46 protein-coding genes, 2 pseudogenes and 1 riboswitch (2 of these 49 only partly in view) are annotated in these 57,671 nt (G+C 72.1%); of the genes and pseudogenes, 14 read left to right on the top strand and 34 right to left on the bottom strand.

The genetic code is table 11. The features are described from left to right. The 6 genes and pseudogenes from ABD339_RS05790 to ABD339_RS05815 form a co-directional block, all read right to left on the bottom strand. A protein-coding gene (locus ABD339_RS05790; RefSeq protein ID WP_344562818.1) for an endonuclease/exonuclease/phosphatase family protein crosses the window boundary here: on the bottom strand, positions 1–775 show its 5' portion. 32 nt of this gene lie to the left of the window's left edge; 775 of the gene's 807 nt are visible here — the first part of the coding sequence; its start codon is at positions 773–775; its stop codon lies beyond the left edge, outside the window. Positions 776–792: 17 nt separating this feature from the next. Next, positions 793–1,734 carry an ROK family glucokinase gene (locus ABD339_RS05795; protein ID WP_344563099.1) on the bottom strand — a complete coding sequence of 314 codons (942 nt, stop codon included), beginning with the start codon at positions 1,732–1,734 and terminating at the stop codon, positions 793–795. 411 nt (positions 1,735–2,145) lie between these two features. Beyond that, positions 2,146–2,661: pseudogene (locus tag ABD339_RS05800) on the bottom strand (DUF5304 family protein); the annotation flags it as partial. A gap of 425 nt (positions 2,662–3,086) precedes the next feature. Then, a complete protein-coding gene (locus ABD339_RS05805; protein ID WP_425575905.1) occupies positions 3,087–4,676 on the bottom strand; it encodes an ArsA family ATPase in 1,590 nt (529 codons plus the stop codon). Positions 4,677–4,702: 26 nt separating this feature from the next. After that, entirely contained in the window at positions 4,703–5,212 is a 510-nt protein-coding gene (locus ABD339_RS05810) for an SRPBCC family protein (protein WP_344563103.1), read from the bottom strand. 103 nt (positions 5,213–5,315) lie between these two features. Continuing rightward, a complete protein-coding gene (locus ABD339_RS05815; protein ID WP_344562820.1) occupies positions 5,316–6,077 on the bottom strand; it encodes a metallophosphoesterase family protein in 762 nt (253 codons plus the stop codon). Positions 6,078–6,420: 343 nt separating this feature from the next. Here ABD339_RS05815 and ABD339_RS05820 point away from each other — a divergent pair, with 343 nt between their 5' ends. Next, positions 6,421–8,295, top strand: coding sequence for an AMP-dependent synthetase/ligase (locus tag ABD339_RS05820; protein ID WP_344562822.1), 1,875 nt, complete (start codon positions 6,421–6,423; stop codon positions 8,293–8,295). 75 nt (positions 8,296–8,370) lie between these two features. Here ABD339_RS05820 and ABD339_RS05825 read toward each other — a convergent pair whose 3' ends face one another. Then, positions 8,371–9,513: a glycosyltransferase family 4 protein gene (locus ABD339_RS05825; protein WP_344562824.1), complete on the bottom strand. Its 1,143-nt coding sequence runs from the start codon at positions 9,511–9,513 to the stop codon at positions 8,371–8,373. 170 nt (positions 9,514–9,683) lie between these two features. On the opposite strand from ABD339_RS05825, the gene ABD339_RS05830 reads away from it, so the two are divergent. Further along, a complete protein-coding gene (locus tag ABD339_RS05830; protein ID WP_344562825.1) occupies positions 9,684–11,015 on the top strand; it encodes a glycosyltransferase 87 family protein in 1,332 nt (443 codons plus the stop codon). Here the strand turns inward: ABD339_RS05830 and ABD339_RS05835 are convergent. From ABD339_RS05835 to ABD339_RS05855, 5 genes are all read right to left on the bottom strand, one after another. After that, positions 10,993–12,252, bottom strand: coding sequence for a hypothetical protein (locus tag ABD339_RS05835; protein ID WP_344562826.1), 1,260 nt, complete (start codon positions 12,250–12,252; stop codon positions 10,993–10,995). The two genes, ABD339_RS05830 and ABD339_RS05835, sit on opposite strands and share 23 nt — an antisense overlap. A 288-nt stretch (positions 12,253–12,540) precedes the next feature. Then, positions 12,541–13,605, bottom strand: a complete 1,065-nt coding sequence (locus tag ABD339_RS05840) for a C40 family peptidase (protein WP_425575895.1) — start codon at positions 13,603–13,605, stop codon at positions 12,541–12,543. Between the two features lie 414 nt (positions 13,606–14,019). Then, positions 14,020–15,045: a C40 family peptidase gene (locus tag ABD339_RS05845; protein WP_344562830.1), complete on the bottom strand. Its 1,026-nt coding sequence runs from the start codon at positions 15,043–15,045 to the stop codon at positions 14,020–14,022. Between the two features lie 278 nt (positions 15,046–15,323). After that, positions 15,324–16,823, bottom strand: coding sequence for an NYN domain-containing protein (locus tag ABD339_RS05850; RefSeq protein ID WP_344562832.1), 1,500 nt, complete (start codon positions 16,821–16,823; stop codon positions 15,324–15,326). A 26-nt stretch (positions 16,824–16,849) separates the two neighbouring features. After that, positions 16,850–17,089, bottom strand: coding sequence for a hypothetical protein (locus tag ABD339_RS05855; RefSeq protein ID WP_344562833.1), 240 nt, complete (start codon positions 17,087–17,089; stop codon positions 16,850–16,852). A gap of 263 nt (positions 17,090–17,352) precedes the next feature. Between ABD339_RS05855 and ABD339_RS05860 the strand changes: the two genes are divergently transcribed. Beyond that, positions 17,353–17,634 carry an Lrp/AsnC family transcriptional regulator gene (locus tag ABD339_RS05860; protein WP_344562835.1) on the top strand — a complete coding sequence of 94 codons (282 nt, stop codon included), beginning with the start codon at positions 17,353–17,355 and terminating at the stop codon, positions 17,632–17,634. Between the two features lie 106 nt (positions 17,635–17,740). Here the strand turns inward: ABD339_RS05860 and ABD339_RS05865 are convergent, their stop codons facing one another. Beyond that, on the bottom strand, positions 17,741–19,204 hold the full coding sequence (locus tag ABD339_RS05865; RefSeq protein WP_344562837.1) for an aminotransferase class V-fold PLP-dependent enzyme: 1,464 nt from the start codon (positions 19,202–19,204) through the stop codon (positions 17,741–17,743). 247 nt (positions 19,205–19,451) lie between these two features. Beyond that, positions 19,452–19,570, bottom strand: a riboswitch (SAM riboswitch). Positions 19,571–19,752: 182 nt separating this feature from the next. On the opposite strand from ABD339_RS05865, the gene ABD339_RS05870 reads away from it, so the two are divergent. Next, on the top strand, positions 19,753–20,049 hold the full coding sequence (locus tag ABD339_RS05870; protein ID WP_344562839.1) for a hypothetical protein: 297 nt from the start codon (positions 19,753–19,755) through the stop codon (positions 20,047–20,049). A 199-nt stretch (positions 20,050–20,248) separates the two neighbouring features. Here ABD339_RS05870 and ABD339_RS05875 read toward each other — a convergent pair whose 3' ends face one another. Both ABD339_RS05875 and ABD339_RS05880 read right to left on the bottom strand, forming a co-directional pair. Then, a complete protein-coding gene (locus ABD339_RS05875) occupies positions 20,249–20,458 on the bottom strand; it encodes a 4-oxalocrotonate tautomerase family protein (protein ID WP_344562841.1) in 210 nt (69 codons plus the stop codon). Between the two features lie 68 nt (positions 20,459–20,526). Further along, entirely contained in the window at positions 20,527–21,294 is a 768-nt protein-coding gene (locus tag ABD339_RS05880) for an SDR family oxidoreductase (RefSeq protein WP_344562843.1), read from the bottom strand. 78 nt (positions 21,295–21,372) lie between these two features. Between ABD339_RS05880 and ABD339_RS05885 the strand changes: the two genes are divergently transcribed. Beyond that, positions 21,373–22,242 carry a helix-turn-helix transcriptional regulator gene (locus tag ABD339_RS05885; protein WP_344563105.1) on the top strand — a complete coding sequence of 290 codons (870 nt, stop codon included), beginning with the start codon at positions 21,373–21,375 and terminating at the stop codon, positions 22,240–22,242. Between the two features lie 77 nt (positions 22,243–22,319). On the opposite strand, the gene ABD339_RS05890 is transcribed toward ABD339_RS05885, so the two are convergent. The 7 genes from ABD339_RS05890 to ABD339_RS05920 form a co-directional block, all read right to left on the bottom strand. Beyond that, positions 22,320–23,132 (bottom strand): sirohydrochlorin chelatase, encoded by an 813-nt coding sequence (locus ABD339_RS05890; RefSeq protein WP_344562845.1) that lies wholly within the window; start codon positions 23,130–23,132, stop codon positions 22,320–22,322. After that, complete coding sequence (locus ABD339_RS05895) at positions 23,129–24,352, bottom strand: uroporphyrinogen-III synthase (RefSeq protein WP_344562847.1); 1,224 nt, start codon at positions 24,350–24,352, stop codon at positions 23,129–23,131. The genes ABD339_RS05890 and ABD339_RS05895 overlap by 4 nt, the downstream gene beginning before the upstream one ends. A gap of 28 nt (positions 24,353–24,380) precedes the next feature. Then, positions 24,381–24,803 carry a nitrite reductase small subunit NirD gene (nirD, locus tag ABD339_RS05900; RefSeq protein WP_344562849.1) on the bottom strand — a complete coding sequence of 141 codons (423 nt, stop codon included), beginning with the start codon at positions 24,801–24,803 and terminating at the stop codon, positions 24,381–24,383. 114 nt (positions 24,804–24,917) lie between these two features. Then, positions 24,918–27,506, bottom strand: coding sequence for a nitrite reductase large subunit NirB (gene nirB / locus ABD339_RS05905; protein WP_425575896.1), 2,589 nt, complete (start codon positions 27,504–27,506; stop codon positions 24,918–24,920). After that, a complete protein-coding gene (locus tag ABD339_RS05910; RefSeq protein ID WP_344562853.1) occupies positions 27,503–29,272 on the bottom strand; it encodes an FAD-dependent oxidoreductase in 1,770 nt (589 codons plus the stop codon). Before ABD339_RS05910 ends, nirB begins: the two co-directional genes overlap by 4 nt. After that, positions 29,269–31,317, bottom strand: coding sequence for a molybdopterin oxidoreductase family protein (locus ABD339_RS05915; RefSeq protein ID WP_425575906.1), 2,049 nt, complete (start codon positions 31,315–31,317; stop codon positions 29,269–29,271). Before ABD339_RS05915 ends, ABD339_RS05910 begins: the two co-directional genes overlap by 4 nt. Positions 31,318–31,408: 91 nt before the next feature. Continuing rightward, positions 31,409–32,803 carry an MFS transporter gene (locus ABD339_RS05920; protein ID WP_344562857.1) on the bottom strand — a complete coding sequence of 465 codons (1,395 nt, stop codon included), beginning with the start codon at positions 32,801–32,803 and terminating at the stop codon, positions 31,409–31,411. Positions 32,804–33,037: 234 nt separating this feature from the next. Here ABD339_RS05920 and ABD339_RS33705 point away from each other — a divergent pair, with 234 nt between their 5' ends. The 3 genes from ABD339_RS33705 (at position 33,038) to ABD339_RS05930 (ending at position 34,360) form a co-directional block, all read left to right on the top strand. Next, the gene (locus tag ABD339_RS33705; RefSeq protein WP_425575897.1) at positions 33,038–33,292 is read left to right on the top strand and encodes a helix-turn-helix domain-containing protein; all 255 of its coding nucleotides are present in this window, start codon (positions 33,038–33,040) and stop codon (positions 33,290–33,292) included. Continuing rightward, complete coding sequence (locus ABD339_RS05925; protein WP_344562859.1) at positions 33,231–33,593, top strand: Scr1 family TA system antitoxin-like transcriptional regulator; 363 nt, start codon at positions 33,231–33,233, stop codon at positions 33,591–33,593. Before ABD339_RS33705 ends, ABD339_RS05925 begins: the two co-directional genes overlap by 62 nt. Before the next feature lie 284 nt (positions 33,594–33,877). Beyond that, positions 33,878–34,360: a VOC family protein gene (locus tag ABD339_RS05930; protein ID WP_344562860.1), complete on the top strand. Its 483-nt coding sequence runs from the start codon at positions 33,878–33,880 to the stop codon at positions 34,358–34,360. Between the two features lie 120 nt (positions 34,361–34,480). Here the strand turns inward: ABD339_RS05930 and trpD are convergent, their stop codons facing one another. The 5 genes from trpD to ctaE all read right to left on the bottom strand — a co-directional run bounded on the left by trpD (position 34,481) and on the right by ctaE (position 40,042). After that, complete coding sequence (trpD, locus tag ABD339_RS05935) at positions 34,481–35,545, bottom strand: anthranilate phosphoribosyltransferase (protein ID WP_344562862.1); 1,065 nt, start codon at positions 35,543–35,545, stop codon at positions 34,481–34,483. 258 nt (positions 35,546–35,803) lie between these two features. Then, positions 35,804–37,453: a cytochrome bc1 complex cytochrome b subunit gene (qcrB, locus tag ABD339_RS05940; protein ID WP_344562863.1), complete on the bottom strand. Its 1,650-nt coding sequence runs from the start codon at positions 37,451–37,453 to the stop codon at positions 35,804–35,806. After that, on the bottom strand, positions 37,450–38,517 hold the full coding sequence (qcrA, locus tag ABD339_RS05945; RefSeq protein ID WP_344562864.1) for a cytochrome bc1 complex Rieske iron-sulfur subunit: 1,068 nt from the start codon (positions 38,515–38,517) through the stop codon (positions 37,450–37,452). Before qcrA ends, qcrB begins: the two co-directional genes overlap by 4 nt. Next, on the bottom strand, positions 38,514–39,326 hold the full coding sequence (gene qcrC / locus ABD339_RS05950) for a cytochrome bc1 complex diheme cytochrome c subunit (RefSeq protein WP_344562865.1): 813 nt from the start codon (positions 39,324–39,326) through the stop codon (positions 38,514–38,516). Before qcrC ends, qcrA begins: the two co-directional genes overlap by 4 nt. Positions 39,327–39,424: 98 nt before the next feature. Next, entirely contained in the window at positions 39,425–40,042 is a 618-nt protein-coding gene (gene ctaE, locus ABD339_RS05955; RefSeq protein ID WP_344562867.1) for an aa3-type cytochrome oxidase subunit III, read from the bottom strand. A 207-nt stretch (positions 40,043–40,249) separates the two neighbouring features. Here ctaE and ABD339_RS05960 point away from each other — a divergent pair, with 207 nt between their 5' ends. After that, positions 40,250–40,660, top strand: a complete 411-nt coding sequence (locus tag ABD339_RS05960; RefSeq protein ID WP_344562869.1) for a hypothetical protein — start codon at positions 40,250–40,252, stop codon at positions 40,658–40,660. 186 nt (positions 40,661–40,846) lie between these two features. Here ABD339_RS05960 and ABD339_RS05965 read toward each other — a convergent pair whose 3' ends face one another. The 4 genes from ABD339_RS05965 to ctaC all read right to left on the bottom strand — a co-directional run bounded on the left by ABD339_RS05965 (position 40,847) and on the right by ctaC (position 45,405). Further along, on the bottom strand, positions 40,847–42,166 hold the full coding sequence (locus tag ABD339_RS05965; RefSeq protein ID WP_344562871.1) for a L,D-transpeptidase: 1,320 nt from the start codon (positions 42,164–42,166) through the stop codon (positions 40,847–40,849). A 109-nt stretch (positions 42,167–42,275) separates the two neighbouring features. Next, a complete protein-coding gene (locus ABD339_RS05970) occupies positions 42,276–42,674 on the bottom strand; it encodes a cytochrome c oxidase subunit 4 (RefSeq protein WP_344562873.1) in 399 nt (132 codons plus the stop codon). After that, positions 42,671–44,401 (bottom strand): aa3-type cytochrome oxidase subunit I, encoded by a 1,731-nt coding sequence (ctaD, locus tag ABD339_RS05975; protein WP_344562875.1) that lies wholly within the window; start codon positions 44,399–44,401, stop codon positions 42,671–42,673. Before ctaD ends, ABD339_RS05970 begins: the two co-directional genes overlap by 4 nt. Further along, on the bottom strand, positions 44,398–45,405 hold the full coding sequence (ctaC, locus tag ABD339_RS05980) for an aa3-type cytochrome oxidase subunit II (protein ID WP_344562877.1): 1,008 nt from the start codon (positions 45,403–45,405) through the stop codon (positions 44,398–44,400). Before ctaC ends, ctaD begins: the two co-directional genes overlap by 4 nt. A 399-nt stretch (positions 45,406–45,804) precedes the next feature. Between ctaC and ABD339_RS05985 the strand changes: the two genes are divergently transcribed. Then, the gene (locus ABD339_RS05985; RefSeq protein ID WP_344562879.1) at positions 45,805–47,616 is read left to right on the top strand and encodes a cysteine desulfurase/sulfurtransferase TusA family protein; all 1,812 of its coding nucleotides are present in this window, start codon (positions 45,805–45,807) and stop codon (positions 47,614–47,616) included. Between the two features lie 37 nt (positions 47,617–47,653). Then, positions 47,654–48,513 (top strand): annotated as a pseudogene (locus ABD339_RS05990) (IS5 family transposase). Between the two features lie 211 nt (positions 48,514–48,724). Here ABD339_RS05990 and ABD339_RS05995 read toward each other — a convergent pair. Further along, positions 48,725–49,699 (bottom strand): carbohydrate kinase family protein, encoded by a 975-nt coding sequence (locus ABD339_RS05995; RefSeq protein ID WP_344562881.1) that lies wholly within the window; start codon positions 49,697–49,699, stop codon positions 48,725–48,727. A 462-nt stretch (positions 49,700–50,161) separates the two neighbouring features. Between ABD339_RS05995 and ABD339_RS06000 the strand changes: the two genes are divergently transcribed. Further along, positions 50,162–51,733 carry a hypothetical protein gene (locus ABD339_RS06000; protein WP_344562883.1) on the top strand — a complete coding sequence of 524 codons (1,572 nt, stop codon included), beginning with the start codon at positions 50,162–50,164 and terminating at the stop codon, positions 51,731–51,733. Positions 51,734–51,978: 245 nt separating this feature from the next. Here the strand turns inward: ABD339_RS06000 and ABD339_RS06005 are convergent, their stop codons facing one another. Next, positions 51,979–52,347 (bottom strand): HesB/IscA family protein, encoded by a 369-nt coding sequence (locus ABD339_RS06005; RefSeq protein ID WP_425575907.1) that lies wholly within the window; start codon positions 52,345–52,347, stop codon positions 51,979–51,981. 360 nt (positions 52,348–52,707) lie between these two features. On the opposite strand from ABD339_RS06005, the gene nadA reads away from it, so the two are divergent. Then, positions 52,708–53,904 carry a quinolinate synthase NadA gene (nadA, locus tag ABD339_RS06010; protein ID WP_344562887.1) on the top strand — a complete coding sequence of 399 codons (1,197 nt, stop codon included), beginning with the start codon at positions 52,708–52,710 and terminating at the stop codon, positions 53,902–53,904. Positions 53,905–53,914: 10 nt separating this feature from the next. Next, positions 53,915–54,832, top strand: coding sequence for a GNAT family N-acetyltransferase (locus ABD339_RS06015; RefSeq protein WP_344562889.1), 918 nt, complete (start codon positions 53,915–53,917; stop codon positions 54,830–54,832). 238 nt (positions 54,833–55,070) lie between these two features. Here the strand turns inward: ABD339_RS06015 and ABD339_RS06020 are convergent, their stop codons facing one another. Next, positions 55,071–57,671: the 3' portion of an efflux RND transporter permease subunit gene (locus ABD339_RS06020; protein ID WP_344562891.1), read on the bottom strand. 540 nt of this gene lie beyond the right edge of the window; only the last 2,601 of its 3,141 coding nucleotides appear in the window; the start codon falls outside the window, past its right edge; its stop codon occupies positions 55,071–55,073.

The raw sequence follows: 57,671 nt of genomic DNA on the forward strand, positions 1-57,671 counted from the left end.
CCGGAGCCGGTCCCGGGGGTACCCGCAGGGCCGCCAGCACCGGCAGGTGGTCGGTGGCGGCGCGCAGGTCGGCCGGGGTGACGCCGGGGAGCCCCGAGGGGACGCCCGCACCGAGGACCTCGACGCCCTTCGTGGCGAAGACCGCGTCGATGCGCTGGGCGGGGGCCGCCGCCGGGGAGGTGTCCTCCGCGCCCCACGGCGCGGCCCGCCAGGCGTCCTGGAGGCCGTCCCCGAGGAGGCGGAAGGTCCGGCCGTCGGGCCGGTCGTTGAGGTCACCGGCCGCCACCGCGAACTCCCCCAGCCCGCCGAGGCGTTCGAGCAGCGCCTGGCCCTGCGCGTACCGCTCGCGCGCCTGGAGGCTGAGGTGGAAGCTGACCACCCCGAGCCGCGCGGTGGACCCGAAGCGCAGCACTGCGGTGGCGAACCCGCGCTGATGCAACCCCGGCGTGCGCGGCAGCAGCACGTCCTCGGCATGTTCGACGCAGGGCCGCAGCGAGGCCAGGATCATGGGCCCGGCGGCGGTCGCGCCGCCCGCGACGTACGTCAGGCCGGTCCTGCGGGCCAGCCACGCGGCGTACTTGCGCCAGCGGAAGAAGCGGGGGGCCTCCTGCACGCAGACGACATCGGGGGCGCAGGCCCGGATGACCCGGACGAGCGCCTCCCGGTCGTCGCGCAGGGAGCGGACGTTGTAGCTGAGCAGCCTGACCACGGCCGAGCCGTCCGGCTCGATGCGGGAGGCGGGCAGATCGGCCGGTCCGGCCGGTTCACGCGTCATCAGCGTCCGCCGGTCTCTCAGCCCTGGCGGGCCAGGTCGGCCACGCCCACGAGGCCCGCCTTGCCGCCGAGTTGGGCGGCGAGCACCTCGGCGTGCGGGCGCCAGCGGCTGCCCACGAGCCAGCGCCGGTAGGACTTGCGGATCGGGTCGAGCACCAGCTCGCCCTCGTCCGAGACCCCGCCGCCGACGATGAAGGCGCCCGGGTCGAACAGCGAGGCGAGGTCGGCGAGTCCGGCACCCGCCCAGCGGGCCAGCTCGCGGAAGGAGTCGATGGCCACAGGGTCGCCCTGGCGGGCGGCCTGGCTGATGTGCTTGCCCTCGATGCCCTCGGAGGTGCCGTCGCCGAGCCCGAGCAGGATGCCCGCGCTGTCGGGGGTGGCGGTGGCGCGCTGCTGGGCGTAGCGCAAGAGCGCGCGTCCGGACGCGTACTGCTCCCAGCAGCCCTGGTTGCCGCAGCCGCACAGCAGGCCGTCGGGCACCATCCGGATGTGGCCGAACTCGGCTGCCACACCGAAGCGTCCGCGGTGCAGCTTGCCGCCGATGATGGTGCCGCCGCCCAGGCCGGTGCCGATGGTGATGCAGACGACGTCGTCGTGGCCGGTGCCGACGCCGAACTTGTACTCGCCCCAGGCGGCGGCGTTGGCGTCGTTCTCGATCACGACGGGGAGGTCGATGCGCTGTTCGACCTTGTCCTTGAGGGGCTCATGTCGCCAGCTCAGGTTGGGGGTGAACAGGACGTTGGCGCGCTTGTCGTCGACGTAGCCGGGAGCCCCGATGCCCACCGCGTCCACCTGGTATTCGGCACTGGCCTGGCGCACCGCGTCCGCGATGGCGTCGATCACAGCGTCCGGGGTGGAAGGCGTCGCCACCTTGCTCGTTTCGAGGATCGTGCCTTCTTCGTCCACAACGCCGGCCGCGATCTTGGTGCCGCCGATGTCGACCCCGATAGTGAGTCCCATGTGTCCCTCGGTCATCCGGTGTGATCCCCGCCGCCGCCAACCGTACCGGAGCGCTCCCACGCGCTGGGCACGGTCCGGCTTGTGGCGGAATGGCCCCGGGCACGGCCACGCCCTTCGCGGGAGCGGGTCGATCGCCGCCGCGAGGGCCTCCGGACCTGGCCCCGGTGCGGCCGTCCGCGCGGTTGACCTCAGTCATCTTCGCGGTGGTCCTCAGCTGTCCTGGTGGTTGTCCCCGCGCTCGTCCTCGTGGCCGCTCTTGTCGTCGGCTTCGGCGCCGGACTTGTGCTCGGCTTCGCCGTCGGCCTGGCGCTCGCGGTCGGGGGCGGCTGCGCTGCCCGTGGCGCCGGCCATGGGCTCGTCCTGGGCGTCGAGCACGATGTGCTCGTCCGGGCCGGCCGCCGCGCCGTGGCGGTCGTCGAGGTCGATCCGCTCGGTGCCGGCGGCGGGCGGTGCCGCGTTCGCGTCCTTCGGCTCGCTCCAGCGGCGTTCGGACTCCTGGACGACGGAGCGGTAGGCGGCGAGCAGTTCACCTCCGGCGGCGGCGAGGTGGTCGAAGAGCTGCGGGTTGCGCTCGACCACGGGCTCGATGGTGGCCTTGGCCTGGGCGAACAGCTGCCGCGCCACGCCCTGGGCCGCTGCCGTGCCCGCCGCTCCGATGAGCGGCTTGCCCAGCTCGGTGACCTTCTCGCTGACCGCGTCGGCCAGCCTGCGCAGTTCCTCGGCCGGGCTGGTGGGCGGCGGCCCGTACTGCGCGCGGCGGCGGGCCTTCTCGGCGGCCAGGTCCTCCTCGCAGGCAGTGGCCCAGGCATCGGGGTCCGGCGCCGCCCCGGGGCCCGGCGCGTGCGCGGCGTACTCGTCGGACCCTGGGGACGCTGGGGACGAGCCGGACGGGGCGCTGGCGTCGGGACGCTCGGCGTCGTCGCTCATGGCGGGCTCCTACGGGCGAGGGGGCGGGTGCGGGGGCCGTTCGCCGGGCGCGTGCGTCACGTACATGCGTCAGGCGCGTACGGCTCATCGGGCCGGGCGGGTGAAGCGCCCGGGGTCCTGTGTACCTTCCGACGTTACCCGAACGGCGGCACGACGTTGAGGGCCGGCGAATCGGAGCGCCGGGCGGACGCCGGTGACGACGCGGGGCGGAAGAGGAATCCGGCCCGGCGTCGGACCGGGGCGGACAGACGCGGACCGGCGCGGGCAGCACGACCGGCGCCGAAGCGGAATCGGGGCCGTCCCGCCGTCGGCCCCTACCGGCGCGTGCTCGCGCTGCCCCCACCGCACCCCACGCACCAAACCCCCGGCACCGGACCCCGCTCAGCAAGCCCCCGCTCACCGAGGCCCGCTCACCGGGGCTTTGCTCACCGGGCCGCGTCGCCCGAGCCGGGCCACAGGCCGGGGTCGGGGGTGAAGCGCACCCGCAGCGCGCCGCCGTTGAGGGCAGCGCCCGAGACGCGGCAGCGGCGCAGCGCGGAGGGTAGCGCGAGCACGCGCCGGTAGGGGCCGACGCCGACCGTCAACTCGTCGCCCCGGCGCACCAGTTCCAGCTCTTCCCTGGTCGCACCGGGCAGAGGCAGGTGCCACACGAGTTTGCCGTCCTCGGTGAGCCGGTCCTCGACCCAGCCGTACGCGACATCGGTGCCGGGCCCGCCCGCCCGGGGCGGGGAAGCGGAGGTCGCGGGGGCTCCGGAGGCGCCTGGGGAACCAGGTACCCCTGGGGCCGCGTCCGCGCCGACAGTCGTGCGCGCCCCCGGGGCGGCATCGGGACCGGCCGCGCCCGTGACGGCCGTACGGGCGGCGTTCGCGAGGGCCACCAGGTCTTCGGGGCCGCGCGGATCGCGGCCCAGATGCGGGAGTTCGCACAGCGGTACCGATTCCGCTTCGCACTTTTCGCGCAGTTCCTCGAGCGCGGCCTGCTGCTGTCCCGCCAGCCCGGCGAGCCAGGTGTCGGCGGAAGCGACGGGCAGCAGCCGGTTGGCCACCACCGACTCCAGCTCCAGCCCGTGCAGCCGCAGCCCGGCGGCCGCCGTGCGCAGCGCCTCGGCGGCCAGCGGTCCCGGCTCGGTCACCAGCCGGACGACGGTCGCGGTGGACTCCACGGCCCGCTGGACCTCGGCCAGTTCGGCGGACCAGCGCGTCGAGGCGTCGTAGAGCCACTGTTCGGGCATGGGCACACCGGCGAGCTGGGCGAGGACGGGCCGCAGGGCACGCGCCGCCTGGCGCTCGTGCGGGACGAGGCGGCGCAGGTAGCGGCGCAACTGCCCCGGCACTGCCAGCAGGTTGAGCCCGTCGGGGGTGGGCGGCATGTCGACGATCACGATGTCCCAGGGGCTCTCCCCCGCGCGGCCCGCGGATTCCGGATGGCCCGCTGCCGCACCGCCCGCGGCCACGGCACCGCCGTCCGGTGTGGCCGTGGTGTGTGCGGTGCGCAGGGCGCGCAGGAGCGCGAAGGCGCCGGCACCGGGCAGCTCGGTCAACTCGTCCTCGTCCAGCGGAAGAGCGCCCAGCAGGTCGAGAGCGGCCTTGCCGCGCTGCTGGAGTTCGACGGCCTGGGTGCGGAACTCCTCCCCGGAGTCGATGCGCAGCAGCCACAGTCCGGGCACAGCGGGAACCGGCTCGGGAGCGCGTCCGGCCGGGCCCGCACCATCAGCTGCCGCACCATCCGGTGCCGCACCGGAACTCGCGGCATCCGGTGCGCCGGAAGACGAACCGGCATCCGGTGCGCCGACGGGACGGGAGCCGGCATCCGGTGCGCCGGCGGGTGCGCCGCCCTCGTCATGCGCGCCGCCCTCGTCATGCGCGCTTCCCCCGCCCTGGGGGCGCAGCAGCGCGGCCAGGCGCGGCGCCGACTCGGCGCTCAGCAGCAGTGTGCGGTGACCCTGTTGCGCGGCGGCGCAGGCCGTCGCCGCCGCCACGGTCGTGCGCCCGGCCCCGCCTGCGCCGGTGACCAGTACGGTCTGTGGCCGCCCGTCGCCGGTCAGCTCTCGGCCCCGCCGCTTCCGGCCGTGGCGCCCCCCGCCTCGACGCGCTTCTTCAGACCGTCCAGCGCCCGGTCGATGATGACCTTCTCGGCCTTGCGCTTGATCATCCCGAGCATCGGGATCTTCACGTCCACCGTGAGCTGGTACATGACCTCGGTCTTCGCCCCGCCGTCCATCGGCGTGAGGCGGTAGACGCCGTCCAGGGAGCGCAGCATCTGGGACTTCACCAGCGACCAGCGCACCTCGTTGACGTCCCGCACGCCGTCGGCCCCGTTGGTCCCGGGCCCGCCGATCCACTCGTAGGCGAGGGTGTGCTCGTCCTTGATGGCGCCCGCGTCCAGCAGCAGCCGCACCTGCTCGGCGCGGCCCTCCTCGTCCTGGCCGAGCACCTCGGCCTCCTTCACCTCCCCCGCCCACTCGGGGTAGCGCGGAAAGTCGGAGATCACCTCCATCACAGCCTGCGGTGCTGCGTCGACGGTGATGCTGGAGCTGGTGTGTTCCGCCATCGCCATGGCCCTCCGATGTGCCCGATCCGGTGCGCCCGCCGGTGGCGCGGGGCGTCTGCGGTGGAAGGCTACCCCGCGCCCGGAAGTACCGGTGCGCTGCGGGTCACCACTCCAGCACCCAGGGAGTCCCGGTGGCGTTGAAGTGGCCGACGTTGACGCACTCGGTGACGCCTATGCGCATGCGCCGGGCCAGCGGCTGGTGGACATGGCCGAAGAGGTGGTAGCGGGGCCGCACCTCGTGGAGGGCGTCCAGCAGGGCGGTACTGCCGCGCTCGAAGCGGCGTGCCACGACGTCATAGCACAACTCGGGCATCTCGGGCGGTATATGCGAACACAGGACATCGACCTCGCCGAGTGCGGCGACCTTGGCCGCGTAGGTCTCGTCGTCGATCTCGAACGGGGTGCGCATGGGCGTGCTCAGCCCGCCGCCGACGAAGCCGAAGCGACGGCCGCCGATATCGACGGTCTGGCCGTCCAGCACGGTCGTACCCGCACCCGCGTACTCGGGCCACAGCCGCGGCATGTCCACGTTGCCGTAGGTGGCGTAGGTGGGCACCGGGAAGGCGGCGAACAGCTCGGCGTACTGCCTGCGCACGGCGGCCTCCGTCGCCGCCTCGCGATCCAGTCCCGACCACAGCCGGCGCGACAGCTCGTGCGCCTCGGTGAAGCGGCGGGCGGTGCGCAGCGCCACGATCCGGTCGGCGTTCTCCTTGCCGAACAGGTCGGGGAAGATGCCGCGCGAGTGGTCGGCGTAGTCCAGGAAGAGGATGAGGTCTCCCAGGCAGACCAGCGCGTCGGCGCCGTCTCCCGCCTTCGCGAGGTCCTGGCTGTTGCCGTGTACATCGCTCACTACGTGGACTCGCATGCGCTCCACCCTAGATCGCCCCCGACCGGCCCGGGAGAGCCCGGAGAGCCCGGCCGCCACCCCTGGCGCACTCCTCGGCCCGCCCGGAAAGGGGGTTACCGCCGCCCTCCGCGCGCTCTGTCCCGCATCGCTTCCGTGTCCGCGAAAGCCTCGACTAGGCTGCATATCAGCCATCCACCGCGTGTGACGCACGAGACATCTCGGCGCCACCCTCTATCCCGACGCCCATACCGATGGGTAACGTCCGGGCCGTCATTCCCGGGATCCGCGTCGATCTTGGACCGAGCCAATGGAGGCCGCCCCTCGACGGCCCCGCCTTTGGTGCCGACGAGGAGCAGCAGTCTTGCGCGAGTTCAGCCTTCCGGCCCTCTACGAAGTCCCCGCCGACGGCAACCTGACGGACCTCATCCGCCGGAACGCGGCGCAGCAGCCGGACCTCCCCGTCATCGGGCGCAAGCGCGGCGGGCAGTGGGAGGACCTCACGGCGGCGGACTTCCTCACCGAGGTGCGGACGGCGGCCAAGGGACTGATCGCCTCCGGTGTCGAGCCGGGCGACCGCGTGGGCCTGCTCTCGCGCACCCGCTACGAGTGGACGCTGCTGGACTTCGCCATCTGGAGCGCGGGCGGCGTCACCGTCCCCGTCTACGAGACCAGCTCGCCCGAGCAGATCTCCTGGATCCTCGGGGACTCGGGTGCGGTGGCCTGCCTGGTGGAGACCGGGGCGCACGCCGCCGCCGTGGACTCCGTACGCGACCGGCTGCCCGCGCTGCGCGAGGTCTGGCAGATCGAGCCCGCGGACCGGGCCCCGGACGCGAGCCGGAACGCGAACCCGGCCACGGGCGCGGGCGCGAACCCGGGCGAGGGCGCCGGTGTGGGCGCCGTCGAGCGGCTGACCGCGCTGGGTGAGCAGATCAGCGACGCGACGGTGGAGGAACGCAGCTCCGTCGCGGGCGCCGACTCCCCGGCGACCATCGTCTACACCTCCGGTACCACCGGCCGTCCCAAGGGCTGCGTGCTCACCCACCGCAGCTTCTTCGCCGAGTGCGGCAACGTCGTCGAGCGGCTGCGGCCGCTGTTCCGGCCCGGTGAGGGCTCGGTGCTGCTCTTCTTGCCGGTGGCGCACGTCTTCGGCCGCCTGGTGCAGGTGGCGGCGGTGATGGCACCGATCAAACTCGGCCATGTCTCGGACCTCACGAAGCTCACCGACGAACTCGGCTCCTTCCGGCCGACGATGGTCCTGGGGGTGCCGCGCGTCTTCGAGAAGGTCTTCAACTCCGCGCGCGCCCAAGCCGTGGCGGGCGGCAAGGGCAAGATCTTCGACAAGGCGGCCGAGGTCGCCGGCGCGTACAGCCGCGCCCTGGACGAGCCGGGCGGACCGTCCCTCAAACTCAGGCTCCTGCACAAGGTGTTCGACAAGCTGGTCTACAGCAAGCTGCGCGCCGTCCTGGGCGGCAAGGCCACCCACGCCATCTCCGGAGGCGCCCCGCTCGGCGAGCGCCTGGGCCACTTCTTCCGGGGCGTGGGCTTCACCGTGCTGGAGGGCTACGGGCTGACCGAGTCCTGCGCCGCCACGGCCTTCAACCCCTTCGACCGCCAGAAGGTCGGCACCGTCGGACAGCCGCTGCCCGGCTCCGTCGTCCGGATCGCCCACGACGGTGAGGTCCTCCTGCACGGCGAGCACCTTTTCACCGGATACTGGAACAATCCCCAGGCCACCGAAGAGGCCCTCGCCGATGGCTGGTTCCATACGGGCGACCTCGGCGCACTTGACGTGGACGGCTATCTCACGATCACCGGCCGCAAGAAGGAGATCCTGGTGACGGCGGGCGGCAAGAACGTGGCCCCCGCCGTGATCGAGGACCGCATCCGCGCACACGCCCTGGTCGCCGAGTGCATGGTCGTCGGGGACGGCCGCCCGTTCGTGGGGGCCCTGCTGACCGTCGATGAGGAGTTCCTGCCGCGCTGGGCACAGCAGCACGGCAAGGCGGAGCTGACGCACGAACAACTGCTGGCCGACACCGAATTGCTGGCCGAGCTGCAAACCGCCGTGGACGACGGCAACAAGGCGGTCTCCAAGGCCGAGTCGGTGCGCACATTCCGCGTGCTGCGGCATCAGTTCACCGAGGACTCGGGGCACGTCACCCCGTCGCTCAAGCTCAAGCGTGGGGTGGTCGCCAAGGACTTCGCGGACGAGATCGAGGCGATTTACGCGCGGTAGCGCGGGGTTGCGCGCCACCGGGCACGGGGTGCCCCTGTCCGTGCCTCGTGGGCCTCGGGCCATCGCGGCGGCGTCTTACAACAGGGTGCGCAGCTTCTCCGCGAGGAGATCCCAGCGCCAGCGCTCTTCCACCCAGCGGCGGCCCCGCTGGCCCATGCGGGCCCGCAGCCGGGGGTCGCGCAGCAGTGCCGTGACGCGGTCCGCCGTCTCCTCGGGGCTGCCGCCGCGCACGACCCAGCCCGTCTCGCCGTCCAGTACCGCGTCCGGCGCGCCGCCCGAGTCGCCCGCGACGACGGGCAATCCGGTGGCCGACGCCTCCAGGTAGACGATGCCCAGCCCTTCCACGTCCAGGCCGCCGCGCCGGGTGCGGCAGGGCATCGCGAAGACGTCTCCGGCGCCGTAGTGCGCGGGCAGCTCCTCCCAGGGCACGGCCCCGGTGAAGCGCACCGCGTCACCCAGCCGGAGGGCGGCGGCCAGCTTCTCCAGCCTCTCGCGGTAAGGGCCCCCGCCGACGATCAGCAGTACGGCGCCGGGCACCTCGGCCAGCACCCGGGGCATGGCCCGGATCAGGGTGTCCTGCCCCTTGCGCGGTACGAGGCGGGAGACGCACACGATCACCGGCCGCTCCGTCAGGCCGAGCCGGGCACGCACCGCGCCGCCGCCGGAGTCGGGGTGGAAGGTCTTCTCATCGACTCCGGGCGGCAGTCGCGTCATGCGTGCCGCCGCCTCGGGGGTGAGGGCCGCCGCTATCCGGGAGCGGGTGTACTCGCCGAGGTAGGTGAGGGTGTCGGTGCCCTCGCCGATCCGGCGCAGGAGTCGGCGGGCGGCCGGGAGCTGGGCCCAGCCCGCCTCGTGCCCGTGCGTGGTGGCGAGGACGCGTTCGGCCCCGGCCTCGCGCAGTGCCGGCGCCATCAGCCCGAGCGGGGCCGCGGCCCCGAACCACACGGAGCGGCAGCCGTGTTCGCGCAGCAGACCGGCGGCGCGCCGCGTCACCCGGGGCGTCGGCAGCAGCATCGTCGTACGGTCCCTGACGACCTCGAACGGCTGCTCGGCGTCGAACGCGGCGGTGGCCCGTTCGCCCTCCGGGCCGTGCTTCCAGGTGGAGGCGTAGACGACGACCTCGGAGGGGTCCAGGCGCAGCGCCATGCTGTGCAGGAACGCCTGGATCCCGCCGGGGCGCGGCGGGAAGTCGTTGGTGACGATCAAGGTCTTGCGCATCGCCGCCGACAGTACCCCGGGCGGCTGTCACGGCGCGGCGCGGGCGGGGAGCAGACGGGGCACGGGCAGGCTCGGGAGGAGGAGAGAGCGGCCCTGCTCATGGCCCCCCTACGGGGCGGGCGGCATGATGGCCCACGCGGTCGAACGACGGACGAACTGAGAGGACACCTGTGCGGGGCGAGGCGAGGACGACCGGCGGCCTGGCCGCGCCCCTGGTGGCGTGGGCCGTGACGCGGACAGTGCTGCTGCTCTACGTCTTCAAGGTGTTCGTACTGCCCGGCGGGCTGGATGTGACCAGCGACGTCTCGGGGATCTACCACCGCTGGTTCACCGAACTGAGCGGCGGCTCCTTCCCCCTCGACGATGTGACCTGGCAGTATCCGCCCGCCGCCGCGCTGGCCATCCTCTCCCCCGCGCTGTTGACCGGCTTCGGTCTCCTCGGCTACGCCTCGGCGTTCTTCGTACTCTCCTGCGCCGCCGACGCGGCGGTGTGCGCGATGCTGCTGTACGCCACCCGTGCCAGAGCCCGCACCGCGGGCGCGCGGCGGGCAGGGGTGTGGGTGTGGATCGCGGGCGTGCCGCTGCTGGGCCCGACCGCGTACGCGCGCTTCGACCTGATGGTCACCGCGCTCGCCGTGGCGGCCCTGCTCGCCGGGGCCCGGCATCCGCGTGCCGCCGGGATGCTGGCGGGGCTGGGCGCCCTGGTGAAGGTGTGGCCCGCGCTGCTGCTGCTCGGCACTCCCCGCGGCCGGGCCGGCCGCGGGGTGTGGGTGAGCGCCCTGGTGACGGCCGCAGTGGTGGCGGTGGGATTCACGGTGACGATGCCCGGCGCGCTGGACTTCGTGACGGCCCAGGGCTCCAGGGGCACGGAGGTGGAGTCCGTCGGCTCACTGACGCTGCACGCCGCACGGCACATCGGCTGGGAGGGCCGGGTGCTGCTGAACTACGGCTCGATGGAGTTCGTGGGACCCCATGTGCGGCTGGTCAGCAACGCGGCTCTGGTGCTGAGCGTGCTGGGGCTCGGCTGGCTGCTGCTGTGGCGGCTGCACGCCAGGGCGTGGACGCGGAGCACCCCGGCGGATGCCGCGTTCGCCGCCGTGCTGGTCTTCACGACCACGAGCCGTGTCCTCAGCCCGCAGTACATGATCTGGCTGGTCGGGCTGGCGGCCGTGTGCCTGACGCTGCGTGCCAGTCGTCAGACGCTGCCCGCCGTCCTGGTACTGGCCGCGACGGGGCTGACGCTGCTGGAGTTCCCCATCTGGTTCGCACACGTCGTCATGAGCGACGGGCCGGGCCTCGTGGTGCTCTGGGCCCGCAACACGCTGCTGGTGATCGCCAGCGTCCTGGCCTGCCTCCAGCTGTGGCGCTCGACGGTCACCACACACACCCCACGGCACGCGGGCGCGAGGAAGGACACCGGCTCGGACGGTGACGGGGGCGGGGGCGGGGAGGGGGACGCGGACGGCGACGAAGCCGTGGTCAGCGCGCCAGCTCCCGGGTGACGTAAACGCGCCAGCGGTCGGTGAACTCCGGTGTGCTGACGCCGAGTACGGTGCGCAGCGCCGCGTCCACGCCGGGCCCCTGCCGCCCCCGTTCCCCCCGCTGCCGGCCGACCCGCTCGTAGAGCGCCACCAGCCGGTCGGCGCCCCATTGTTCGGCGATCATCCGGCAGGCCAGCCAGCCCCCTTCGTAGGCGCGGGCCAGCCGCGCCGGGTCGTTGCCGAAGCGGAAGTCGGCGTCGGCGGGAAGGGCGCGCAGCGCGGCCGTCCCGCCGTCGCGGGCGCGGGTGCCGGCGACGGCGCGGGCGAGTTCGGGCGCGGCCTGCAGCGGTGTCTGGTCCGACTCGCGGTACCCGGCCCAGTCGGCCAGCCCCTCGGACAGCCACATCGGGGTGGCGGCCGTGGTCTGTTCGCGGGTGGCGACGTGCGTGGCCTCGTGGGTCAGGACGACTTGGCGGCCCTCCTCGCTGAGCACGGCGTAGGCCGTGGGATTGACGAGCACGCGGTCGGCGGGCGCGGCCCGCGCGCCTCCGGCCCCCGGGGTGCCGCCCCCGGACGCCTCGCCCGTGGTGACCGCGGCGATGCCCTCGTAGGAGGTGGCGGGGGCGTCCAGCAGCCGGGCCATCGCCGCCACGGAAGCGGGCATCTCCAGAACGAGGCGACGCGGCCATGTGCCCGGCCACGCGCGGCCGACGGCGGGGACGGCCTTGTCGGCGGCACGGGCGAGGGCGCGCAACGTGGCGCGCCCGTGCCCTACGCCCATCACCAGGCTTTTCGCACTCTTCACCACGGAGAGCGTGCCCTGCTCCCACAGGTGGACGGTGCTGCCGGACGCCTCGGCCGCGACGCGCCAGGTGCCGTCCCGGCGGACGAAGCGCAGACGCTCGGTCGAGGGGGTGGCGCCCCGGTCGTATCCCTTGAACCGGTAGCGCAGCCGGACCTCGACGGTGGCGCGGCCCGCACCGTCGGGGGTCACCTCGGCGACCTGGTAGGACCAGTCGGCTTCCGGCAGCCGTCGCAGATTGTGGAAGACCCGCCGCTGCTCGGTGCGGTAGGTGTGGGCGCGCGGGTCGAGGGTGGCGAGGTAGCCGCGCTCATCTCCCGTGCGGACGGCGGCGGTCTGCCGCGCCAGCACCGCCTGGAACGCGGCGCGCCCGGGGCTGTCGCGGTCGGCGCTGTCGCATGCGGCGAGGCCGGTGAGTCCGAGGAGAAGGGCGAGTGCGAGCGTCCCGCTCAGCACTCGCCCCCGGCTGCCGGCACCCGGGCGCGGACGCCCGCGACTTGCGCGCCGTCCGTCCCGCCCGTCGTATCCGTCCCGCCCGTCCGGGTCGTCCTGCCCCTCCGGGCCGCTCCGGCCCTGCCGACCCTCTCGGCCCTGTCGCCGCTGCGTGCCCACGCGTCGATCGTACGTGCGCGGCCGCGCAGGGGGCGGGCCCGCACACAGGAGGCGGCGCCAGGAGAGACACCAGCGGCGTCACCAGGAGGAGAAGGTCCGGTGGGGCCGGTGGGGTCAGTGGGGTCAGTGGGGTCAGGGTCTGGTGACCGAGGAGACGGGCATCATGCCGACCGGGTCGTAGCGCACCGCCGCGCCGGGGTGGGGGGCGTGCACGACCTGGCCGCCGCCCACGTACATCCCGACGTGGCTGGCGTCGTCGCGGTAGACCACCAGGTCTCCGGGGCGGGCCTGGCTGAGCGGGACCTGCTTGCCGGCCGAGCGCTGGGCCTGGGAGGTGCGCGGAATGGAGGTGCCGGCCTGGCGGTACGCCCACTGGGTGAGGCCCGAGCAGTCGAAGGCGCCGGGGCCCGTCGCACCCCAGGCGTAGGGCTTGCCCAGGGCCGACTTGGCGGCGGAGACCGCGTCGGCCGCCCGCCCCGAGGATGCCTTCATGCCGGATCCCGGGGTGGCGCCCTCGGGGGCCTTGTGGCGGTCACCGCCGCGGGTGGCCCGCTCGCGCTTGGCGCGCTCGTCGGGGGTGAGCCGGTTGAGCAGCCGCTGGGCGGCGCCGAGCTTCTTCTGGACGTTCCGCTTCTGTTTCTTCAGCGCGCTTTGGAGGCTGTCGAGCTGGGCCAGCTTTCCGGAAGCCTCGCTGCGCTGCTGGGCGAGGGCGCGCTGGGCCGAGCGGAGCTGGCGCAGCTTGAGCGCCTGGCGGCTGCCGATCCGGTCGAGGGTCGCGGCCTTGTCGAGGAAGCCGTCCGGGTCCTCGGTGAGCAGCAGGGCCACGGTCGGGTCGATGGCGCCCCCCCGGTACTGAGCCCCGGCGAGGGAGGAGAGGGAGTCACGCAGGCGGTTGACCTTGGACTGGCCGCGTGCGACCGCGTCTTGAGTCTGCTCGACCTGGCGGCGCAGCTTGCCCGTGCGCTCGGCGACCGCGTTGAACTTTTCCGTCGCGCCCTCGGCCTGCTCGTAGAGCCGGTCGATGCGGGCGTTGACGGTGGCGGCCGTCGGCTTGTGGTCGGCGGGCTCGGCGCCCGCCGGCGCCGCTGGGACGAGCGCGGATGCCGCGCCCGCCGCAGCTGCCGAGAGCACGGTGACCCTGGTGGGCCAGCCGCGTCCGTGCTGCGGGTTACGTCGAGGGGACCGGTGCGATGCCACTGGAGGAGGCGGTCCTTCCGCTAGGCGAAGTTGCGCCCGCAGAATGTAGCCGCGTCCTTACAGCCGGTCCAAGGACCGCGCCCTGGCGGCGAATCCGCCCGCTCCCCGTGCCGGTGCCTACGGTGCAGGTCACCGGCCAGGTCCGAAGGTCATGCGGGTCCGGCCGGTTTCACCCGGAAGAACGACGTTTACCTCTCATCACACCGCGTGGATGATGAGGTGGAGAGCTGGAGAGTTCAGGCTCGTACGGCGGGAGTCCGGAACCCGGGCGCGAAGTCGGAGACTCCGCGGGAGTCCGGAACCCGGGCGCGAAGTCGGAGACTCGCGGCGGAGGTTCGGAGTCCTGACAGCCACGGTCCAGAGTCCGGATTGCCGCGACGGGGGCCGGGCCCCCGTCGGGCCGCTGCCGGAGGGTCAGACCCGCACGCCGTACTGGAACGGCATGTTGTTGATCGACTCGAAGCGCACGTTGGCACCCGGCTTGGGCGCGTGCAGCACCTGGCCGTTGCCCGCGTAGAGACCGATGTGGTGCAGGTCGCCGTAGAACATGACGAGGTCGCCGACCTGGAGCTGGCTCTGGCTGGAGATCCGGGTGCCCGCGCTGGCCTGCGCCTGGGAGGTGCGCGGCAGGGAGACGCCCGCCTGCTTGTAGGCCCAGGAGGTCAGCCCGGAGCAGTCGAAGGAGCTGGGGCCGGTGGCGCCCCACACATAGGGCGAGCCGATCTTGGTCTTGGCGGCGGCGAAGGCGGCGCCCGCGCGCCCGGAACCCTTCGAATTGCCCAGATCCACACGCTCGTTGGAGGCGCGGTCGGCCCGCTTCTGCTTGGCGGCGATCTTCGCGCGCTCCTTGGCGCTCAGCGTGTTGAGGAGCGACTGGGCCTTGGAGAGCTTGCCCTGGATCTTGCTCTTCTTCTCGCCCAGCTCCTTGCGGGTGCTGGCGAGGTCCTTGAGCTTGCCGGCGGCTTCCTTGCGCTGCTGGGCGAGGGTGCGCTGCTTGGCCTGGATCTTCTTGAGCGCCGCCGCCTGCTTGGTGCTCAACTGGTCCATGGCCGAGGCCCGGTCCAGGTAGTTGTCCGGGTCGGAGGAGAGGAAGAGCTGCACCGACGGGTCGATGGCGCCCGAGCGGTACTGCGCCGTGGCCATCGAACCGAGCTTGTCGCGCATCTTGTTGAGGTCGCCCTGACCGCGCGCCACGCTGTCCTGGAGGTTCTCGACCTGCGTCTGGAGCTTGCTCTGCTTCTCCTTGGCGCCGTTGTACTTCTCGGTGGCCGCCTCGGCGTCCTCGTAGAGCTTGTCGACCTTCTCCTTGACGTCCTTCTTGGAGGACTGTGGGTCGGCGTGGGCCGCCTGGGAGGTGAGGGCGACGGCTGCCGCCGCGGTCGCGGTGAGAACGCTGACGCGCGCGCGGCTCGGCTGCTTGGGACGACGGTGGGACGCCACTGGGGCGAGCTCCTTCTTCCTCAGCCGCCTGCCGGTTGGTCACTTCCGGCTCCGCGTTCACTGCGACTGGGCGGTCTCAACTCGGCGGAACAAGGCGGTCCTCCGCTGTCACCCCGGGTAGGTGACAACCGAGCGAAGGTTCGAGGCCAGACACTAGCCATGCCCATTGATCGGATCAAATCCCTCAGAGAAAAAGGCGCCCCACAAGCGCATTCTTTACTCAGTGCCCACGTTCGGCGAGCGGGGACTCACAGAGTGCTCACCTGCACGCTGCCGACTCAGGTGCGGGCAAGGCGCTTGAGGAGCAGCGTGGAGGCGACCGGGCGGGCGCCCGCGGCGGCGCAGCCATCGGCCACTTCACGGTCGGAGGAGACCACCACCACGGGGCGGCCCGGAGGTTCGGCGCGCACCAGACGGCGGATCAGCTCATCCGCCGTCTGCTTCGGTTTCGAGAACAGCACCCGCACCCCGCGCGGCGGTGCGAGCAGCACCGGAGCGGCCAGCTCGGCCCCGTCGAACACACAGGTGACCTCGGCGCCGGACTGGGCCACCAGCACGGCGAGTCCGCCCAGCAGCCGCAACCGCTGCTTCTCCAGCGGCAGCGCCGGATAGCCGGTCTTGGTGACGTTGTAGCCGTCCACCACCAGGTGGGCCTGCGGGAGCGCGAGGAGTTGGTCGAGCAGCGCCGGGTCGGTCTCCGAAAGCGCGCGCGCCGCCACGTCCTTGGGGGACATCCGGCCGGGCTCGACCGCCTCGACCGTATCGGCCGGGCGGCTCTCGGACGGCGGGAGCGCCAGCTCGCGGCGCAGCCCCTGCGCGGCGTCCAGCACGGTGTCCAGCAGCAGCTTCACCCGCATGTCCTCGACGCTGCGGCCCTCGCGGGCCGCGCGCCGCGTGGTCTCCAGCGCGGATTCCGCCTCGGCCAGGCGGGACTTGAGCCTGCGGGCCTCGCTGTCGGACGCCGCCTTCTCCGCGCTCGCCGCGCCGCGGGCCGCCTCCAGCTCGCCCTGGAGCTTGCGAACGGCCGCCTCACCGCGGCGTACATCGGCCTGGGCGCTGCGCAGCTTGCGCTGGGCACTGTCGAACTCCTTGCGGAGCGCGTCCAGCTCGCGGCGGCCCCGCTCTGCCTCGTCGCGGGCCGCGCCCTTGGCCTGGGCCAGTTCCTCGCGCAGCCGGGACAGCTCGCGCTGGGCCTCCTCACCGGCGCGCTCGGCCTGGGCGCGCTGGGCCTCCTCACCGGCGGCGGCCACGAGTTTGGCCCAGCCTGCGGGGCGCAGCACATAGGCGGCGGCGGCCACGTCCACCGGGTCGGCGGCGGGCGGGGGCGTTCCGTCGTCGAGTGCGGCCGACAGCTCCGGGAGGCGGTCCCGCAGCCGGGCGGCGATGCGCTGGCGGAAGACGGCGTCGCTCTCCAGGGCCGCGGCCATGGCGTTGCCGCCGAACTTGGCGCGGCGCTGCGGGGTGAAGCGGGCGTACTGCCGCAGCGGTGCGGGGAGTTCGGCCATGGTCAGCCCGCCGAGTGCCTCCCCCGTGAAGACGACGACCCGGTGCCGCACCTTCTCCGGCAGCGGACGGTCCAGCCCTTCCTCACGCGACTGCTCCTCCCCCGGAGCCGGGGCGCCCTCGCGGGCCGGGTCCTCCTCGGGCCGGCCGGTCCGGTTCTCCCCGGGGGTGCGGCCCTCGCCTTGCGGGGTGTCCTCACCGGGCGGGGCGGGGGCCGCACCCGCTCGGGCAGCCGAGGCCGACTGCTCGCGGTCACCGCCCATCCGTTCCACCACCGGTCACACCTGCCGTTCCTGAGTCCTCAGCCCTCTGTGCTCGGCCGGTCCACCAGCTCGATCTGGTCCACGGCGCCGCACCAGCGGCAGCGCACGGACTCGATGCTCTCACTGAGCACCTCCCGCTCCTCCACCTTCGGCGCTCCCGCCAGGTCCAGATGGACGTACTCCACCACCTTGCTGGAGCGGGTGACATCGAACCGGGTCAGATTGCCGCACAGGGTGCAGCGCCAGCGGGTCTCGGCCGTCGGCGTGGGGACCGCCATCGTCTCGCCTCGTCTCATCGTGGGATCGCTCGGTCGGCTTCCAGGGGGCCGACGTCGCCGACGTCTTCGTACGGCCGTGCGGACATGCGGCGCGGGGTCGCCTTCTTAAACCCTACGGCCTGCGGGCGACGGCGTGCGTCGGGGAGCACGGGCCGAGACCTGGCCGTCATGCTCCGCCGTCATGATCTGGGCCACGGCCTGCCGCGGGTGGGGGCACTAGAGTGACCGGGCCAGGCCCAGGCGTCCGAGGGAGAGAGCCAGCCGTGATCACTTCGATCGTGCTCATCAAGACCAGCACCGACCGCATCCCGGAGATCGCCGAGCACATCGCCGCTCTGGAGGGGGTCAGCGAGGTCTACTCGGTGACGGGTGCGCACGACCTGATCGCGATGGTCCGGGTGGCCCGCCACGACGAGCTGGCCGAGGTGATTCCGGGCCGGATCAGCAAGGTGCCCGGGGTCGAGGCGACGGAGACGCACATCGCCTTCCGTACGTACTCGCAGCACGACCTGGAGACGGCGTTCGCCATCGGCCTCGACTCCTGACCGCCGTCCGCCTGGTTTTCTGACCGTCGTCGGCACCGGCTCGGGCATCGGCTTCCGACCGCCGTCGGCTCCGGCCCCGGCCTGCGCAGGGCCGGGGCCGGAACGCTCAGGCAGCCGCGTTTGCCACGTCTGCAGCGTCTGCCGCGGCCAGGGGGACGCAGCGGCCGTCCTCCGTGCGGTAGTTCCAGCGCGCGCCCTCGCGAACCAGCTGCCGTACGGCGGAGACGAAGCGGTCCACGTGCTCGTCGGGGGTTCCGGCGCCGAAGCTGACCCGGATCGCGTTCAGCGAGCGCTCACCGGGCGCCGCCTCCGGGGCGCCGCACTCGCCGGGGGTGTCGCCGTCCTGGCCGAGGAGGGTGCGCAGCAGCGGGTGGGCGCAGAAGAGGCCGTCGCGTACCCCGATCCCGTGCTCGGCCGAGAGCGCGGCGGCGAAGTGCGAGCTGTTCCAGCCGTCCACGACGAAGGAGAGCACCCCCACCTGGTCCGCGCCCTCGCCGAAGAGGGACAGGACGCTCACCTCGGGCACCTCGGCCAGCCCCGCGCGCAGCCGGGCCAGCAGCTCTTCCTCGCGGGCCACCAGGGTCTCGAACCCGGCCTCGCTCAGGGCGCGGCAGGCCGAGGCGAGGGCGTAGGCCCCGATCACGTTGGGCGAACCGGCCTCGTGCCGCGCCGCGTTGGTGTGCCACTCGACGTCGATCCCGCCGTCGTTCCGGCGCGCCACCCGGCGGCTGGCGCCGCCGCCGGCGAGGTAGGGCTCGGCGTCGCGCAGCCAGTCGGCCCGGCCCGCGAGCACCCCGGCACCGAAGGGCGCGTACAGCTTGTGTCCGGAGAAGGCCACCCAGTCGACCTCCAGTTCGTCCAGGTGCACGGGCCGGTGGGGGGCGAGCTGCGCGGCGTCCAGCACGATGCGGGCGCCGTGCCGGTGCGCGGCGCGCGCCAGCTCGCGTACCGGCCACACCTCGCCGGTCACGTTGGAGGCACCGGTCACGCACACCAGCTTGGGGCCGGCGGGCGCCCCGTGCAGCGCGGACTCCAAGGTGGCGACGGCCTGTTCGGGCGAGCGGGGCGCGTCCAGGTATGTCACGTCGTGACGGCGCCACGGCAGCAGGGAGGCGTGGTGCTCGGTCTCGAACACGAACACCCGGGCCCCCTCGGGCAGGGCTGCCGAGAGCAGGTTGAGGGAGTCGGTGGTGGCGCGGGTGAAGACGACCTGGTCGCCCTCCCGGCAGCCGAGGAACTCGGCGACGGCGTGCCGGCTCTGCTCGAACAGCTCGGTCGAGAGCTGCGAGAGGTAGCCGGCGCCCCGGTGGACGCTGCCGTAGTAGGGGGCGTAGGCGGCGACGTCGTCCCACACCCGCTGGAGGGCGGGCGCGCTGGCGGCGTAGTCGAGCGCGGCGTAGGTCACCTCGCCGCCCGTGACCAGCGGAACGCGCACATCGCGACCGAGGACGGCGAGCGGCGCTGCGGCCTGTTCCGCTGCCGCTGCCGCGGGACAGGGAACGTCGGCGGCCTCGACAGGGGTGTCAGCTGCGGAGACGGAAAGCGGGGCGAAAGCGGCGGCGGAGGACATGCGGAATCTCCCGTGGTCAGCACGCGCGTACGGCGAAGCTCGCGCGGGCGAGTGCGCGTACGGCGGTGAAGGTGAAGGTGGCGACGACGACTGCCGGAGGTACCGGCGGTACGGATACCCGAGGTACGGAACCTGGGGAAGCCGGGGAAGGGGGCCGAAGAGCCGGACCGCAAACGGTCCGACGGCCCTATCGCATTCGCTGACTCACAGAAGGCTCCCTCGTAGACCAGGACCCCTGGAGATGAGGGATCCGCGCTTGCCGCGGACCTTGCTGTCCCACGGCCTGGTCATCACCCGGGGCACCCCGCCACGGACGGAGGGTTGCCGGACAGCGGGCCGGGGCCTTGATCGCTGTCGCTCGTGACCTGGCCAGGAGTATGCCACAGCCCCCGCACCCCGCACACGGCCCGGTCCGCATGCCGGACAGGGCCCCGCGCTGACGGGCACGGGGGCGGTCAGGGTGCGGGGGCGGTGAGAGTGCGGGGGCGGTGAGAGTGCGGGGGCGGATGACCACGGCCTACGCACCGCCTGCCGCACAGGGTCCAGGCGTGGCACACGCGCGTCCGGCCCCCGAGCCGATGAAGACTCCGAAGCCCCGCCGCCGGGGCGTCTTGGGGCGCGCGCTGGGCGATGTGCTCCTCGCGCTCGTCCGCCCGCGCGGCAGCCGGGCGATCGTCCTGGGCGTGCTCGCGGCGGTCGCCGGTATCTGCGGCGGGGTCCGCACCGTTCAGGAGGGCGGCCCGGTGCGCGAGGCGGTGCTTCTGTTGCTGATCGGCGTCGCGGGGACGGGGTACGCCTGCGCGGCGGTGCGCGACGCCGCGCGCGGTGTGGGCCGGGGCAGCTGAGGGCCAGCGGCGGATTTTTGTTGCCCTCCTGCGTGGGGCCGGGGAGGGGGTGCCCCTGTGTGTCGGGCAGGGTGCGGGTGCTCCCCCACGCTCTCCGAGCGGGGAGGTACCCCCAGGCTGGGCGGGCCCACGCGGCTCAGCCGCACAGGAACACAGCCCCCTCGGGGCGCCCCCCGTTCCGGCTCTGCGGGGGCCGGGGTCAGGAGTCGCCGTTGAGCATGGCGGCGGTCAGGACGTTGCCGGCTACGCCCCAGCCGCCGTCGGGCACCTCCTCGACGAGCACGACGGTGGTGGGGCGGGCCCGCTCGCCGTAGATCTCCGCGTACAGGTCGGTGGTGCGCTCGACGATCTTCTTCTTGTCCTCGGCGGTGAGGGTGCCCGCGGGGGCTTTGAACTGGGCGAACGGCATGGTTTCTGCTCCTTGGGTGAGGGGTGTGAGAGGTGTCGTTTCTTGGGCGGGGGCACGGGGCCGGGGCGTCACACCATGCCGCCGTTGGCCCGCAGGATCTGGCCGTTGATCCAGTGCCCTTCCGGGCCGGTGAGGAAGGCGACCACGTTGGCGATGTCCTCCGGGGTGCCCAGCCGCTCCAGCGGCGGGGTTTTGGCCAGCTGGTCGATCATCTCGGGCGTCTTGCCGTCGAGGAACATGTCCGTGGCCGTGGGCCCGGGGGCGACGGTGTTGACGGTGATGTCCCGGCCGCGCAGTTCGCGGGCGAGGATCAGCGTCATGGCCTCGACGGCGCCCTTGCTCGCCGCGTAGGCGCCGTAGGCGGGGAACCGGGTGCCGACCACGGAGGTCGAGAACCCCACGAACGAGCCGCCCGCACGCAGCCGCCGGGCCGCCTGCTGGGCGACCACGAACGTGCCGCGGATATTGGTGCGGTGCACGGCGTCGAGCACGTCGAGGTCGAGGTCGGCGATGGGCGACAGCGCGAGCCGGCCGGCGGAGTTCACGACGACGTCCACGCCGCCGAACTCCTCCTCGGCACGGTCGAACAGCGCGGCGACCGCGCGCTCGTCCGCCACGTCGGCGCGCACACCGACCGCCCGCCCGCCGGAGTCCCTGATCGCCGCCACCGTCTCCTCGGCGGCTGCCGTGTCCCCGGCGTAGTTCACCACGACGGCCAGGCCGTCCTGGGCGAGCTTGAGGGAGACCGCCCGGCCGATGCCCCGTGATCCTCCGGTGACGACGGCGGCCCGGCCGGCCCCCTCATCCCGCGCTTGAGCTTGCTGTTTCGTGGTCATGAGCCCACGATGCACGGCCCTGACCAGCGCAGCCAGGGGATGTCATCCCCTGGGTCGCGGGCCCGGGCCGGGCGCAGAATGGAGGGCATGGGTTCCGTGAAATACACCGAACTGGGGGCGTTCCTGCGTTCTCGCCGCGAACGCATCCGCCCGGCGGACATCGGGCTTCCGGCCGGGCCCCGGCGCCGGGTCCCCGGGCTGCGCCGTGACGAGGTCGCCCAGTTGGCCGGAGCCTCGGTGGACTACTACAACGAACTCGAACGCGGCGCCGGGTCCCAGCCGTCCGAGCAGATGATCGCCGCGCTCGCGAGGGCGCTGCGCCTGAGCGCCGACGAACGCGACTACCTCTACCACCTGGCGGACCGCCCCGTGCCCGCGCCCGGCGGGGCCGCCTCGCACGTGCACCCCGGCATGCTCGACCTGCTGAGCCGGATGCCCTCGACGCCCGCTCAGGTCATCACCGATCTGCACGTCACCCTCGTGCAGAACCCGCTGGCAGTGGCGCTGCTCGGCGACCACTCCCGCTACCGGGGCAAGCGCGCCGCCTTCGCCTATCGCTGGTTCACCGAACCGGAAGCCCGGCGCATGTATCCCGAAGCCGATCACGGGGCCCAGTCCCGTTCCTTCGTCGCCGATCTGCGGGCAGCCGCGGCCCGGCGCGACGCCCGGGACACCGAGGCCCGCTCGATGATCAGCTCGCTGCTCGACGCCTCCGCCGAGTTCGCCGCGCTGTGGGCCGAGCACGACGTGGCTGTCCGGCGGCATGACCGCAAACGCCTCAACCACCCCGCGCTCGGCCTGATCGAGGTCAACTGCCTCCACCTGTTCAGCGAGGACGGCCGCCAGCGGCTGCTCTGGTTCACCCCCGCCGTCGGCACCGACAGCTCCGGCCTGCTGGACCTGCTCGCGGTCGTCGGCACCGAGGATGTCGCCACGCCGGCGCCGTGAGAATCACCGCCGCCTGACGCGCCCGCTCCTGGAGCGGCCGTCCCGGGAGAGGGCGCGTCGGGTTCAGCGCTTCGCCGTCAGGCGGCCCGCCCGGCGCCGGAGACCGCGTGCGGCGAGCCGGAGGCCGCCCGCTCCGCCTCCGTGACCCGGCGCGCGAGGGCCTCCAGTACCGAGGGGTGGGCCGCGAGCGGGGCCGCCACCGTGTCGGCGCCGGACGCGGCGAGGCGGTCGGCGAAGACGCCGGGGGCCAGCAGCCAGGTGGCGACGGCCACCCGGCGGGCGCCCGCCGCGCGCAGCCGGGCGACCGTGGCGGCGACGGAGGGCTCGGCGGTGGCGGCCCAGGCGACGGGCACCGGGCGGTGCAGCACGCGGCCCAGGAGCCCGGCCATGGTGTGCGCCTCGGCGCGGGCCTCGGGGTCGCTGGATCCGGCGGCGGCGAGCAGCACGCTGTCCCCCTCCCGCACGCCCGACGCGGCGAGGCGGTCGGCCAGCGCGGGCAGGAGCGCGCGGTCGGCTCCCAGCGCGGGGGCCGTCAGCACCCCGGCGGCGCCGGCGCGTCGGACCTGGGCGGGGATGTCGGCCCGTACGTGGTAGCCGGACGCGAGGAAGGCGGGCACGAGCGTGACCGGTCCGGCGTGGCGGGCCAGCGCCTCGGTGACGGTGGGCCCGCGCACATCCGCGTACGCCACCTCCACCGTCCGCCGCAGCCGGGCCGCGAGCCCGTCTGCCAGCTCCCGCGCCGTCCGCGTCCCCTCGGCGCTGCGCGTGCCGTGCGCGACGAGCAGCACCCCGGGCTGACCGGGCCCGCCGGGGGCGCCGCCCGGGAGCGGGGGCGCTGCCGACGCCGCCGATGCCGCCGACGACGCGGATGCGGATGCCGATACCGTCATGCGCTCGCCTCTCCCGTCTCGGCCGTCTCCCCCATCCGACCCGGCTCCCCCGTTCGCCCCCCGGCCGGTTCGCAGGCCGCCGCCGGGTCGAGTGCGATGCGGTAGCCGCGCTTGACCACCGTCTGGACCACGGCGGCGGCGCCGAGTGCGGTGCGCAGGCGGCCGACGGCGGATTCGACGGCGTGCTCGTCCTTGCCGCCGCCCGGCAGCGCGGGCAGCAGGTCGGCGGTGGAGAGCACCTGTCCCGGGCGGCGGGCCAGCGCGCGCAGCACGGCCATGGGGCCTGGACTCACCGGCCGCAGCTCACCGTCCAGTACGGCGGCGGTGCCGCGCACCTGGAGGGTGTGTCCGGCGGCCGGCAGGGTGGGCGCGGCGGCGGGCAGGCTGTCGCACAGTCCCCGGACGAGTGCGCCGATGCGGAAGCGGTCGGGCCAGAAGGCGGGGATGTCGCGGGCGAGCAGCGGGGCGGCGGTGACGGGGCCCACGCAGGCGACCTGGGTGCGCTCGCGCAGCGCGCGGGTCAGCGCCTCGCCGCGGCCGTTCTCCTCGGCGCGGGCGTAGAGTCCGGCCGTCGCCAGGGCGCTGGTGAAGGTGAGGGCATCGACGGTGCCGTTCAGCACGGCCTCGATCAGCCGGTCCAAAGGTGCGGGGTCGGCCGGGCCCGTCCACCGGTACACGGGCACCGGCACCACGTCGGCTCCCGCTTGGCGCAGCGCCTCGATGAAGTCCTTCAGGGGTTCGCCGTGCAGCTGGACGGCGATGCGCCGCCCGGCCAGGTCGTCCCGCGCCAGCAGCCGCTCCAGCACCTCGCTGGAGGACTCGGATTCGGGCGACCACGCCTCGCGCAGCCCGGCCGCGCGGATGGCGCCGCACGCCTTGGGGCCGCGGGCCAGCAGTTCGCCGGTGGCCAGCGCGGCGCGCAGCGCCTCGCCCTCGCCCCAGCCGTCGGCCGCCTCGATCCAGCCGCGGAAGCCGATGCCGGTGGTGGCGACGGCGATGTCGGGCGGCTGCGTCAGCACTTCCTTGGTGGCGGCGCGCAGCTGGACGTCGTCGGCGAGCGGGATGATCCGCAGCGCGGGCGCCTGGAGCACCTCGGCGCCGCGCCGCTCCAGCAGGGCGCCCAGTTCCTCGGCGCGGCGCGCGGCGGTGACCGCGACGGTGAACCCCGCCAGCGGGGGAACGGATCCCGTGCGGTTCCGCGACGGGTCGGGTGCCGACACCGCGTCTCCTCTCAGCCGTAGCGTGTGTTCATCCTCGCCCGGCCGGCGTTTCCACCGTATTTCGCCGGGCCGAGACCTCGATCACCCCGCCGGTCAGCCGCACTTCGTGGACGGGGAGCCGGACGCTCTCGTCGTCCAGGCAGCGGCCGGTGGCCAGCTCGAAGGTCTCCTTGCCGAGGGGCCCGGTGACCACCGGGACGCCCCCGCGGTCGCCGACGATGCCGTGGCAGATGACGGGTGCCCCGCTGAAGGGGTCCAGATTCCCGACCGCGTACACCTCCCCGGTGTGCAGCTGGAAGAGGGCGGCGGCGCTGCCGTCCGGCAGCAGCGCGGCGCGGCCCTGCTCGACGGGGAGGGCGTCCAGCGGGCAGACGGCGGACCAGTCCGTACTGGAGCTGACGGGGTTGGCAGAGCGGACGGGGTTGGTGGGGCTGACGGCGAGGGTTGACATGGTGGTCACCTTCCGGCTCGTTCGGACGACGGTGGTCAGTGGATGCTCGCGCTGGTCGGTCGGTGCTCGCGCTGATCGGTGGATGCTCGGGCTGGTCGGTGGGGTTCGTGCTGGTCAGTGAGTGTTCGCGCCTTCGGCGGACAGCTTCGGCATGCCGAGGGGCACCGGGCCGGGGACGGGCTGTTCCCGCTCGACGGTGAAGGAGATCGCCGGGTCGGGGGTTTCGGGGGCGTTGACGAAGGAGGTGAAGCGGGCCAGCTTCGCCGGGTCCTCCAGGACGCCGCGCCACTCGTCCTGGTAGTCGGCGACGTGCCGTGCCATGGCGGCATCGAGTTCGGCGCAGATGCCGAGGGAGTCGTCCATGATGACGGCCCGCAGGTGGTCGAGGCCGCCCTCCAGGCTTTCCAGCCAGGCGGCGGTGCGCTGGAGGCGGTCGGCGGTGCGGATGTAGAAGGCCAGGAAGCGGTCGATGGTGCGCACCAGCGTGGCGTGGTCGAGGTCGGCGGCGAGGAGTTCGGCGTGCCGGGGGGTGAAGCCGCCGTTGCCGCCGACGTAGAGGTTCCAGCCCTGCTCCGTCGCGATGATGCCGAAGTCCTTGCTCCGGGCCTCGGCGCACTCGCGCGCGCAGCCCGAGACACCCGCCTTCAGCTTGTGCGGGGCGCGCAGTCCCCGGTAGCGCAGCTCCAGTTCGACGGCGAGGCCGACCGAGTCCTGTACGCCGTAGCGGCACCAGGTGGAGCCCACGCAGGACTTCACCGTGCGGAGGGCCTTGCCGTACGCGTGCCCGGACTCGAACCCGGCGTCCGTCAGCCGCCGCCAGATGTCGGGGAGCTGTTCGAGGCGGGCGCCGAGCAGGTCGATGCGCTGCCCGCCGGTGATCTTCGTATAGAGCCCGAAGTCGCGGGCCACCTCGCCCAGGACGATCAGCCGGTCCGGGGTGATCTCGCCGCCGGGGACGCGGGGGACGACGGAGTAGGTGCCGTTGCGCTGCATGTTGGCCAGGTGGCGGTCGTTGGTGTCCTGGAGGCCGCCGCGCTCGCCGTCGAGGATGTGGGTGCCGCTGTCGCGCGAGGCGAGGATCGCGGCGACGGCGGGCTTGCACACGTCGCAGCCGCGCCCGCGCCCGTGCTCGGCCACCAGCTGCGAGAAGGTGGTGATGCCGGTGGCCGCGACGATCTCGAACAGCTCGGCACGGGTGTGTGTGAAGTGTTCGCACAAGGCCCGCGACTGCTCGACGCCCGCCGCCTCCAGGATCTGCTTGAGCGCGGGTACGCACGAACCGCAGCCGGTACCGGCCCTGGTGCAGGACTTGAGCGCGGGAACGTCGGCGCAGCCCTGTCCGGTGATGGCCTCGCTCAGCGCCCCCTTGGTGACGGCGTGGCAGCTGCAGATCTGCGCGCTGTCCGGCAGCCCGGCCACCCCTCCCCCGGCGGCCGTACCGCCGGCGGAATCGGGGGCGAGCAGCGCGGCCGGGTCGCTGGGCAGCGCGCCGCCCACCAGGGGCCTCAGCAGCGGGTAGGCGGAGGCGTCGCCGACGAGGATGCCGCCGAGCAGCGTCTTCGCGTCGTCGGAGACGACGAGCTTGCCGTAGGTGGCGGCCACGGGGTCGTTGAGGACCACCTCCAGGGCGCCGGGCGTGGTGGCCAGCGCGTCGCCGAAGGAGGCCACGTCCACGCCGAGCAGCTTGAGCTGGGTGGAGGTGTCGGCGCCCGGGAAGTGCGCGGCGCCGCCCAGCAGCCGGTCGGCGACGGTCTCGGCCATGGCGTAGCCCGGGGCGACCAGGCCGAGCGTCCGGCCCTCGCTCGCCACGCAGGCGACCTCACCGACCGCCCACACGTGCGGGTCGGTCACCGAGCGGCAGGCGTCGTCAACGGCCACCCCGCCGCGCTCCCCCACCCGCAGTCCGGCCTCGCGCGCCAGCTCGTCGCGGGGCCGCACGCCCGCGGCGAAGACGACCACGTCGGTCTCCACCCGTGTCCCGTCGGCGAGTTCGACGGCGACCGCCCGGCCCGTCGCCGGGTCGGTCACCACGCGCTCGGTGGCGACACCCGTGTGCACCCGGACGCCGAGGTCCTCGACCATGCGGCCGAGCAGCGCGCCGCCGCCCTCGTCGAGCTGAACGGCCATCAGGTGCGGTGCCAGCTCCACCACGTGCGGAGTCAGACCCAGCAGCCGCAGCGCGTTGGCGGCCTCCAGCCCCAGCAGCCCGCCGCCGACGACGACGCCGCGCCCACAGGTGGTGGCGGCAGCGGCGGCGCGCAGGGCCTCGATGTCGTCCAGCGTGCGGTAGACGAGGCAGCCGGGGGCCGCGCTGCCGGGCAGCGGCGGCACGAACGGCCGCGAGCCGGTGGCCAGCACGAGCGCGTCGTAGGGCAGTCGCGCTCCGGACGCGGTGGTCACGGTGCGCGCTTCCCGGTCCAGCGCGGCGGCCGGATCGCCCAGCCGCACCTCGACGCGCTCCCCGTCGAGCGCGGGCAGCCGCAGGGACTCCTCGTCGGCACCGTCGAAGCAGGCGGAGAGCGCGACGCGGTCATAGGCGGGACGCGACTCCTCGGCCAGCACGGTGATGTGCCAACTGCCGTCCTGATCCCGGGAGTTGACGGCTTCGACGAGCCGGTGCCCGGCCATGCCGTGGCCGACGACGACGAGCCTGCGGGGACCGGCGGAGGCGGCAGGCGGAGGAGTGGAGTGCACGGGACTCACCTCGGAGGGGTCGGAGACGAGGGCCGCCCCGGACGGACCGAGGACGGGGGCGGGGACGCGGAGGACGGGGACGGGGACAGGGATGGGGATGGGGGTGCGGGCGCGGGTGACGGGTCGGTTTCCGCGAGCCAGGCGGCGAGTTTCTCCACCACGGGGCGGCAGCCGCCGCAGCCGGTGGTGGCGCGGGTGGCGGTGGCCAGCTCGGCGGGCGAACGCGCCCCCGCGTGCCAGGCGGAGCGCAGCGCGCCCTTGGTGACCCCGTTGCAGCGGCAGACCAGCCCGTGATCGGGCAGCGCCTCGGGGCCGCCCGCCGCCTCGGGCGGCAGCGCGCGGCCCAGCATGAGGGCGAGCCGGTCGGCGGGGGCCGGGGCACCCCGGTCGAAGAGCTGGACGAGCCCGGCGGCGGCATCCGGCAGCCCGAGCAGAATGGCGCCGGTGACGCGGTCGCCGTGCAGGACGAGCTTGGCGTAGCGCTCCCTGGACGGGTCCTCCAGGCGCAGCACTTCGGGCCCGGACGTGCCAGGCGCGGCGGCGGGGCCGGGCACGAACCCGCCCGATGGGACCGACGCTTCCGAGGGGGCCGAGGGGGCCGGCGGTTCCGGCGGGGCCGAGGGGGCCGCCTCGTCCGGCTCGGTGAACGGGTCGCCCAGGCAGGCCAGTTCGATGCCGGCCGCCTTCAGCCGGGTCACCCTGGGGGTACCGGCGTAGCGTGCGTGCGGGTTGTCGCCGGTCAGCAGCGCCGCGAGCGTGGCGGCCTGCTCCCAGCCGGGCTGGACGAGGCCCGGGTCGGCGTCGGCGCAGTCGCCGAGCGCGTGGACGGCCGGGTCGGAGGTGGTCAGCGCGTCGTCCACGGCGATGCCGCGGGGCCCGGCCGCCAGCCCGCACTCCCGTGCCAGCGCGGTGCGGGGCCGTACGCCCGTGCACAGCAGCAGCCCGGCGGCGGGCACGAGGCCCCCGTCCGCAAGGTGCAGCCCCTCCTGCGGCGCCCAGGCCGCCGCGCCGACGCCCAGCCGCTGGGCGATCCCGGTGCGGCTCAGCGAGCGCGCGAGCATCCGCGCGGCGGGCGCGTCCAGTTGGCGGTCCATGACGTACGGCGCCTGGTGGACGACGGTGACGCCGACGCCGCGCGCCACCAGGGCGCGGGCCGCCTCCAGGCCGAGTATGCCGCCGCCGAGGACGGCCATGGGCGCGCCCGTGGCGCGGGCACGGTGGGCGAGGCGGCTCAGCCGCCGCGCGTCCGCGAGGGTGCGCAGGGCGCAGACGCCACGGGCGGGGGCACCGTCGTCCCGCCGCAGTCCGGGCAGCGGGGGGATGTGGGCCCGCGCTCCGGTGGCCAGCACGAGCTTGTCGTAGTGGAGCCGGTGCCCGTCGGCGGTGGTGACGGTGCGCTCGGCGCGGTCGATGTGCGTGACGGCGACGCCCGCGCGCACGCCGCCGGATCCCGCTTTTCGTGCTTCATCCGGTGCGCGGAGTTTTCCGGAGGCATCCGGTGCGAGGAGTTTTCCGTCGGCATCCGGTGCGAGCGAATGCCCGCCACCATCCGGTGCGAGGGGATCCCCGTCCCCGTCCGGGGCGAGGTCCGCCTCGGTCAGGGAGCCGGCCACCAGTCCGGGGAGCAGCACCCGGTTGTAGCCGCCCACCGGTTCGTCGCCCAGGACGGTGAGCCGTACCCGTACGCCTTCCGGATCGCGGCGGCGCACCTCCTGGGCCAGCCGGTGTCCGACCATCCCGTTGCCCACGACCAGGACCTCCAGCGCCCGGCTCACGGGGCCGGCTCCAGCCGCACGGCGCACAGCTTGAATTCGGGCATCCGGCTGACGGGATCGAGCGCGGGGTTGGTGAGCGCGTTGGCCGTGCCCGCGCCCGTGTAGTGGAAGGGGAGGAAGACCGTGTCGGTGCGCAGCGTGGGCACGCACCGGGTGCGGGCCAGTACGCTGCCGCGCCGCGAGACCACGCGCGCCCGGTCGCCGTCGGCCAGCCCGGCCCGGCGCGCCGTATCGGGGTGCACCTCCACATAGGCGCCGGGCGCGGCAGCCGCCAGCTCGGGCACGCGGCGGGTCTGGGCGCCCGACTGGTAGTGCTGCAGCTCGCGCCCCGTCGTGGCGTACAACGGGTGTGCCGCGTCGGGGAGTTCGGCGGCCTCGCGGTGTTCGACGGGCAGGAAGCGGGCCCGCCCGTCCGGGTGGGCGAAGCGGTCGAGGAAGAGGCGGGGCGTGCCGGAGCCGTCCCGTCCGCGCGGCGCGGGCCAGTGCACGGCCTCGCCCGCGTCCAGTGCCTCGGGGCGCACGCCGGAGTAGTCCGCCGCGCCGCCCTCGGAGGCCCGCCGCAGCTCCGCGAAGACCTCGGTGTGATCGGCGGGGAACTCGGCGCCGTCCCGCCCGAGGCGGACCGCGAGCCCGTGCAGCACCTCAAGGTCGGTACGGACCCCGGGCGGCGGGGCCTGGGCGCGGCGCCGCCGCAGTACCCGGCCCTCCAGGCTGGTCATCGTGCCCGACTCCTCGGCCCACATCGTCACCGGCAGGACCACATCGGCGAGTTCGGCGGTCTCCGAGCGAACGAAGTCGGCGACGACGAGCAGGTCGAGGGCGCGCAGCCGCTCGACGGCGCGCCGCGAACGGGGCGCGGAGACGGCCGGATTGGAGCCCATCACCAGCAGCGCCGAGGGACCGTCGGGGGTGCCGAGCGCGTCCAGCAGCTCCCACGCGCTGCGGCCGGGGCCGGGCAGCGACTCCTCGGGGACGTCCCACACGCGGGCGAGGTGGGCGCGCGCGGCCGGGTCGGTGATGTGCCGGTAGCCGGGCAGCTGGTCGGCCTTCTGGCCGTGTTCCCGTCCGCCCTGGCCGTTGCCCTGCCCGGTGAGGCACCCGTAGCCGGAGCCGGGAGTGCCCGGCAGGCCCAGCGCGAGCGCGAGGTCGATCCAGGCGGCGACGGTGTCCACGCCCTTGCTGTGCTGTTCGGCGCCGCGCCCGGTGAGGATGTGGGCGCGGCGGGCCCCGGCCAGCGCGCCCGCCGCCTTGCGCAGGTCGGCGGCGGCCACCCCGGTCAGCCGCTCGGTGCGCTCGGGCCACCACCGCGCGGCGCACCGGCGCACCTCCTCCCACCCGGTGGTCCGCTCCCGCCGGTAGGCGAGCCGTTCGGGCGCGTCCACGTACCCCTCCACGAGCGCGACATGGAGCAGCCCGAGCGCCAGCGCCAGGTCCGTGCCGGGCGCCGGCTGGAGGTGCAGGCCGCCGCCGTCGAGCGCCGCCTGCGCGGTGGCGGTGCGGCGCGGATCGACGACGATGAGCCGGGCGGGATCCAGGTGCCCCATCAGCGGCGGCATCGTCTCGGCGGGGTTGGCGCCCACAAGGACGACGGCCTCCGAGGCGTCCAGGTCGGTGACGGGGAAGGGCAGCCCGCGATCGAGCCCGAACGCCCGGTTGCCCGCGGCAGCCGCCGAGGACATGCAGAACCGGCCGTTGTAGTCGATCTGCGAGGTGCCCAGCGCGACGCGCGCGAACTTGCCCAGCGCGTACGCCTTCTCGTTGGTGAGCCCGCCGCTGCCGAAGACGGCCACGGCGTCGGGCCCCCGCTCCTCGCGCGCCCGCCGCATGCGCCGCGCCACCAGATCGAGCGCCTCCTCCCAGCCGGCCTCGCGCAGCACCCCGGCACCGTCCCGTACCAGCGGGGTGGTGAGCCGCTCCGGCGAGGTGAGCAGCGCGGCCGAGGTCCAGCCCTTCTGGCAGAGCCCGCCCGCGTTGGTGGGGAAGTCGCGCGGGGTGACATCGAGCGCGGGCATGCCGTCCGGGGCCCGGCCCGGGGTGAGGGTCATCGCGCACTGGAGGGCGCAGTAGGGGCAGTGCGTGGCGGTGCCGGGGCCGGACGGGGCGCCGGTCACGGGGCCGGAGGCAACGGTGCTCACCTCAGACACCCCGCTCAGCGGCAGACTGCGGCACCGGGCTCGCCGCCCGCTCCCGCTCCCGCCCCCGTTCCAGCTCCCGTTCCGGGGCAGCGGGCCGCCGTACGTACCCGGCCCACGTCACCGCCAGACACAGCAGATAGAAGGCGAGAAAACCGCCGATGGCCGCATCCGCGCCCCCCGTTGAGCGGTACGACTGGCGGAAGGCGAGGTTGATGGCCACACCGCCCAGCGCGCCCACCGCGCCGGAGACGGCGATGACGGCACCGGAGATCCGGCGCCCCCGGGCGCGCGCCTCCTCGGGGTCGTCGCCCGCCTCGACGGCGCTCTGGGCCCGGGCCGCGTAGAGGGCGGGGATCATCTTGTACGTCGATCCGTTGCCCAGCCCGGTCACCACGAACAGCGCCACGAAGACCGCGACGTAGGCGGCGAACGACCCTGCGGCCGAGGCGACCAGCACACCTGCGGCTCCGGCAGCCAGCGCGAGGAACGACCAGGCGGTGACGCGTGCCCCGCCGAACCGGTCGGCCATCCGGCCGCCCAGCGGCCGGGCGAGCGAGCCCAGCAGCGGCCCGAGGAAGGTGAGCGCGGCGGCCTGCGCGGGCGTCTTGCCGAACTCGTTCTGGAGCACCAGCCCGAACGCGAAGCCGAATCCGATGAAGGAGCCGAACGTCCCGATGTACAGCAGCGAGATGGTCCAGCAGTGCCGGTCCCGTACGGCGCTGCGGAAGGCGCGGTAGTCGGTCCGGTTGGTGGCCAGGTTGTCCATCAGCCGGTGCGCCAGCAGCGCGGCCAGCAGCAGAGCCGGGACGAACAGCAGCGGCAGCAGCTCCGGACGGGCGACCCCCGCCGTGGCCAGTACAGCCAGCCCGAGCAGTTGCACCGTGGCCACCCCGAGGTTCCCGCCCCCGGCGTTCAGCCCCAGCGCCCAGCCCTTCTCGCGCTCCGGGAAGAACCCGTTGATGTTGACCATGGACGAGGCGAAGTTGCCCCCTCCCAGCCCGGAGACCGCGGCGCACAGCAGCAGCGCCCACAGCGGTGTCTCCGGCCGCCGCACCAGCACGGCCGCCAGCACCACGGGCACCAGCAGCACCAGCGCCGAGCACACCGTCCAGCTGCGCCCCCCGAACCTGGTGACGGCGAACCCGTACGGCAGCCGCAGCACCGCACCCACCAGCGAGACCACCGACACCAGCAGGAACTTCTCGTCCGCCGTCAGCGAGAACCCCGCCTCCGGCGTCATGAACAGCACCAGCACCGACCACAGGCTCCACACGGCGAACCCGATGTGCTCGGCGAAGACAGAAAGCCACAGATTCCGCCGCGCCGTCCGCCGCCCCTCCCGGTCCCAGAAACCGGGGTCCTCGGGCTCCCACCGGGTGATCCACCGTGCCCTCACATCGCCTCCTGCTCGGCCAGTCCCTGAACGGAACACCGACGCTAGAAGCCCGCTGTTTCGGCCTCCGTGTCCTGGCGTAACACCCAGGAAAGGGAGTGTTCACTCCGGGGGCGGGGGGGCTGTGAGAACAGAGCCCCGCACCCGGCGCGCCTGACCCGGCGGCGTCTGCCGCCCGACACACACCGCCGAGGCGCCCATGGCCCCAGGCCGTGTTTCGAAAGGGCACCGGCCGAGGTGGCATCCGCGCTCTGCTGTGACGTCTCCTTGATCAGCCGCATCGAGAACGGGAAGCGCGTGTGCTCTCAGCAGCACTTCGCCCAGCCCATGGACCTCTACGAGTTTCCGGCTGACCCACGCGACGAAATCGCCGGGTTGCACACCGCCGCGCGGGAGCGGAGTCAACCCGTGGTGGGCCCCGTACGGAGAAGTGATCAGCGCGCAGTACGAACGCTTCCTGGGATTCGAGGCGGCGGCCTCAAGTGCCCGTGAGTACCAACTGGACATCGTGCCGGGCCTGTTGCAGATCGAGGCGGATGCGCAGGCGGTCAACGGCGTGGGCTTCGCCTCGCTGGGGCCGGACCAGATCGAAGCGCTCACCGAGGTACGCGGACTGCGCCGGCGGCACTGCCTGCACGAGACCGAATCACCCCTGGAGTGCCACTACTCATCGCACAAGCCGCACTCGACTTCCAGTTGGGAGGCGAGCGCACCCCCGCACCTGTGCTTCACCTCCGGCGAGTGGCGGGCGTTCAAGGCCGGAATGAGCGCCTGGGACTTCGACGACCTGTAGCCAATACCCCCAGGGGCCAACTCGGCTCACGCCACCCCGGCTCACGCCCCGCCGGCTCCCCCCACTCCCCCGCCGGAACAGTGGTGTGGCCCACCGTCCCCCGCGCGACGCGAGCGGCACGAGGCGAGCCGTTCGACGGCCGAGGCGGGGTGCTCGGGGTGTCGGGGCGTGGCGGCATGGGTCCGATGGGGTGGGATGCGGACAGATCCCGGCCGAGCGATGAATTTCCGCGCCCGAGCGGGTCTGTACTGGCAGACATCGATTCGGCACACCTGGGAGGCACCATGCGGCAGCCGCAGAAGATCAAGACGTTCCTCTGGTTCGACAACCAGGCCCAGGAGGCGGCGGAGTTCTACGTCTCCCTGTTCGACAACTCCCGGATCGTGGAGACGACCCGCTACGGCGAGGCCGGGCCGGGCGAGCCCGGGTCGGTGATGGTCGTCGTCTTCGAACTGGCGGGCCAGCAGTTCGTCGCGCTCAACGGCGGCCCGCACTTCACGTTCAGCGAGGCCATCTCGCTCCAGGTCTACTGCGACTCGCAGGACGAGGTGGACACCCTGTGGGAGAAGCTCACCGCCGACGGCGGGGAGCCGGGCGACTGCGGATGGCTCAAGGACAAGTACGGCCTGTCCTGGCAGGTCGTCCCGGAGCGGCTCTTCGAGCTGATCAGCGACCCGGATCCGGCCAAGTCGGCGGCCGTCACCCAGGCCATGCTCCAGATGAAGAAGATCGACCTGCCCGCCCTGGAGGCCGCCTACCAGCAGTGACCCACGGGCCGCTCCGACAGACCCGGCAGGACTGACAGGACTGACAGGACTGACAGGACTGACAGGACCGACGGCGGATCCGAGCGCACCGCCGGCCCTGTCAGCACCGTCAGCGCGTCATCACTGGGCGGTGGCCGCCACCCACCTCTCCAGCGCGGCCAGCGCGGCGCCCGAGTCGAGGGACTCGGCCGCCCGGCGCATCCCGGCGGCGATCTGCTCGGTGAGGGGGGCGTCCGTCGGCGCCAGCGCCACGAACGCGGCGGCGGAGTTGAGCACCACCGCGTCCCGCACGGGCCCCCGCTCCCCCGCCAGCAGCCGGCGGGCCACATCGGCGTTGTACGCGGCATCGCCGCCGCGCAGCGCCTCGACGGGCACCAGCTCGATGCCCACGTCGCGCGGGTCGAAGCTCTCCTCGCGCACGGCACCGTCGCGTACGACCCACACCGTCGAGGTCGCCGTGGTCGTCAGCTCGTCGAGCCCGTCGTCGCCCCGGAAGACCAGCGCGGAGGAGCCCCGTTCGGCCAGCACCCCCGCGATGATCGGCGCCATCCGCGCGTCGGCGACGCCCGTTGCCTGCGCCCGCACTCGCGCGGGGTTGGTGAGCGGGCCGAGGAAGTTGAACGGGGTGGCGATCCCCAATCCGGCCCGCGCGGCGGCGACGTGGCGCAGCGAAGGGTGGAACTTGACGGCGAAGCAGAAGGTGATCCCGGCTTCGGCCGCCACCTCGGCGACCCGCTGCGGTGTCAACTCCAGGTTCACGCCCAGCTTTCCCAGGACGTCCGAGGCGCCGCTGGCGCTGGAGGAGGCCCGGTTGCCGTGCTTGACGACCTTCGCGCCCGTACCGGCCACGACGATGGAGGCCATCGTCGAGATGTTGACCGTCTTGGCCATGTCCCCGCCGGTCCCGACGATATCGACGCAGGGGCCGGGGATGTCCACGGTGTGCGCGTGCTCGTACATGGCCCGGACCAGCCCGGAGATCTCCTGCACCGTCTCGCCCTTGGCGCGCAGGGCCACCGCGAACCCCGCGATCTGCACATCGGTGGCCTCACCGCTCATGATCCGGTCCATGGCCCAGGCCGTGGCGTCCGCGCTCAGGTCCTCGCCCCGCACCAGTGTGCTCAGCACGTCGGGCCAGGTGCGCGCCGCCATGGTGTCGCCTCCGGCGGGGGTAGCAGCGCTCATGGGAACCACTTCCTGGCAGTAGACCGGTTGAAGGTCCCGCCACCCTATCGACTTTCCCCGGAGCGGCCCGGCCACGGTCACCGGCCGGACCAGGGCCCGTACGCCGCCCGGCAGGACCGCACGCGGCCGGGCAGGACCGCGCGGGGCCGGGCAGGACCGCGCGGGGCCGGGTCCGGAGAACGCCGGAGGGGCCCGCGGGGAAAACCCCGCGAGCCCCTCCGGTTGTGGCGGCTTCGGTCAAGCGCCAGTGCGCGCGTCTCAGTGGTGGCCGTGACCGCTCTCGACCTCGCGGTACTCCTCGCGCGTCGGCTTGGGAATCTGCCCCGCCTCGCCGTAGTACCCCTTCGAGAGCCGCGCGCGCATCTTCTGCCCGCGCGAGAGCTTCCGCTCGACGCCGTTCTCGTCGGTCTCCGGTCCGATCTCGGCCGGCTTGTACTGCTCGTGCGCGGTGAGCGTGTGCAGCTGCTCCTGCGAGAGCGGCTCGTGGATCTCCACGAATTCACCGTGCGGCAGCCGCTTGATGGTGCCGCTCTCACGCCCGTGCAGCACCTTGTCGCGGTCCCTGCGCTGGAGGCCGAGGCAGATGCGCTTGGTGATGATGAAGACGATCACCGGCACGACGAAGAACGCGACCCGCACGAAATAGGTGATGGCGTTGATCGACAAGTGGAAGTGCGTGGCCCACAAGTCGTTGCCGCCGCCCACCAGCAGGACGAAGTACCAGGCGATCCACGCGGCGCCGAAGCCCGTACGGGTCGGCGCGTTCCGCGGCCGGTCGGCGATGTGGTGCTCGCGCTTGTCCCCGGTGACCCAGGACTCGATGAACGGATAGAGCGCGATCGCCCCGAGCACCACTGGCAGGATCAGCAGCGGGATGAACACACCCAGTACAAGGGTGTGGCCCCACAGGTTGATCTCCCAGCCGGGCATGAACCGGATGAGGCCCTCGGGGAAGCCCATGTACCAGTCGGGCTGCGCGTTGGTGGACACCTGGTCGGGCCGGTAGGGCCCGAGCACCCAGATCGGGTTGATCGTGAACAGCGCGGAGATGGCCGCGATCACGCCGAAGACCAGGAAGAAGAACCCGCCGGCCTTGGCCATGTACACCGGCAGCAGCGGCATGCCGACGACGTTCTTGTTGGTCCGTCCGGGGCCCGCGAACTGCGTGTGCTTGTGGTAGAAGACCAGGATCAGGTGCGCCACCAGCAGGCCCAGCATGATGCCGGGCAGCAGCAGGATGTGGATCGAGTAGAACCGCGCCACGAAGTCGTGCCCGGGGAACTCCCCGCCGAACAGGAACATCGAGATGTACGTGCCGACGATCGGCACGGACAAGATAGCGCCCTCCATGAAGCGGACACCGGTGCCGGACAGCAGGTCGTCCGGGAGCGAGTAGCCGGTGAAACCGGTGAACATGCCCAGGAAGAACAGCAGGAAGCCGAACAGCCAGTTGACCTCGCGCGGCTTGCGGAAGGCGCCCGTGAAGAAGACGCGCATCATGTGCACGAACATCGCCGCGAGGAAGATCAGCGCCGCCCAGTGGTGGATCTGCCGCACCAGCAGACCACCGCGCACATCGAAGCTGATGTCCAGTGTCGAGGCGAACGCCTCGGACATCTGGACACCCTGCAACGGCGTGTAGGGGCCGTGGTACTCCACCTCGTTCATCGACGGGTGGAAGAACAGCGTCAGATAGACACCGGTCAGGATGATGATGATGAAGCTGTAGAGCGCGACCTCGCCCAGCATGAAGGACCAGTGGTCCGGGAAGATCTTGCGCATGTTGGCCTTGGCGAGGCTGTAGATCCCCAGCCGTCCGTCGGCCCAGTCGGCAACCCGCTCACCCGCGGGCGCCTTCTTCTTTCCCGCAGCAGCAGAGCTGCTCGGGGTTTCCGTTGCAGTACTCATCCGCGCTCCCAGAAGGCCGGACCGACGGGCTCCGCGAAGTCGCCCTGCGCTTCGAGGTAGCCGTCCTTGTTGACGCTGATGTTCAGCTGTGGCAGCGGGTGGCCGGCGGGCCCGAAGAGCACGCGCGCACCGTCGGACAGGTCGAACGTCGACTGGTGGCACGGGCACAGCACATGGTGGGTCTGCTGCTCGTAGAGGCTGACGGGGCAGCCGACGTGCGTGCAGATCTTCGAGTAGGCGACGATCCCCTCGTGGGACCAGTCCAGCTCGCGCTTGTCCTTGATGTCCTTCGGCTCCAGCCGGACGAGCATCAAGGCCGCCTTCGCGATCTCGTTCTGGAAATCCTCGTCGTGGTGCTCCAGCCCCTCGGGGCGGGCGAAGGTCAGCGAGCCGACGGCGATGTCCTCGGGACGCAGGGGCTCGTTGGTGTTCTCATTCACCAGGAGCTTGCCCTTTTTCCACGCGGTGTGCCGCAGCTTGTCCTCGGGCAGCGGGCCCAGGTCGCGCAGCAGGACGACGCCGGAGAGCGGCACCAGGGCCACGGCTCCGAACATCGTGTTGCGGATCAGCTTCCGCCGCCCGAGCGCCGACTCCTTCGCGCCCTGCTTGAAGTCCGCGAGGACCTTCTCGCGCACCTCCGGCTCGGCCGCGACCGCGTGCCGCTCGTCGATCATCTCCTCGTCGGACATCAGCGTGCGGGCCCAGTGGACCGCGCCGGCGCCGATGCAGAAGAGGGCCACGCCGAGAGTGAGGCCCAGCGCGAGGTTCAGCGCGCTGATGTGCCCCAGCGGCCAGACATAAATGATCTTGTCGATCGGGAAGGCCACGAAGGAGGCGATGAAAGCCACCGTGGCCAGCATGGACAGCGTGAAGAGGAAGGCGACGACGCGCTCGGAGCGCCTGGCCGCCCCCTCGTCGATGTCCTGGATGCGGTGCTCATGGGGGGGCAGGCCGGGGTCGGCGAACGGATCATCCTTGACCGCTACCGCGCCATGGGCTTTTTCCTGCGCACTGGGCAGGTTCTCGTCTGACACGTTCTCGTGTGGTCCAGTCTGGCTACTCATGACTTCTTGGCCTTTGCGGTCCGAGCGGCGACCCAGACAGCGGTGGCGATCATCGCACCGAGGCCGAAGATCCAGGCGAACATGCCCTCACTGACGGGGCCGAAGCCACCGAGCTTGAACCCGCCGGGGCTCTCCGACTTGTCGCTGTTGACTTCCTTCACGTAGGCGACGATGTCGCGCTTGTCCTTCTCGGGCAGCGCGCCGTCGGTGAAGGAGGGCATGTTCTGCGGGCCGGTCTGCATGGCCTCGTAGATGTGCTTCGGATCGACATCGCCCAGGTCGGGAGCGAACTTGCCGTGCGTGAGCGCGCCGCCTTCACCGGTGAAGTTGTGGCACTGGGCGCAGTTCGTACGGAACAGCTCACCGCCGTTGGCGAGGTCCGCCCCGCTCGGGTCGTACATCTTCTTGGTGGGCTGGCTCGGGCCCGAGCCCAGGGAGGCGACGTACGCGGCGAGCTGGTTCGTCTCGTCCTGGTCGTAGATCTTCTTCTTCTTGGGCACCTGGGCACCCGGCTGCTGGGCCGGCATCCGGCCGGTGCCGACCTGGAAGTCCACCGCCGCGGCCCCGACACCGACCAGGCTCGGACCATCGCTGGTCCCCTGGCCGCCGGTTCCGTGGCAGCTGGAGCAGCCGGTGGCGTAGAGCTTCTTGCCCTCCTCGATGGCGAGGGACTGACTCGACTCCTGCTCGGCCTTGGCCTCACCCGCAGGAGCGAACGCGGTGTACAGCCCCCCGGTGGCCGCCAGCGCGAAGAGTAGAACGACGAGCGCCGCCAGCGGATGGCGCCGTCGTGCGGAGAGCTTTTTCACGGATTACCCCGGTGTCAGGATCTTCTGCGTCGATGCTGGGTCTGGACGTATGTCCGTGTGTCGCGGTACGGCACTCGGCCGGGCCGCGGCCCGAACGGTTACCTGATCAGGTAGATCGTGGCGAAGAGGCCGATCCAGACGACATCGACGAAGTGCCAGTAGTAGGACACGACGATGGCAGCGGTGGCCTGGTGGTGTGTGAACCGCTTGGCCGCGTAGGTCCGCCCCAGGACGAACAGGAAGGCGATGAGCCCGCCCGTCACGTGCATCCCGTGGAACCCGGTGGTCAGGTAGAACACCGATCCGTACGGACTTGAGGAGAGCGACGTGCCCTCCTTCACCAGCTCCGTGTATTCGAAGACCTGGCCGCCGATAAAGATCGCACCCATCATGAAGGTGACGATGAACCACGCCCGGAGCTTCTTCACGTCCCCGCGTTCGGCAGCGAACACGCCGAGCTGACAGGTCAGGGAGGAAAGCACCAGGATCGTGGTGTTCGTCGCCGAGAACGGAAGGTTCAGCGCATCTGCGTGCTCCTTCCAGTAGTCGGCGCCCGTCACCGATCGCAGGGTGAAGTACATCGCGAAGAGGGCCGCGAAGAACATCAGCTCGGAACTCAGCCAAATGATGGTTCCGACGCTGGTGAGGTTCGGCCGGTTGACCGATGGGTGCGCGTGCCCGGTTTCTACTGCTGTTGCTGTCGCCACGACCGACATTATGTCGGTCGCTTATCCCGGCCTCACTTCGGGGGGTCCCGTTCGGTGTGTCAGCCCCCTGCGCGCCGTCCTGTCCTGCTCATTCGGCGCAGCATCGGGCCGTGCAGACCGGTGTTGACGGTGCGTCGGAAGGAGTAGCATCCCAGCGGCGCCACCTGCGTCCCACGGTGACACCAGCGATCCACCCGATCCGAACGCGGAGGAACAATGCAGCCGACCGCCACGGTGCTGGTCTACAGCGACGACGCCAACACCCGCGAGCAGGTCCGGCTCGCAGCCGGCCGCAGGCCCGCGCCCGACGCGCCCTCGGTCGAGTATCTGGAGTGCGCCACCCTGCCCGCGGTCCTGGAGGCCCTCCAGGAGCGGCACATCGACGTGTGCGTGCTGGACGGCGAGACCGCTCCGGCCGGCGGGATGGGCGTGTGCCGCCAGATCAAGGACGAGGTCTTCGCCTGCCCGCCGGTACTGCTGCTGATCGGCCGCCCCCAGGACGCCTGGCTGGCGACTTGGAGCAGGGCGGAGGCCACGGTCGCGCACCCGGTCGATCCGGTGGCGCTGGCGGACGCGCTGGCGGGCCTGCTGCGCGCCGGTGCCGGGGACCGGCTGACCCCCGCCTGAGTCTGCCCCAGCTCCGTCCGAGGAGCATCTGAGCCCCGGCTGAGCCCCACCCGAGTACGCCTCCGGACGGCGGCCCCCACGAACGACGGGTCCGGGACGCGCATCGCGTCCCGGACCCGTCGTGTGCGGTAGTGCTCACAGGTCACGGATTCGCTCATACCTTCGGGTCCGGCTGCCGCGCGTGGCTCACACCTCGGGCCGCAGCCGTGCGGCGTCGGCGGGGCCGCTGTCGTCGTACTTGGCGGTGTTGACGGTGCTGCCCTTGCGCCACTGCTTCCAGTTCAGGTTCCAGTCCCCGAAGCCGTTGCCGAAGGGCGCCATGTTCTCGCCCGCGGTGTTGACGTGCTGGACTATGTCGCCCTGGCGGACGTTTTCGAAGAACCAGCGCGCGTTCCCGCTGCTCATGCCGGTACATCCGTGGCTGGTGTTCGAGACGCCCTGGGAACCGACCGACCAGGGGGCGCCATGCACGTACTCGCCGCTGTCGGTGAGCCGGGTGGCCCAGTAGACCGGCAGGTCGTAGAAGTCGGAGGCGCCGATGCTGGCGCTGGTCATCCGTACGAACGACTCCTTGGCGAGGATCACCTTGATGCCGTTGCGGGTCTCGTAGCCCGCCTTGCCCGTGGTGATCGGCATGGAGTGGACGGTCCTGCCGTTCTTCTTGACGTTCATCACCAGCGACGAGGCGTCGGCTATCGCCTCTATCCTGTCGCCCGTCTTCATCCGAACGGGTGTGGCGGAGCCCCCGTAGAGCCCCTTGTGCAGCTTCAGGCCCTTGAGCGCGGAGGTGAGGGTGATGGAGGCGTGCGCCGGCCAGTAGGTGCGGGGCCGGAAGTGCAGCTCCTTGCTGTTCACCCAGTGCCAGGAGCCCTCCACATGGGGCGTGGACTTGACCCGCAGCGCACGTTCGATGATCTCGCGCTGCTTCCGGCTCTTGACGCGCCGGCTCAGCTCGGCCGTGAGGGGCTGCCCGACGCCGTAGGTGCCGTTGTCCGGGCCGAGCTTGACGTTGAGGTGTTTGCCCTTGGGCTTGGTCTTGAAGTGGACCGTGCGGCGCCCCGGGGCGCCTTCGTCGTTCTCGGTGCTGACCTGGAGGTTGTAGCGCACGCCCGCGGCCAGGGGGCCGGTGCTGCGCCAGTGTTTGCTGTCGGCCGACAGCTCGCCGGGCAGGACACGCCCGGCGCCGTCGGTGGCGAACACGTCGGTGATCTTGTCCTCGCCGCTCTCGGCCGTGACCTCAAGCGGCTTGTCGGGATCGACGTCCTGGCTGTCGGCCCCTGCGTTGACGGCCACGGCGTCCGTGGCGTCGTAGGGAGAGGAGGCGAGCGGGTCCGAGCTGCTGTTACCGCTGGTGCCGCAGGCGGCGAGCCCCATGGTCAGGGGCGCCAGCAGCAGTGCGCAGCTCTTCACCACCTTGCGCCGGTCGCGTCGGACGGGGGGTCTGGGGGTGCTGGGGGCCCCAAGGGGCGTGGCCCCGGGGTGCACGGAATCCGGCTTGTCGCTCATGGGCCCAAAATATGAATAATCGTCAATTCGGGCTCGCCGGATACCTGCAAATGGGTCGGCCCCCCGGAGTGTCGGGGGGCCGACCCTTGCTTTTTCGCTGCCGAGGTGCCTACTGGGTGCGGCTCTCCCCGTGGTAGTACTCGAAGACCCAGCCGAACAGGGCGATCAGCAGCAGCGGCGCCGAGACGTACACGAGCCACCAGCCCAGGGCCACGCCCAGGAAGGCGAAGGCGCCGCCGAGGCCGAGCAGCAGCGGCTGCCAGCTGTGCGGGCTGAAGAAGCCCAGCTCACCGGCGTCGTCCGCGACGTCCGCCTGCTTGTTGTCCTGCGCTCCGGTGTCCACCCGGCGCGCCGTGAACGCCAGGTAGTAGCCGATCATGATCGACAGGCCGAAGGCCAGGAAGAGGCCCGTGGTGCCCACGGGCTCCTTCGACCACAGGCCGTAGACGATGGCCACAGCCAGCAGGAAGACCGCCAGCCCGAGGAACATCTTGCCCTGGATCTTCACTTCCCGGCCTCCTTGCTGCCGGCCAGCGCCTTCTCGTCCGAGTCCACGTTCTCGATCTGGTCGAGAGCGGAGATCTCAGGGTGATGCAGATCGAAGGCGGGGGATTCGGAGCGGATGCGCGGCAGCGTGAGGAAATTGTGCCGCGGCGGCGGGCAGCTGGTCGCCCATTCGAGTGAACGGCCGTAGCCCCACGGGTCGTCCACCTCGACCTTCTTGCCGTACTTGTGCGTCTTCCACACGTTGTAGAAGAACGGCAGCATCGACATGCCCAGCAGGAACGAGCTGATCGTGGAGACGGTGTTCAGCGCGGTGAAGCCGTCGGCCGCCAGGTAGTCGGCGTACCGGCGCGGCATGCCCTCGGCACCCAGCCAGTGCTGCACGAGGAAGGTGCCGTGGAAGCCGATGAACAGAGTCCAGAAGGTGATCTTCCCGAGCCGTTCGTCCAGCATCTTGCCAGTGAACTTCGGCCACCAGAAGTGGAATCCGGCGAACATCGCGAACACCACGGTGCCGAAGACGACGTAGTGGAAGTGCGCGACGACGAAGTACGAGTCGGAAACGTGGAAGTCCATCGGCGGCGAAGCCAGAATGACGCCCGTCAGACCACCGAAGAGGAAGGTGATGAGGAATCCGATGGTCCACAGCATCGGTGTCTCGAAGGACAGCGAGCCCTTCCACATGGTGCCGATCCAGTTGAAGAACTTCACGCCCGTCGGCACCGCGATCAAGAAGGTCATGAAGGAGAAGAAGGGCAAGAGCACGCCGCCTGTGACGTACATGTGATGCGCCCAGACCGTCACCGAAAGGCCGGCGATGGAAATGGTGGCGGCGACCAGCCCGATGTAGCCGAACATCGGCTTGCGGCTGAAGACCGGAATGACTTCGGAGACGATGCCGAAGAACGGCAGCGCGATGATATAGACCTCTGGATGGCCGAAGAACCAGAAGAGGTGCTGCCATAGCAACGCCCCTCCGTTCGCCGCGTCGAAGACATGTGCCCCGAATTTTCGGTCCGCCTCCAGGGCGAACAGCGCGGCGGCCAGCACCGGGAAGGCCAGCAGCACCAGCACACCGGTGAGGAGCACGTTCCAGGTGAAGATCGGCATGCGGAACATCGTCATGCCGGGAGCGCGCATGCAGATGATGGTGGTGATGAAGTTGACCGAACCGAGGATCGTGCCGAAGCCCGAGAGGGCCAGACCCATGATCCACATATCGGCGCCGACACCCGGCGACCGCACCGCGTCGGAGAGCGGCGAGTAGGCGAACCAGCCGAAGTCGGCGGCGCCCTGCGGGGTGAGGAAGCCGCCGACGGCGATGAGCGAGCCGAAGAGGTAGAGCCAGTACGCGAACATGTTCAGCCGCGGGAAGGCCACATCGGGAGACCCGATCTGGAGCGGCATGATCCAGTTCGCGAAGCCGTTGAACAGCGGGGTGGCGAACATCAGCAGCATGATCGTGCCATGCATGGTGAACGCCTGGTTGAACTGCTCGTTCGACAGCAACTGCATGCCGGGGCGGGCCAGCTCGGCGCGCATGAGGAGTGCCATCACGCCGCCGATGATGAAGAACACGAACGACGTGATCAGGTACAGACTGCCGATGACCTTGTGGTCCGTCGTCGTCAGCCACGAGACGACGACGTTTCCGGGGCTCTTACGGCGTGCCGGCGGTGCTGCCTCGGCCGTGGCTGTGGCGGCACCCTGGGATTCGTTGAGGATGCTCACGGGTTATTCGTCTCCGCATTCTTGGCGTCACCGGTGCTGGCGGTACCCGCCGGGATGTATCCGGTCTGGCCCTTCTTCGCCAGCTCCTCCAGGTGCTTTTGGTAGCGCTCCGGGGAGACGACCTTCACGTTGAAGAGCATCCGGGAGTGGTCGACGCCGCACAGCTCGGCACACTTGCCCCTGAAGGTGCCCTCCCGGTTGGGAGTCACCTCGAAGCGGTTGACGTGGCCCGGGATGACGTCCTGCTTCATGAGGAACGGCAGCACCCAGAACGAGTGGATGACGTCGCGGGAGGTCAGGATGAACTGGACCTTCTCGCCCTTGGGCAGCCACAGCGTCGGGCCCGGGTTGTTGTTCTGCGGGTTCCGCTCGCCGGGAGTGCCGACGTCGTAGACACCCTCCGCGCCCTGCGGGAAGCCCTTGGTCATCCGGTCCGGGATGGCCTTCAGCTCCTTGTCGAGGGCGTGGTCGGTGTTGACGTCCGTCTTGGCGTCACCGTCCACGTTCTCGACGTAGTTGAAGCCCCAGCTCCACTGGTAGCCGACGACGTTGACCACGTGCGTGGGCTTCGACGAGGTGGCCAGAAGCTTGGTCTCATCGCGCGCGGTGAAGTAGAAGAGCACCGCGATGATGATGATCGGGACCACCGTGTACAGCGCCTCGATGGGCATGTTGTACCGGGTCTGCGGAGGGACCTCGACCTTGGACCTGGACCGCCGGTGGAAGATGACGCTCCACAGGATCAGGCCCCATACCAGCACGCCCACAGCGAGCGCAGCCGCCCAGGAGCCCTGCCACAGGGAGAGGATCCGCGGGGCCTCGTCCGTTACCGGGGTGGGCATTCCAAGGCGGGGGAAGTCCTTTGATGTGCAACCGGTCGCGGTCGCCAGGACCAAGCCCGCGGCCAGCGCCTGCTGCAATTTTCGCAGCATCGGGCGCCGCGGCATGGGGGTACCGCCCGCGCCCTCCGGGGCGTGGGGGAGGTCGGAGCCGTTGGGACTCACGTAGCGCCTTCCCGAGAGTCTCGCCCGCGTCGGTCGGGCGCGGCCCTCTTACGTGGTCGGGCGCCGGCCCATGCGCGGGCAGGGGTTTGGATGTTTATGCGGACCAAACCCTAGCCGACGCCATTTGGGGTCGCGCGGGGAGGGGGCGTAACGCGCCGCGTCCCACCCCAATGGGTTGGAAGGCCGCGCTGGTACCGGACTTCTGACGATCCGGAGGCTGCGGTTCAGCACCCTGGGCCGTACCCCCTGCGGGCGATCTTCACGTACCCCTGCGGGTGTCCTCGCGCCCCTCGCGGCACACCCGCACGGAGGACCAGCCGCCCCCATGGCGGCTCTTGGCGACGTCCCGTCCGGGGAAGCCGGACCTGAAAGGGTCACTCGTAAAGGTAGCGTTCGGGCGTGTCCTCTTTCGATGCCGCTTCCTCCCTGCCTCTCCATCCCCTTGCCCGGCAGGCGCTGCTGGCCGCGCTGGACGAGGGATGGGCCGACCCCGCGCGCCCCCACCGGGAGGGCAGGCGGGCCCGCATGCTGCTGGACGCGGCACGAGAGAGCGCGGCCGAGGCGGTCGGCTGCCGGCCCGACGAACTGTCCTTCGCCGCTTCGGGTACGCACGCGCTCCACTCCGGCATCGCCGGGGCGCTCGCCGGACGTCACAGAACGGGGCGCGAGCTGATCGTCTCCTCGGTCGAACACTCGGCCGTGCTACAGGCAGCCGAGGCCCACGAGCGGGGCGGCGGCTCTGTGAGCGAGGTCGGCGTCGATCGCACGGGCCGCGTGGACGCACAGGAGTACGTGGAGGCGCTCGGCAAGAGAACCGCGCTGGCCTGCCTCCAGTCGGCGAACCACGAGGTCGGGACCGTGCAGCCGGTCGAGGAAGTCGCCGCCGGCTGCGCGGAGGCGGGCGTTCCGCTGCTGGTGGACGCGGCGCAGTCGCTGCCCTGGGGCCCCGTGCCGGGCGACTGGTCGCTGCTGACCGGGAGCGCCCACAAGTGGGGCGGGCCCGCGGGCGTAGGGCTGCTCGTGGTCCGCAAGGGGGTGCGCTTCGCGCCGCCCGGACCAGCCGACGACCGCGAGAGCGGCCGGACACCCGGCTTCGAGAACATCCCCGCCATCGTCGCCGCCGCGGCCTCGCTGCGCGCCGTACGGGCCGAGGCGGAGGCCGAGGAGGCCCGGCTGCGGACGGTGACCGACCGGATCAGGGCGCGGGTGCCCGCTCTGGTACCGGACACGGAGGTCGTCGGCGACCCCGTACGGCGGCTGCCGCACCTGGTGACGTTCTCCTGTCTCTATGTCGATGGCGAGGCGCTGCTGCACGCCCTGGACGAGGCGGGCTTCTCCGTCTCGTCCGGTTCCTCGTGCACCTCCGGCACGCTGACCCCCAGTCATGTGCTGCGGGCGATGGGCGTGCTCTCGGAGGGGAACGTCCGGGTCTCCCTGCCGCCGGGCACACCGGAGTCCGACGTGGAGCGGTTCTTGTCGGTGCTGCCCGGCGCGGTCGCACAGGTGCGGGCCCGACTGGGCGCGGCGCCGCTCTCCGCGGACGACGCCGCCCCGGAGGCCGCCGATCCAGAGGCCGCCGATCCGGAGGCCGCCGATCCGGAGGCCGCCGATCCGGAGCTTGCCGATCCAGAGGCCGCCGCGTCGGAGACGGCTGTTCCGGAGGCGGCAGGTTCGGAAGCGGCCGTTTCGGAAGCGGCCGTTTCAGAAGCGGCCGTTTCGGAAGCGGCCGTTTCGGAAGCGGCCGTTTCGGAAGCGGAGGCTGCCGCCCCGGAGACCACTGCTCCGGAAGCCGCCGCTCCGGAGACAGCTGCCCCGGAGCCGGATACCGACGGCCCAGAGGCGGAGTCGGATTCCGCCCTCCCCGGGGCCGCCGACCCGGAGCCGACGGTTCCGGAAGTGCCTGTTCCGGAGCCGGATACCGAGATCCCGGAGGCGGACACGACTGCCGCGGAAGCGGAGGCGACTGTCCCGGAAGCGGAGGCGACTGTCCCGGAGGACGCCGGGGTGATCGTCGATGCGCTGGGGAAGCGGTGCCCCGTGCCGGTGATCGAGCTGGCCAAGGTGATCGGGCAGGTGCCCCCGGGGGGCGTGGTGACGGTGCTCGCCGACGACGAGGCGGCACGGCTGGACATTCCGGCCTGGTGCGGGATGACGGGACACGCGCTGGTGGAAGCCACCGGCACCACGTTCCGGGTGCGCCGGGTCGGCTAGAGCGTGTCTCTTTGATGGGTTGGTCAGTTGATCGGATGTGTCCGTCCGATCAGTGATCACCGATGCGATGTGGGACCGGATCGAGCCGCTGATGCCGGCCGATCCGGTCCGGGGGCGGCGATGGCCGACCACCGCCGCACGCTCGAGGCCATCGCGTGGAAGTACCGCGCCAACTCGCCCTGGCGGGACCTTCCCGACGGGCTCGGCTCGTTCCAGACCGCTCACAAACGGCTGATCAGGTGGCCGTCGACGGCACATGGGAGACGACCCTCGCCGCCGTCCCGGCGGCAGCGGACGCCGATGACGACCTCGACCGGACGGTGTCGGTGGACTCCACGGTCGTGCGGGCCCACCAGCACGCTGCCGGAGCACGCAAAAGGGGGGCGGCCCGCCCGGGAGAGCCCGCCGATCACGCGCTCGGACGCTCCCGCGGCGGGCTGAGCACCAAGGTCCACCTGGCCGCAGACGGCCGCGCACGGCCCCTGGCCTTCACCGTCACCGCAGGCCAGGCAGGTGACGCGCCCACCTTCGAGACGGTGATGTCCCGCATCCGCGTGCCCCGTTCGGGCGCCGGGCAGGCCCAGGACCCGGCCCCTGACCGTTCTGGCCGACCGCGCGTATTCCTCACGTGGCATCCGCACTCACCTGCGGCGTCGGGGCATCCGTGCGGTCGTCCCGCAGCCGTCCGACCAGGTTGGCCACCGCCTGCGGCGAGGGCGACCCGGTCGCCGTCCGCCCGGCTTCAACAACGAGGCATACAAACAGCGGAACACCGTCGAGCGGTGCATCAACCGCCTCAAGCAGGGGCGCGGCCTGGCCACACGAACCGACAAGCTCGCGATCGCCTACCAGGCCGCACTCCACCTCGCGGGCATCCTCATCCGGACCCGACGCTGACCAAAGAGACAGAACCTGGGCGCGTCGGCCATGCGGTGTCCGGCGGATCTCTTTGTTGCCGTCGTTCCTGGTGCCGGGCACGGGTTGCCCGTCCGCGCTGTGCGGAGTGCGGGTCGGTGTGCGCTGGGCGCGCGGTTCCTCGCCCCCCCTTCGGGGGCGGGCCCGGTCTTCCCGGGCCCGCCCGCCGGAGCGGGGTACGTGGCGGCCGGGCTCAGGCCAGGTGGGCCTGGACCTCGGTGGCCGCGTCGTGGCCGTATGCCTTCGTGAAGCGCTCCATGAAGTGGGCGCGCTTCAGCTCGTACTCCTGGGTGCCGACCGTCTCGATGACGAGGGTCGCCAGCATGCAGCCGACCTGCGCGGCGCGCTCCAGTCCGACGCCCCAGGTCAGGCCGGAGAGGAAGCCCGCGCGGAAGGCGTCGCCGACGCCGGTCGGGTCCGCCTTGGCGCGCTCCTCGGCGCAGCCGACGTAGATGGACTCCTCGCCGGCCCGGTCGATGCGCGCCCCCCTCTTGCCGAGGGTGGTGACGCGGGTGCCGACCTTCCGGAGGACCTCCTCGTCGCTCCAGCCGGTCTTGGTCTCGATCAGTTCCTTCTCGTACTCGTTCGAGAAGAGGAAGGTGGCGCCCTCGGTCAGCTCGCGGATGCCCTCGCCGTCCATCCGCGCGATCTGCTGCGAGTAGTCGGCCGCGAACGGGATGCCCCGGGTCCGGCACTCCTCGGTGTGGCGGATCATGCCCTCGGGGTCGTCGGCGCTGATGCAGACGAGGTCGAGGGGGCCGACGCGGTCGGCGACGTGCTGGATCTCGATGTGCCGGGCCTCGCTCATCGCGCCGGTGTAGAAGGAGCCGATCTGGTTGTGGTCCGCGTCGGTGGTGCAGACGAAGCGCGCGGTGTGCAGCACCTCGGAGATCCGGACCGACTCCGTGTCCACGCCGTGGCGTTCGAGCCAGACGCGGTACTCCTCGAAGTCCTCCCCCGCCGCGCCGACGAGGATCGGCCGGGCGCCCAGCTGGCCCATGCCGAACGCGATGTTGGCCCCGACGCCGCCACGGCGGATGTCGAGGCCGTCGACGAGGAAGGAGAGCGAGACCGTGTGCAGCTGGTCGGCGACCAGCTGGTCGGAGAAACGCCCCGGGAAGGTCATCAGGTGGTCGTTTGCGATGGAGCCGCTCACTGCGATACGCACGACGAATTCCGCTCCTGAGAGACATTGAGGTGCCCTGTACGCGCGGCGCACAGGGAGAGGCGGGTTTACGCTACCCGCTGGGCCCCCGGACTCGAACAGGGCACAACTACCAAATAGTAGGGTCTTCCGGACGGTGGACCCGGTGCGTAGCTTCGACTCCATGAGGAAAACGGCAACTTCAGCGTCCGAGCCCGAGTCGATGGAGCAACTGCGGGGCGACTGCGCCCGGATGGCTCCGCGCTTCACGGCCGCGCGGGCCGCACGGGAGGGGGAACGAGCCGTTCCGCCGCGGGCGTTGCACGGGGTGAGCGTACCCTCACGCTCGGCACGGCTCCTGGACGGAATGTCCGAGTACGGCAACTGAGCGGGCCACCGGGAACCACACGCTCACCGGCTCCGTCCCATGTCCGTGCCCGCATGAGGGACGGACCTCATGGACACGTGGAGCCAAAGGAGTTTTCGGTGAGTACAGACCAGTCCCCCGAGCCCGAGGACCGGCCCGGTCTCCTCAGTCGCCGGCGGCGGCCGGTGGTCCTCTCCGTGGCCGCCGCGGTCCTGTTGGCCGGCGGTGGTGGCGCGTACTGGGCGTCCACCGCCGCCTCCGACTCCGGAGACAGCGATGCGGCGGGCGGCCCCCCGAAGCTGTCGCTGGACGGCGAGGCCGCCTCCGCCAGCCAGAGCCGGGGCATCGCGGCCGGTGAGCCGATGGGGCCGCGCGCATACCGCGCCGAGGGCAAGCTGCCCAAGGGCCCCGACAAGGCCGCCGTTCGGCACACCGGCCACCGGGTCACCAAGGCGGAGATGGCCGAACTGGCCAAGTCGCTGAAGATCAAGGGCAGTCCGAAGGTGACGGACGGCCGCTGGCAGGTCGGCGGGGAAAAACCAGGCAAGAGCCCCAAGCTGTCCGCCGAGCGCGGCGCCTCGGGCGGCGCGTGGACGTACATGGGCGTGAACGCGGTTCCACTCGACACGGAGGTTGACAGCGCCCCCTCCCCGTCGGGCAAGCCCGTGTCCGAGAAGAAGGCGAAGGACGCGGTGCGGCCGGTCCTGAAGGCCCTGGACCTCCAGGACGCCTCGCTCAAGGCCGGAGCCGCGGTGGGCGGAACGCGTACTGTCACCGTCTCCCCCAAGGTGGACGGGCTGCCGACCCAGGGCTGGGACAGCACGTTCGTGGTCGGTACGGACGGCAAGATCACGCGCGCGCAGGGCAATTGGAACGAGACGCGCGCGGGCACCGAATACCCGGTGCTCAGCGCGTCCGCCACGCTCGATGAGATGAACAAGGCGAGCCAGTCCTCCGGCGGGCACGGGCCGCGGCCCTCCTGCGCCAAGGAGTCCCGCGACGGGGCCGACGACTGCGTCCCGGCCAAGGATGGCGACGACGACCATGCGGGCGAGGACGGCGAGCACGACAAGACCGACCAGCAGAAGGGGTCGAGGGGCTCGAAGGACGGGGGCGGTGGCGAGCCCGCGAAGGTGAGCGGGGCCGACTTCGGTCTCTCGCTGGAGCGCTCGCACGGCAAGCCCGTACTCGTACCCGCGTGGGTCTTCGATGTGCAGCGGCCCGGCGGGGGCGGGAACCTGGAGGCCACGCACCCGGCCGTCGAGCCGCGGTTCCTCAAGTCCACGCCCCGCAGCGAGGATCCGGCCGCTCCGGGCCACGGGGCGCCGCAGCCGGCACCCTCGCAGACCGAGCGGCCCGGCTCCCCTCCGGCCCCCGCCCCCTCCTCCGGTGAGGGGGATGTGGGCACCGGCGGCGGCAAGGGCGGCACCCAGGCGGCCGAGTCGTACAAGGCCGAAGGGCGCACCCTCACCGTGCGCTTCTGGGGTGGCGTGTGCCACGACTACACGGCCAAGGCCGAGGAGTCGGGCTCGTCGGTGAAGGTCACGGTCGAGCCGGAGGAGAAGAAGGGCGACAAGAAGGTCTGCGTCAAGATCGCCAAGCGGCAGAGCGTCGAGGTCCGCCTCGACAAGGCGCTGGGCGACCGGAAGGTCGTGGACGGGCGGGACGGCCACAAGCTGCCCCGCAAGTAGAGGCCCAGGTGGACGTCCGTGCGCACCGGCCGGTTCTCACCGGCTGGTGAGGGCCCGCCCTGACGGGCGCGCTCGGAGCGCACGGACGACAAGGGCGGCGGGCCCCTGGTGGGGGGAGTCCGCCGCCCTTGTCCTGTACCGGGTGCGTGGGCCGGGTGCGCGTCCGTGTCCTGCCCGGGACGCGCTCCGCCGGTCCGTGCGCCGCTGCCGGTCCGCGCGCTGCCACGCAGGCCAGCGCGCGGGCATCAGTTGAAGGAGTCGCCGCAGGCGCAGGAGCCGGTGGCGTTGGGGTTGTCGATCGTGAAGCCCTGCTTCTCGATGGTGTCGACGAAGTCGATGGAGGCGCCGCCCAGGTAGGGGGCGCTCATCCGGTCGGTGACGACCTTGACGCCGCCGAAGTCCTTGACCACGTCGCCGTCGAGCGAGCGCTCGTCGAAGAAGAGCTGGTAGCGCAGTCCCGAGCAGCCACCGGGCTGGACGGCGACGCGCAGCGCCAGGTCGTCACGGCCCTCCTGCTCCAGCAGGCTCTTGACCTTCTCGGCCGCGGTGTCGGACAGGATGATGCCGCCATCGGACGACGTATCGACGCCCTCGTCCTCGTCCTTGTCGGACAGGGTGGCGCGATCATCGAACGACACATCGACGCCCTCGTCCTCGAACGTGTCGGCTTCGCTCGCTGTCGTCTCGCCCTGAACGGTCATGTGTCTCTCTCCCGGGTTGTACGGACTGCTCGCTTACCGTCGGCTCAACCGGCGGCTTCCCGGATTCATTCCAGGAGGCGTCACTTCATGCTCGCACACGGCCGGACGGAGTGGGAATGCGTCACATCGACATGATCCCCGTCGTCAAACTGACGTGAAGCCGCTATGATGAATAACGTCACTTGGACGAGAAGTCTGCGTGCGATGAGTTCCGCATGTGCGATTTCTGTATGGCTTACAGAAGGGATGGGGTCGTATGGCGCTCAAGAAGGGGTGGAGCCTGTGAGCACCGCCCAGCCGCTGGACGTACAGCCGACCCCGCTCGCCCTGCTCCTGCTGGGCCGCGGCGCCGATCCGAAGAGCGAGCGGGGGGTGGAGTGCCCCGGTGATCTCCCCTCCCCCTCCGACCCCGGCCTGGTGGCCCGCGCACGGGCTGCCAAGGAGCGGCTCGGCGACCGCGTCTTCGTGCTCGGCCACCACTACCAGCGCGACGAGGTCATCGAGTTCGCCGATGTGACGGGCGACTCCTTCAAGCTGGCCAGAGACGCGGCGGCACGCCCCGAAGCCGAGTACATCGTGTTCTGCGGCGTCCACTTCATGGCCGAGTCCGCCGACATCCTCACCACCCCCGCCCAGCAGGTCGTGCTGCCCGACCTGGCGGCGGGCTGTTCGATGGCCGACATGGCGACGGCCGAGCAGGTCGCCGAATGCTGGGACGTCCTGACCGACGCGGGGGTGGCCGATGTCACCGTCCCCGTCTCGTACATGAACTCCTCGGCGGACATCAAGGCGTTCACCGGCCGGCACGGCGGCACGATCTGCACCTCCTCCAACGCCGAGCGCGCACTGCGCTGGGCCTTCCGGGAGAGCGAGAAGGTCCTCTTCCTGCCCGACCAGCACCTGGGGCGGAACACCGCGGTGCGCGAGCTGGGCATGACGCTGGAGGACTGCGTCGTCTACAACCCGCACAAGCCCAACGGCGGGCTCACGGTCGAGCAACTGCGCGACGCCAGAATGATCTTGTGGCGGGGTCACTGCTCGGTGCACGGGCGCTTCTCGCTGGATTCGGTGCGCGAGGTCCGCGAGCGGATACCGGGGGTGAATGTGCTGGTCCACCCCGAATGCAAGCACGAAGTCGTCTCCGCCGCCGACCAGGTGGGCTCGACCGAGTACATCATCAAGGCCCTGGAAGCAGCTCCGCCCGGCTCCAAGTGGGCAGTCGGCACGGAGCTGAACCTCGTGCGCCGGCTGGCCGACCGCTTCGCCGCCGAGTCCGAGGGCGGCAAGGAGATCGTCTTCCTCGACCGCACGGTCTGCTTCTGCTCGACGATGAACCGGATCGATCTGCCGCACCTGGTGTGGGCCCTGGAGTCGCTCCTCCAGGGCACGGTGGTCAACCGCATTCAGGTCGAGGCCGAGACGGAGAAGTTCGCCAAGCTCGCTCTGGAACGGATGCTGGCGCTGCCGTAGCCTGCGGCGAATGCTGCTGCGGCCTGTCAGGGAGACCGAGGAAGACGCCGAGACCGTACATCTGGTGGCGAAGGCGTCCTTCGGCGCTTCCCACGCGCTGAAGGGCGACGCGCCCTCGGAGCCGTCCTCCGAGGCGCCTTCCGAGGACGGCTCGGAATCGCTCGCGGACCGGCGCCGGGCCCGGAGCCAGGAGAAGATCCGGCACCTGGTGCGTACGGACCCCGCCGGGAGCTGGATCGCCGAGGACGAGACGGGACAGGCCGTCGGTGCCGCGCAGTCCCTCATCCGCGAGGGCACCTGGGGGCTCGCGCTGCTCGTCGTCCTGCCCGGCGCCCAGGGCAAGGGCGTCGGCAACGCCCTGCTGCGCCGGACGATGGAGTACGGGCGGGCCTGCCTGCGGGGCGTCATCTGCTGCTCGAGGCACCCCGCCGCGGCGCGGGTGTACCGGCAGGCGGGCTTCGAGCTGCACCCGACCATCCGGATGCGGGGCGTGGTGGACCGAGTCCGGCTCGGGACGCCGGAGGGCGCGGCGGTCGAGGGCTCGGCGCGGGACCGCGATCTGCTCGACTCGATCGACCGGCGGCTGCGGGGCGGGGCACACGGGCCCGACCACGAGTTCTTGCTGCGGCACTGCCGGCTGGTCGTCGCGGACGACCTGGCGGGGAGCGGCTACTGCTATATGACCGACCAGGGAAAGGTGGAGCTTCTCGCCGCCACCTCACGGCGGTTGGCCACCCGGGTGCTGAGTGCCGCGCTGCTGGGAGTGGAGGAGGGGGTGGTGGCCGAGGTGCAGGATGTGACGGCCGGGCAGCAGTGGGCGGTGGATGTGGGGCTCGCGGCGGGGCTTGAGCTGCGCGCCGAGGGTTTCCTCTGTTTCCGCGGGATGCGGCCCCCGGCGCCGTACATTCCCTCCGGCGCCTTCCTCTGACCGTTTCCGCAGGTCATGTTCGCCGAGCGGTGCCGCTGCCACTGACCGGTGCCGGTGACCGGTGCCGCTGACCGGTGCCGGTGACCGGTGCGGCTGACCGGTGCCGGTGGTCGGTGCCGCTGACCTGTGCCGGTGGCCGGTGGCCGGTGCGAGTCGGCACCGGATCGCACCGGTCAGCGCTGAGCGGAAGCCGGGGTCCGGCCGTGGCCCCCCACGGGTGCGGCCGGACCCCGGCGGCTCAGGAGGTGGCGGAGGACTCCGCCACCTCGGGCTCGCGGGGAGCCGGGGGCTCCCCCTCGCCGTCCCCGCGCTTGGCGGCCTTCTTGGCCGCCCGCCGCTCCTTGCGCAGCTCGATCATCGCGTAGAGCGTCGGCACCAGCAGCAGCGTCAGCAGCGTCGAGGTGACCAGGCCGCCGATGACGACGACCGCGAGCGGCTGGGAGATGAAGCCGCCGTCCCCGGTGATCGCCAGCGCCATCGGTGTCAGCGCGCAGATCGTGGCCAGCGCGGTCATCAGGATGGGGCGCAGACGGTGCCTGCCGCCCTCGATGACGGCTTCGATGACGCCGTATCCCTGTCGCCGGTACTGGTTGATCAGGTCGATCAGCACGATCGCGTTCGTCACCACGATCCCGATGAGCATCAGCATGCCGATCATCGCCGGGACGCCCATCGGGGTGCCGGTGAGGATCAGCAGGCCGAGCGCGCCCGTGGCGGCGAAGGGGATGGAGACCAGCAGGATCAGCGGCTGGATCAGCGAGCGGAACGTCGCGACCAGCAGCAGGAAGACGATCGCGATGGCCGCCAGCATGGCCAGGCCCAGCGAGCTGAACGCGTCGTCCTGGTCCTGCGAGAGGCCGCCGATGTCGGCGGTGGCGCCCTTGGGCAGGTCCAGCGAGTTGATCTCGGACTGGAGCTTGGTGCTGACCGCGCCGGTGTTCTCCCCGGTCGGCTTGGCCGTGATGGTCGCCGCGCGGGCGCCGTCGATCCGGGTCATCTGCACCGGCCCGTCAACCGTGCGCACGTCGGCGACCTTGCCCAGCGTGACCTTGCCGAGCGGCAGCTTCTTCAAGGCGGCGACGGTCTTGGCGGGCTCCGGCGAGCGGAGGACGACATCGCGCTCGGTGTCGTCGAGGATCGCCTTGCCGGACTTGGTGCCGCTGACCGCCTGGGTGACGGCCTGGCCGATCGCCGCGTCGTTCAGCCCGTAGCGGGCGGCGGAGTCCTTGGCCGTGACCGAGACGCGCGGCACGGACTGGGACAGATCGGACTGGACGTCGGTGACGTCGTCCAGCTCGGCCACCTTGGCGCGCACCCGCTCGGACGCTTTCTTCAGCACATCCGCGTCGCCGGCCTTGACGACCACGCTCAGGTCCTGGCTGCCGAAGCCGTCTCCGGCGTTGACGGTGGTGTCACCGATGGAGGAGCCGAGCTTGTCGAGCCCGTCGTGCACGGCGTCCTCGACCTTGGCGCTGTCGGCGGACTCCTTCAGCTTGATCTGGTAGGACGCCTGGTTGGTGGCCGTGCTGCCGCCGAAGGCCGCCATCAGCCCGGCGGAGCCCACGGTGACCTGGTAGTCCTCGACCCCGTCGATGCCCGAGATCATCTTCTCGACCTTCTTGGCCTGCTTGTCGGCCGCGCCCAGGCTGCTGCCGGGGGGCAGTTCCTGACTGATCGAGAGCTGCTGGGTCTCGCCCTGGTCGAAGAAGTTGGTCTTCAGCAGCGGCGCCATGCCGAAGGTGCCGATCAGCACCGCCACGGCGATCACCACGCTGGTGAGGCGGCGCCGGGTGGCGAAGCGCAGCACCGGCACATACAGCCGCTGGAGCGGGCTGCGGCTCTCCTGCTCCTCGGACCTGCGGCGCTGCTCCTCCGGGTCGAGGCCTCGCAGGGCCTTGGGGGCGCGCAGGAACCAGTACGAGAGCACCGGCACGACCGTCAGCGCCACCAGCAGCGAGGCCAGCAGGGCGACGGTGATGGTGAGGGCGAAGCCGCCGAACAGCGCTCCCACCATGCCGCCGACGAACGCCATCGGGAGGAAGACGGCGACCGTCGTCAGCGTGGAGGCGGTGATCGCGCCGGAGACCTCCTTGACCGCGTCGAGGATGGCGGTGGTGCGCTCCTTGCCGTAGGCGAGGTGGCGCTTGATGTTCTCCAGCACCACGATCGAGTCGTCCACGACCCGGCCGATGGCGATGGTCAAGGCGCCCAGCGTCAGCATGTTGAGGGACAGGTCCCGGGTCCACAGCACGATCAGCGTCAGCACCACGGACAGCGGGATGGAGACCGCCGTCACCAGCGTGGAGCGCAGCGACAGCAGGAAGACGAGGATCACCACGACGGCGAAGACCAGGCCAAGCGCGCCCTCGGTCGTCAGGGAGCTGATGGACTTCGAGACCTGCGGGCCCTGGTCGGAGACGACGGTGAGCTTGGCGCCCTTGCCCAGGTCGTCCCGGAGCTGGGGCAGCTTGTCCTTGACGGCGTCGGAAATATCGACCGCGCTGCCGTCGGTGTCCATGGTGACCGAGACGGACAAGCTGCGCTGCCCGTTGGTGCGGGTGAGGGAGGTCGCCTGGTCGGGGGCCTGCCGGACCTCGGCGACCTCACCGATGCTGACCGGCTTCCCGCCCGCGCCCTTGGCCGGCACGCGCAGCTGCTCGATCTGCCCGATCGAGGTGAAGCCGTTGCCGACCTGCACCGTCTTGCTCTTGCCGTCCTCGGCGAAGGAACCGGCCGGGACGGAGGCGCCGCCCGCCTGGAGGGCCTTGGACAGGTCGGCCGGGGACAGCCGCGCCGCCGCCAGCTTCCTGGCGTCGGGGGTGACGGCGACGACCTGGTC

It is taken from the genome of Streptomyces axinellae (assembly GCF_039532135.1).
Lineage (GTDB): Bacteria > Actinomycetota > Actinomycetes > Streptomycetales > Streptomycetaceae > Streptomyces > Streptomyces axinellae.

Bases quoted from the DNA above. Each gene is read 5' to 3' on its own strand.
- ABD339_RS05885 (WP_344563105.1), top strand. From the start codon at position 21,373: ATGGAGGGCATGGGTTCCGTGAAATACACCGAACTGGGGGCGTTCCTG.
- ABD339_RS05890 (WP_344562845.1), bottom strand. From the start codon at position 23,132: ATGACGGTATCGGCATCCGCATCCGCGTCGTCGGCGGCATCGGCGGCG.
- qcrA (WP_344562864.1), bottom strand. From the start codon at position 38,517: ATGAGTAGCCAGACTGGACCACACGAGAACGTGTCAGACGAGAACCTG.
- ABD339_RS05855 (WP_344562833.1), bottom strand. From the start codon at position 17,089: ATGGCGGTCCCCACGCCGACGGCCGAGACCCGCTGGCGCTGCACCCTG.
- ABD339_RS05795 (WP_344563099.1), bottom strand. From the start codon at position 1,734: ATGGGACTCACTATCGGGGTCGACATCGGCGGCACCAAGATCGCGGCC.
- ABD339_RS06015 (WP_344562889.1), top strand. From the start codon at position 53,915: ATGCTGCTGCGGCCTGTCAGGGAGACCGAGGAAGACGCCGAGACCGTA.
- ABD339_RS05810 (WP_344563103.1), bottom strand. From the start codon at position 5,212: ATGGCGGAACACACCAGCTCCAGCATCACCGTCGACGCAGCACCGCAG.
- ABD339_RS05965 (WP_344562871.1), bottom strand. From the start codon at position 42,166: ATGAGCGACAAGCCGGATTCCGTGCACCCCGGGGCCACGCCCCTTGGG.
- ABD339_RS05930 (WP_344562860.1), top strand. From the start codon at position 33,878: ATGCGGCAGCCGCAGAAGATCAAGACGTTCCTCTGGTTCGACAACCAG.
- ABD339_RS05960 (WP_344562869.1), top strand. From the start codon at position 40,250: ATGCAGCCGACCGCCACGGTGCTGGTCTACAGCGACGACGCCAACACC.
- ABD339_RS05875 (WP_344562841.1), bottom strand. From the start codon at position 20,458: ATGCCGTTCGCCCAGTTCAAAGCCCCCGCGGGCACCCTCACCGCCGAG.
- ABD339_RS05865 (WP_344562837.1), bottom strand. From the start codon at position 19,204: ATGTCCTCCGCCGCCGCTTTCGCCCCGCTTTCCGTCTCCGCAGCTGAC.
- ABD339_RS05880 (WP_344562843.1), bottom strand. From the start codon at position 21,294: ATGACCACGAAACAGCAAGCTCAAGCGCGGGATGAGGGGGCCGGCCGG.
- nirD (WP_344562849.1), bottom strand. From the start codon at position 24,803: ATGTCAACCCTCGCCGTCAGCCCCACCAACCCCGTCCGCTCTGCCAAC.
- ABD339_RS05915 (WP_425575906.1), bottom strand. From the start codon at position 31,317: ATGACCCTCACCCCGGGCCGGGCCCCGGACGGCATGCCCGCGCTCGAT.
- ABD339_RS05815 (WP_344562820.1), bottom strand. From the start codon at position 6,077: ATGCGAGTCCACGTAGTGAGCGATGTACACGGCAACAGCCAGGACCTC.
- ctaE (WP_344562867.1), bottom strand. From the start codon at position 40,042: ATGTCGGTCGTGGCGACAGCAACAGCAGTAGAAACCGGGCACGCGCAC.
- qcrB (WP_344562863.1), bottom strand. From the start codon at position 37,453: ATGAGTACTGCAACGGAAACCCCGAGCAGCTCTGCTGCTGCGGGAAAG.
- trpD (WP_344562862.1), bottom strand. From the start codon at position 35,545: ATGAGCGCTGCTACCCCCGCCGGAGGCGACACCATGGCGGCGCGCACC.
- ABD339_RS05825 (WP_344562824.1), bottom strand. From the start codon at position 9,513: ATGCGCAAGACCTTGATCGTCACCAACGACTTCCCGCCGCGCCCCGGC.